Annotated in this window: 50 protein-coding genes (1 of these 50 running past the window's edge); 9 read left to right on the forward strand and 41 right to left on the reverse strand. The window is 48.6% G+C overall.

Annotated elements, in window-relative coordinates:
- Window positions 1–168 precede the first annotated feature (168 nt).
- From KJS57_RS24035 to KJS57_RS24050, 4 genes are all read right to left on the reverse strand, one after another.
- Window positions 169–1,122 carry an SDR family NAD(P)-dependent oxidoreductase gene (locus tag KJS57_RS24035; RefSeq protein WP_213656572.1) on the reverse strand — a complete coding sequence of 318 codons (954 nt, stop codon included), beginning with the start codon at window positions 1,120–1,122 and terminating at the stop codon, window positions 169–171.
- Window positions 1,123–1,194: 72 nt separating this feature from the next.
- The gene (locus KJS57_RS24040; protein ID WP_213656573.1) at window positions 1,195–1,848 is read right to left on the reverse strand and encodes a hypothetical protein; all 654 of its coding nucleotides are present in this window, start codon (window positions 1,846–1,848) and stop codon (window positions 1,195–1,197) included.
- A gap of 171 nt (window positions 1,849–2,019) precedes the next feature.
- Complete coding sequence (locus KJS57_RS24045) at window positions 2,020–2,298, reverse strand: DUF6171 family protein (protein WP_213656574.1); 279 nt, start codon at window positions 2,296–2,298, stop codon at window positions 2,020–2,022.
- Between the two features lie 7 nt (window positions 2,299–2,305).
- Entirely contained in the window at window positions 2,306–3,802 is a 1,497-nt protein-coding gene (locus tag KJS57_RS24050; protein WP_213656575.1) for an alpha-N-arabinofuranosidase, read from the reverse strand.
- A gap of 180 nt (window positions 3,803–3,982) precedes the next feature.
- Here KJS57_RS24050 and KJS57_RS24055 point away from each other — a divergent pair, with 180 nt between their 5' ends.
- On the forward strand, window positions 3,983–4,906 hold the full coding sequence (locus KJS57_RS24055; protein WP_213656576.1) for an ArsR/SmtB family transcription factor: 924 nt from the start codon (window positions 3,983–3,985) through the stop codon (window positions 4,904–4,906).
- 29 nt (window positions 4,907–4,935) lie between these two features.
- Here the strand turns inward: KJS57_RS24055 and KJS57_RS24060 are convergent, their stop codons facing one another.
- Window positions 4,936–5,760 (reverse strand): AraC family transcriptional regulator, encoded by an 825-nt coding sequence (locus tag KJS57_RS24060; protein WP_213656577.1) that lies wholly within the window; start codon window positions 5,758–5,760, stop codon window positions 4,936–4,938.
- Window positions 5,761–5,884: 124 nt separating this feature from the next.
- On the opposite strand from KJS57_RS24060, the gene lacZ reads away from it, so the two are divergent.
- Window positions 5,885–8,995, forward strand: a complete 3,111-nt coding sequence (gene lacZ / locus KJS57_RS24065) for a beta-galactosidase, LacZ type (RefSeq protein ID WP_213656578.1) — start codon at window positions 5,885–5,887, stop codon at window positions 8,993–8,995.
- A 72-nt stretch (window positions 8,996–9,067) separates the two neighbouring features.
- Here lacZ and KJS57_RS24070 read toward each other — a convergent pair whose 3' ends face one another.
- The 5 genes from KJS57_RS24070 to KJS57_RS24090 form a co-directional block, all read right to left on the reverse strand.
- The gene (locus KJS57_RS24070) at window positions 9,068–11,080 is read right to left on the reverse strand and encodes a methyl-accepting chemotaxis protein (RefSeq protein ID WP_213656579.1); all 2,013 of its coding nucleotides are present in this window, start codon (window positions 11,078–11,080) and stop codon (window positions 9,068–9,070) included.
- Between the two features lie 278 nt (window positions 11,081–11,358).
- Entirely contained in the window at window positions 11,359–11,583 is a 225-nt protein-coding gene (locus tag KJS57_RS24075) for a hypothetical protein (RefSeq protein WP_213656580.1), read from the reverse strand.
- Window positions 11,584–11,989: 406 nt separating this feature from the next.
- Window positions 11,990–12,724 carry a hypothetical protein gene (locus tag KJS57_RS24080; protein ID WP_213656581.1) on the reverse strand — a complete coding sequence of 245 codons (735 nt, stop codon included), beginning with the start codon at window positions 12,722–12,724 and terminating at the stop codon, window positions 11,990–11,992.
- A 160-nt stretch (window positions 12,725–12,884) separates the two neighbouring features.
- Window positions 12,885–13,259, reverse strand: a complete 375-nt coding sequence (locus KJS57_RS24085; RefSeq protein ID WP_211025855.1) for an MmcQ/YjbR family DNA-binding protein — start codon at window positions 13,257–13,259, stop codon at window positions 12,885–12,887.
- A gap of 50 nt (window positions 13,260–13,309) precedes the next feature.
- Window positions 13,310–13,804, reverse strand: a complete 495-nt coding sequence (locus KJS57_RS24090) for a glutathione peroxidase (RefSeq protein WP_211025857.1) — start codon at window positions 13,802–13,804, stop codon at window positions 13,310–13,312.
- 117 nt (window positions 13,805–13,921) lie between these two features.
- Here KJS57_RS24090 and KJS57_RS24095 point away from each other — a divergent pair, with 117 nt between their 5' ends.
- On the forward strand, window positions 13,922–14,368 hold the full coding sequence (locus tag KJS57_RS24095) for a MarR family winged helix-turn-helix transcriptional regulator (RefSeq protein ID WP_280520404.1): 447 nt from the start codon (window positions 13,922–13,924) through the stop codon (window positions 14,366–14,368).
- 80 nt (window positions 14,369–14,448) lie between these two features.
- On the opposite strand, the gene KJS57_RS24100 is transcribed toward KJS57_RS24095, so the two are convergent.
- The 10 genes from KJS57_RS24100 to nagA form a co-directional block, all read right to left on the reverse strand.
- Window positions 14,449–14,919 (reverse strand): DinB family protein, encoded by a 471-nt coding sequence (locus KJS57_RS24100; RefSeq protein WP_213656582.1) that lies wholly within the window; start codon window positions 14,917–14,919, stop codon window positions 14,449–14,451.
- 201 nt (window positions 14,920–15,120) lie between these two features.
- Window positions 15,121–15,975, reverse strand: coding sequence for a carbohydrate ABC transporter permease (locus tag KJS57_RS24105; protein WP_213656583.1), 855 nt, complete (start codon window positions 15,973–15,975; stop codon window positions 15,121–15,123).
- Window positions 15,968–16,951 (reverse strand): carbohydrate ABC transporter permease, encoded by a 984-nt coding sequence (locus tag KJS57_RS24110; protein WP_211025865.1) that lies wholly within the window; start codon window positions 16,949–16,951, stop codon window positions 15,968–15,970. The genes KJS57_RS24105 and KJS57_RS24110 overlap by 8 nt, the downstream gene beginning before the upstream one ends.
- 62 nt (window positions 16,952–17,013) lie before the next feature.
- Window positions 17,014–18,438: an ABC transporter substrate-binding protein gene (locus KJS57_RS24115; protein ID WP_244861691.1), complete on the reverse strand. Its 1,425-nt coding sequence runs from the start codon at window positions 18,436–18,438 to the stop codon at window positions 17,014–17,016.
- Between the two features lie 202 nt (window positions 18,439–18,640).
- Window positions 18,641–19,219, reverse strand: coding sequence for a hypothetical protein (locus tag KJS57_RS24120; protein WP_213656584.1), 579 nt, complete (start codon window positions 19,217–19,219; stop codon window positions 18,641–18,643).
- 231 nt (window positions 19,220–19,450) lie between these two features.
- Window positions 19,451–20,254, reverse strand: a complete 804-nt coding sequence (locus KJS57_RS24125; protein WP_211025869.1) for a DeoR/GlpR family DNA-binding transcription regulator — start codon at window positions 20,252–20,254, stop codon at window positions 19,451–19,453.
- 114 nt (window positions 20,255–20,368) lie between these two features.
- Entirely contained in the window at window positions 20,369–21,325 is a 957-nt protein-coding gene (pfkB, locus tag KJS57_RS24130; RefSeq protein WP_213656585.1) for a 1-phosphofructokinase, read from the reverse strand.
- Window positions 21,295–22,161, reverse strand: coding sequence for a class II fructose-1,6-bisphosphate aldolase (gene fba / locus KJS57_RS24135; RefSeq protein ID WP_213656586.1), 867 nt, complete (start codon window positions 22,159–22,161; stop codon window positions 21,295–21,297). The genes pfkB and fba overlap by 31 nt, the downstream gene beginning before the upstream one ends.
- 43 nt (window positions 22,162–22,204) lie before the next feature.
- Complete coding sequence (locus tag KJS57_RS24140; protein WP_213656587.1) at window positions 22,205–23,167, reverse strand: ROK family protein; 963 nt, start codon at window positions 23,165–23,167, stop codon at window positions 22,205–22,207.
- A complete protein-coding gene (gene nagA, locus KJS57_RS24145) occupies window positions 23,164–24,408 on the reverse strand; it encodes an N-acetylglucosamine-6-phosphate deacetylase (protein ID WP_213656588.1) in 1,245 nt (414 codons plus the stop codon). Before nagA ends, KJS57_RS24140 begins: the two co-directional genes overlap by 4 nt.
- Window positions 24,409–24,666: 258 nt before the next feature.
- On the opposite strand from nagA, the gene KJS57_RS24150 reads away from it, so the two are divergent.
- Entirely contained in the window at window positions 24,667–25,710 is a 1,044-nt protein-coding gene (locus tag KJS57_RS24150) for an SIS domain-containing protein (protein ID WP_213656589.1), read from the forward strand.
- An 83-nt stretch (window positions 25,711–25,793) separates the two neighbouring features.
- On the opposite strand, the gene KJS57_RS24155 is transcribed toward KJS57_RS24150, so the two are convergent.
- From KJS57_RS24155 to KJS57_RS24220, 14 genes are all read right to left on the reverse strand, one after another.
- Complete coding sequence (locus KJS57_RS24155) at window positions 25,794–26,489, reverse strand: N-acetylmannosamine-6-phosphate 2-epimerase (RefSeq protein ID WP_213656590.1); 696 nt, start codon at window positions 26,487–26,489, stop codon at window positions 25,794–25,796.
- Between the two features lie 15 nt (window positions 26,490–26,504).
- Window positions 26,505–27,428 carry a dihydrodipicolinate synthase family protein gene (locus KJS57_RS24160; RefSeq protein ID WP_213656591.1) on the reverse strand — a complete coding sequence of 308 codons (924 nt, stop codon included), beginning with the start codon at window positions 27,426–27,428 and terminating at the stop codon, window positions 26,505–26,507.
- Window positions 27,429–27,447: 19 nt separating this feature from the next.
- Window positions 27,448–28,326 (reverse strand): ROK family protein, encoded by an 879-nt coding sequence (locus KJS57_RS24165; RefSeq protein ID WP_213656592.1) that lies wholly within the window; start codon window positions 28,324–28,326, stop codon window positions 27,448–27,450.
- Window positions 28,327–28,347: 21 nt separating this feature from the next.
- Window positions 28,348–29,190 carry a carbohydrate ABC transporter permease gene (locus tag KJS57_RS24170; RefSeq protein ID WP_213656593.1) on the reverse strand — a complete coding sequence of 281 codons (843 nt, stop codon included), beginning with the start codon at window positions 29,188–29,190 and terminating at the stop codon, window positions 28,348–28,350.
- Window positions 29,191–29,200: 10 nt separating this feature from the next.
- Window positions 29,201–30,076 (reverse strand): carbohydrate ABC transporter permease, encoded by an 876-nt coding sequence (locus tag KJS57_RS24175; RefSeq protein ID WP_213656594.1) that lies wholly within the window; start codon window positions 30,074–30,076, stop codon window positions 29,201–29,203.
- Between the two features lie 108 nt (window positions 30,077–30,184).
- Complete coding sequence (locus KJS57_RS24180; protein WP_213656595.1) at window positions 30,185–31,591, reverse strand: ABC transporter substrate-binding protein; 1,407 nt, start codon at window positions 31,589–31,591, stop codon at window positions 30,185–30,187.
- Window positions 31,592–31,631: 40 nt separating this feature from the next.
- Complete coding sequence (locus KJS57_RS24185) at window positions 31,632–32,099, reverse strand: NanQ anomerase/TabA/YiaL family protein (protein WP_213656596.1); 468 nt, start codon at window positions 32,097–32,099, stop codon at window positions 31,632–31,634.
- 255 nt (window positions 32,100–32,354) lie between these two features.
- Window positions 32,355–33,557 carry a response regulator transcription factor gene (locus KJS57_RS24190; RefSeq protein ID WP_213656597.1) on the reverse strand — a complete coding sequence of 401 codons (1,203 nt, stop codon included), beginning with the start codon at window positions 33,555–33,557 and terminating at the stop codon, window positions 32,355–32,357.
- Window positions 33,541–35,325: a sensor histidine kinase gene (locus KJS57_RS24195; protein ID WP_244861692.1), complete on the reverse strand. Its 1,785-nt coding sequence runs from the start codon at window positions 35,323–35,325 to the stop codon at window positions 33,541–33,543. Before KJS57_RS24195 ends, KJS57_RS24190 begins: the two co-directional genes overlap by 17 nt.
- Before the next feature lie 415 nt (window positions 35,326–35,740).
- On the reverse strand, window positions 35,741–37,915 hold the full coding sequence (gene gnpA, locus KJS57_RS24200) for a 1,3-beta-galactosyl-N-acetylhexosamine phosphorylase (RefSeq protein WP_213656598.1): 2,175 nt from the start codon (window positions 37,913–37,915) through the stop codon (window positions 35,741–35,743).
- A gap of 15 nt (window positions 37,916–37,930) precedes the next feature.
- A complete protein-coding gene (locus KJS57_RS24205; RefSeq protein WP_211025881.1) occupies window positions 37,931–38,113 on the reverse strand; it encodes a DUF6903 family protein in 183 nt (60 codons plus the stop codon).
- A gap of 6 nt (window positions 38,114–38,119) precedes the next feature.
- Window positions 38,120–39,013 (reverse strand): carbohydrate ABC transporter permease, encoded by an 894-nt coding sequence (locus KJS57_RS24210; protein ID WP_213656599.1) that lies wholly within the window; start codon window positions 39,011–39,013, stop codon window positions 38,120–38,122.
- A gap of 11 nt (window positions 39,014–39,024) precedes the next feature.
- Complete coding sequence (locus tag KJS57_RS24215; protein ID WP_244861693.1) at window positions 39,025–39,798, reverse strand: carbohydrate ABC transporter permease; 774 nt, start codon at window positions 39,796–39,798, stop codon at window positions 39,025–39,027.
- A 216-nt stretch (window positions 39,799–40,014) separates the two neighbouring features.
- Window positions 40,015–41,385: a carbohydrate ABC transporter substrate-binding protein gene (locus tag KJS57_RS24220; RefSeq protein WP_213656600.1), complete on the reverse strand. Its 1,371-nt coding sequence runs from the start codon at window positions 41,383–41,385 to the stop codon at window positions 40,015–40,017.
- Window positions 41,386–41,636: 251 nt separating this feature from the next.
- Here KJS57_RS24220 and KJS57_RS24225 point away from each other — a divergent pair, with 251 nt between their 5' ends.
- On the forward strand, window positions 41,637–42,476 hold the full coding sequence (locus tag KJS57_RS24225) for an AraC family transcriptional regulator (RefSeq protein ID WP_213656601.1): 840 nt from the start codon (window positions 41,637–41,639) through the stop codon (window positions 42,474–42,476).
- A gap of 126 nt (window positions 42,477–42,602) precedes the next feature.
- Here the strand turns inward: KJS57_RS24225 and KJS57_RS24230 are convergent, their stop codons facing one another.
- Window positions 42,603–43,016, reverse strand: coding sequence for an Lrp/AsnC family transcriptional regulator (locus KJS57_RS24230; protein WP_213656602.1), 414 nt, complete (start codon window positions 43,014–43,016; stop codon window positions 42,603–42,605).
- A gap of 138 nt (window positions 43,017–43,154) precedes the next feature.
- On the opposite strand from KJS57_RS24230, the gene KJS57_RS24235 reads away from it, so the two are divergent.
- Window positions 43,155–43,619, forward strand: a complete 465-nt coding sequence (locus KJS57_RS24235; RefSeq protein ID WP_213656603.1) for a DUF3100 domain-containing protein — start codon at window positions 43,155–43,157, stop codon at window positions 43,617–43,619.
- A 136-nt stretch (window positions 43,620–43,755) separates the two neighbouring features.
- Here the strand turns inward: KJS57_RS24235 and KJS57_RS24240 are convergent, their stop codons facing one another.
- The 3 genes from KJS57_RS24240 to KJS57_RS24250 all read right to left on the reverse strand — a co-directional run bounded on the left by KJS57_RS24240 (window position 43,756) and on the right by KJS57_RS24250 (window position 52,287).
- The gene (locus KJS57_RS24240) at window positions 43,756–50,580 is read right to left on the reverse strand and encodes a putative Ig domain-containing protein (protein WP_213656604.1); all 6,825 of its coding nucleotides are present in this window, start codon (window positions 50,578–50,580) and stop codon (window positions 43,756–43,758) included.
- Between the two features lie 109 nt (window positions 50,581–50,689).
- Entirely contained in the window at window positions 50,690–51,637 is a 948-nt protein-coding gene (locus KJS57_RS24245; RefSeq protein ID WP_213656605.1) for a hypothetical protein, read from the reverse strand.
- Window positions 51,638–51,849: 212 nt separating this feature from the next.
- Window positions 51,850–52,287: an Lrp/AsnC family transcriptional regulator gene (locus tag KJS57_RS24250; RefSeq protein WP_213656606.1), complete on the reverse strand. Its 438-nt coding sequence runs from the start codon at window positions 52,285–52,287 to the stop codon at window positions 51,850–51,852.
- A gap of 119 nt (window positions 52,288–52,406) precedes the next feature.
- Here KJS57_RS24250 and KJS57_RS24255 point away from each other — a divergent pair, with 119 nt between their 5' ends.
- The 3 genes from KJS57_RS24255 (at window position 52,407) to KJS57_RS26740 (ending at window position 54,608) form a co-directional block, all read left to right on the forward strand.
- On the forward strand, window positions 52,407–52,958 hold the full coding sequence (locus KJS57_RS24255; RefSeq protein ID WP_213656607.1) for a cysteine hydrolase family protein: 552 nt from the start codon (window positions 52,407–52,409) through the stop codon (window positions 52,956–52,958).
- Window positions 52,959–53,176: 218 nt separating this feature from the next.
- Window positions 53,177–53,692, forward strand: coding sequence for a MerR family transcriptional regulator (locus KJS57_RS24260; RefSeq protein ID WP_213656613.1), 516 nt, complete (start codon window positions 53,177–53,179; stop codon window positions 53,690–53,692).
- Window positions 53,693–53,696: 4 nt separating this feature from the next.
- Entirely contained in the window at window positions 53,697–54,608 is a 912-nt protein-coding gene (locus KJS57_RS26740; RefSeq protein ID WP_213656608.1) for an SRPBCC family protein, read from the forward strand.
- 111 nt (window positions 54,609–54,719) lie between these two features.
- Here KJS57_RS26740 and glmS read toward each other — a convergent pair whose 3' ends face one another.
- From glmS to glmM, 3 genes are all read right to left on the reverse strand, one after another.
- Window positions 54,720–56,552: a glutamine--fructose-6-phosphate transaminase (isomerizing) gene (gene glmS, locus KJS57_RS24270; protein WP_213656609.1), complete on the reverse strand. Its 1,833-nt coding sequence runs from the start codon at window positions 56,550–56,552 to the stop codon at window positions 54,720–54,722.
- A 303-nt stretch (window positions 56,553–56,855) separates the two neighbouring features.
- Window positions 56,856–57,104 (reverse strand): hypothetical protein, encoded by a 249-nt coding sequence (locus KJS57_RS24275; protein WP_213656610.1) that lies wholly within the window; start codon window positions 57,102–57,104, stop codon window positions 56,856–56,858.
- Between the two features lie 369 nt (window positions 57,105–57,473).
- Window positions 57,474–57,671: the 3' end of a phosphoglucosamine mutase gene (glmM, locus tag KJS57_RS24280; protein WP_213656611.1), read on the reverse strand. It continues 1,143 nt past the right edge of the window; 198 of the gene's 1,341 nt are visible here — the last part of the coding sequence; its start codon lies beyond the right edge, outside the window — the gene reads right to left on this strand; the stop codon is at window positions 57,474–57,476.

The raw sequence follows: 57,671 nt of genomic DNA on the forward strand, positions 1-57,671 counted from the left end.
TTTGTCGATACGCTTTTACGCACAGATCTCGCCGTACGCAAGTATCCTAGCTACGCGGGGACTTGGCTCCTCCCGCGACCGGACTTTCACCGGCTAGAAGATGCGTGCTTAGCTGGGCACGCAAACAAGAAAAAACGCCTTGCGGCGTTTTCTATGAGTCGTGTTCTGTTATTCTATTTCATTCCCAGTTAATTCGACGCCCAAACTCCACATTCGCTCTAAATTCCGGACATCTGTCGCATAAGCGGGGTAGGTTTTTGCACCGAAAATATTGCCGATCTGCGCCAGCCCCTTCTCGTTGGACGCAGGCTGCACCAGCTCCCGCTTATGATTGATCAACCGGCCCGTCACCTCGCGCCATTCCTCCGAGGTGCAGATGTTGAAATAAGTTTCGGCCATACCGGACGGCAGCGGGTTGGTCCAATTTTGAGCTCTGGCCATGAGTCTCCAGCGTGGGCTCATCTTTTGGATCGTCTCGTCGGACAATTTGACGCGGTTGATTTGCAAAGCATTGACCTTGATGGGAACTCCCCTGCGCTCATAATCCTCCGCCATTTTGATGGTCAACAATAGCAGAGCCATTTTCGAATCGCCATACATCTTATAGACGCTATAAGGCCGGCTGTCGCGGTATTCGCCGCGCAGATTATCAAAGTCAATTTCCCGCTTGGGATCAAAAAAATGCTTGATGTTCGTTGTGCAGGCATGCAGGATTCGCGGGTCCTGCGATTTGACCAGATGTTGTTCCAGTAAACGGGTCATCAGAAAGGGTCCGAACGTATTCGTCGCAAACGACAATTCGATACCATCGGCGCTGAGCAAATACTCTTTTTCCCCGTGATTCAAGTAAGCTGCATTATGTATTAAAACATCCAAACGCGGGTATCCGGCTTGATATGCGGAGCAAAACGCACGGATTGAATCGAAGGACGAAACGTTAAGCTCCATCAAATCCACCTTAGCTTGGGGCGATCGGCTTATAATTTCTGACTGAACGGCTCTCCCCTTCTCCATATTCCGGCAAGCCATAATGACATGATATCCTTCCGCCGCGAACTTTTGCGCAGCCGCCCTGCCGATTCCTGAATTCGCCCCCGTGATCACCACATACTTCTTTTCCATATCATCCTCCCGGATTCATTCCCTTTTAACAACTATCTTACTGCATCTGCCCCAGTCTGTGATCTACAACTTTTATTTAGATGTAAAATAGTCCGCGATCTCGTCCGGAAGCTTGCTCTCAATATGAGAAAGTCCAAACCGGCCATCCTTCTCTCTAAGCCCATAGTTGTAGCCTAACGGTTGATCACCGATAAGTACTATAGTATATATCGTTCCATCCCCGGCTTGAAATTCGTTATGAGGCCCCTGCTGGTTGAATAGGCGGAGAAACGCATCCACATCTTCACCTTTCAGTTCTCTCAGTAAATCTCTCCCCTTAAAAATTTGGATCTGTGTAAATTGCTGACCTGCAATCTCAGAATAATGAGATTCTCCATTCTCCTCTTGCTGTACATAGATGAGATAACCGGAGATATTCGTTACCAACCCAGTATTATTGCTGTCGGTCTTTACGGCAACCACATCCTGCTCAGGGTAGCCTGGAATTTCGTAAACAGGCGTGCCCTTCGATATTACGGATGCGCGTTCAACTTTGCCAAATTCAATAATTTCAGGTGTATTATTTACTAATGCCAGTTCCCAAGCTTGGATGTAAAACTTATCGCCAACCTGGATATAATCCGGATAATCCGATTCCGAATTAGGCCCGAAAATTGACTTGAGATTAGATTGCGAGCAGCCTGTTGTCAAAGTTGCAACCATCAGCAAAATGTATAAAAGCTTCATCACTACACCTCCATTACTTAGACGTATATTTAGACGCAAGGCGAGTGGATATTGTTTCCTGGCTGCCCAGGTTCAGACTAAATGAAACGAAAAAAAGACAGTTGAGTAAACTCAACTGTCTTTATACTTAAGCCTCATATGTGCATTCCACAATACGTTCACCGTCAGGGATCATTCGCTAGCCTTAACAGCACTCCACAAACCGCCGCCCGGCAGCGGGCATGAACGTTCCTTCAGCCAGGCGATCACCGGGATGATGCAGCCGCAGGCCGTACACGTCACCCCGTCCCGCAGCTTAGGACAGGAACGGCAATGCTCCAGCCGGTCTTGGTACTCCGCTTCGCTAACCCGCCGCTCCGGTGCGAACATCGACGTTTTGAGCAGTCGTTCCATTTGGGCATCGGTAACTTTATAATCGTCGCGGCAAGCTTTGCAGGAGGTCTCCGCCATGGTGATCCTACGCTTTGACCGCCAGCTCCAGCGTCGTCACCGACATGGCCGGAAGCGTTACGGACAACGCACCGTTTTCCAGGGAGAAATCGTTGAATGCTTTCGGCGCAACGGCCTCCGGCTGCTCGAACGTGTTGTGGGCATCGATTTTGTCGCCGGCCAGCGTGCTGCCCGTAATGCTCAGGTCGCCTAAAGCCAGGCCGCGCAGATCGAGCTTCACTTGACTTGCCGAATCGGCCTGGAGATTACAGAAGCTGATATGAATGGCCCCTTGTGCATCGCGGGACGCCGTAGCCGTCACGGCCGGAATCTCCTCGTCGCCCAGCTTGTAACTGCCGCCGTCGAGCGACAGTTCCAGCAATTCTGCGTCCTGATGGACCTTATACATATCGAACACATGATAGGTCGGCGTCAGAATCATCTTCTCTCCCTCCGTCAGAATGACGGCTTGAAGCACGTTGACGGTTTGGGCGATATTCGCCATCCGGACCCGGCCGCTGTGCTTATGGAAAATGTGGAACGTCAACCCCGCTACCAACGCGTCGCGGATTGTGTTCTGCTGGTACAGGAAGCCCGGATTCGTTCCCGGCTCTACGTTGTACCAGGTTCCCCATTCATCGACAATAAGTCCGACCCGGCCTTCCGGATCATATTTATCCATAATCGTGCTGTGACGGGTGATGAGCTCATCCATATACATCGCCTTTTTCAACGTCGTAAACCAGGCCGCTTCGTCAAATCCGGTCGCTTCCCCTTTGTCTGTCCAGTCGCCGGTAGGAAGAGTGTAGTAATGGAGCGTAATGGAATCCATGAACCGTCCGGCCTCGCGCATCAGCACTTCCGTCCAGTTATAATCGTCCGAATTCGGACCGCAGGCGATCCGGTGGATTTTATTGTCATCGTAATTCCGGACATAAGTTTGGAAGCGGCGGTATAAATCCGCGTAATACTCGGGACGCATATTTCCTCCGCAGCCCCAGTTTTCGTTCCCCACTCCGAAGTAGGTAACCTTCCATGGTTCTTCGTGCCCGTTTTGGCCGCGAAGATCGGACATCGGCGATTTGCCGCCGAACGTCAAATACTCAACCCATTCGGACATTTCCTGAACCGTACCGCTGCCCACATTCCCGTTGATGTAAGGCTCGCACTCCAATTGCGCGCACAGCTCCATGAATTCGTGGGTCCCGAAATGATTGTTCTCGACCACGCCGCCCCAATGGGTATTGATCATCTCTTTACGAGCTTCCCTCGGACCGATGCCGTCCTTCCAGTGATATTCATCCGCGAAGCATCCGCCCGGCCAGCGGAGCACCGGAATTTTAATTTGCTTAAGCGCTTCCAAGACATCGTTGCGAATTCCGTTCGTATTAGGAATAGGTGAGTCTTCGCCAACCCAAATTCCTTCGTAAATACATCTTCCCAAGTGTTCGGAGAAATGCCCGTAAATATTGCGGTTAATGCTTCCTTGTCCGAGATCGGCGTTAAGTACACCTTGCAGCGTCATGAATGATTCACTCCTTAAGTTAATAATTTTATTAATCAGTTTATATTTATATAAACATTATAGTCAGCATACATTCCATTCGTCAATCGGGAAAATGGAAAATTTGACGTTAAAGCTTGCAAAAGGGGTTTAATTTGATTAATATATTTGTTAATCAAATGTCTATAAGGTGGAACTCAAATGAATCTTGATCTTACGGAAGCATCCCTTCCCGTATATGAAGCGCTCGCCAGTTCGGTACGACTGCATGTCCTGCGACTGTTGACGGAGCGCCCGATGAATATTAAAGACTTGGCAAGCGCGACCGGATTATCGAGCGCGATTATGACGATGCATGTCCGCAAGCTGTCCGAGGCCGGACTCATTGCAACACAAATGATGCCCGGAAAAAGCGGCTTGCAAAAGGTCTGTTCCCTCGCCATGACCGGCGCGGAAATTCAAATCCTTGCGGGCGGTCCCTCCGGGCGCAAGAGCCATCGGGTCGAAATCCCGGTCGGCCATTATTCCGATTTTCATATCGAGCCGACCTGCGGTCTGGCTACCACGGACAAAATTATCGGCAGCTTCGACGACCCCCGTTATTTTTGGGATCCGGAGCGTACCGATGCCTCTGTCCTTTGGTTCGGCAAAGGTTTCGTAGAGTATAAGGCCCCGAATTACTTGCTGTCCAGCGAGCAGCCGACGGAGCTTGTGCTGACCATGGAGATCGCATCGGAGGCGCCGTCAACCAACAATAACTACCCGTCCGACATTACCTTCAAGTTTAACGGAGTTACTGTCGGCACCTGGACCAGTCCCGGGGATTATGGCGACCGGCAGGGCAAATATACGCCTGATTGGTGGCCTGCCTATACGAACCAGTACGGTTTACTGAAGCAGCTGCGCATTACGGAGGAAGGCACCTTTATGGATGGGCTCAAGTTGTCGGACGTAAAGTTGCAGGACCTTAACTTGAAGCGCAAAGAGTGGACGTTCCGTTTATCCGTCGAGGATGATGCGGTTCATATTGGAGGATTAACTTTGTTCGGCAAAGGGTTCGGAAATTACAATAATCATCTGGCGCTTGAGCTGTTTTATATGGAGGCGGGGGGCCGAATTTCGTAACCAACTCCGGGGCGGCTCTGCCTCTTCGATTATGAACTTAACCCGTGCAATTTTTTGAAGTCCTCCGGACTCATGCCGGTATGACGTTTAAACACCGCGCAAAAATAACTCGGATTCTCGTAACCAACCTGGTGGGCAATCTCGTATATTTTTTTGTTCCGTTCGATGAACATCAGCTTTTTGCTTTGACTGACCCGCTCCTGGTTCACGTAATAGAGCGGCCTCATTTTCATCGTCTTCTGAAACAGTCTGCATAAATATTGGGGCGAGACCGAGGCAACTTCGGCCAGTTCGGCAAGAGGCAAAGGCCGATGCAAATGTTGCGCGATATGCCGGAGCACCGGCTTCAACCGTTCCAACTCCTCATTTCGGCCAGCCGGCTCGATGAGGAGTTTTTTTAGGTCCAGGAGCACCGAATAGAGCAACTTCGAACATTCAACTTCGAAATCCGCTGCATCCTTTCCTTCCATCGCCAGCATCTGTTCAATTCCTTTTATCAGAGTCCCTGAACGAAGTTTCCCTACGCCCGATCTGTTAATTCCCGCATAGGAAAGCAAGTGACTTGCCTCCCTGCCGTGGAACGACACCCAGGCGATTTCCCATTGCGTACTGACCGGCATATAACGATGCGGGACACCAGGAAAAAGGAAGAATATGTCGCCCGGACCCATCACGTATTCTTCTTCCCCGAGCACCAGTTTGCCTTGGCCGCCGAGGACCTGGTGTAACTGATAATCGGGAAACCCCGATGGCCGGTCGGTCTCCGATTGGTGCTGCCAATACCCCAGCGTCGTCATAAAGACGGGAAGCCCTGCGGTCTCCTCCGTGTGGGAAAACAGGAACGCATCTTTCATCCCGCGCTCCCTCCTTTAGTTTCATATTTTGATATAGAATACTCATATTCTTTATTTTGTGTGGAATGGTTCGATCGTATAATGACAATATAATTATATCATTGAATAAGAAAGGTGCTTATCGATGCGTAAAAAACTGGTTTATTCGCCTCCCGCTAACGGTTATCCCGAATGGAACAACAATCCGGACATTTTCCAGCTTGGCCGGCTCCCGGCCCATGCTCCGATGATGCCCTTTCCGTCCATATCGGATGCTCTTGCCGGCGATCCGGCTTCGTCTCCTTACTATCGTTCCTTGAACGGGGTTTGGAAGTTTGCGTTTGCCGAAACGCCGGAGCAGCGGATCAAGTCCTTCTATGAAACCGATTATGATGCCAGCAGCTGGGGAGATATGCCCGTTCCTTCCCATTGGCAGCTCCAGGGGTACGATTACCCGCAATATACGAATGTCCGTTATCCTTGGGCGGAATCGGAGCCTGAGCTGAGCCCTCCTTTTGCGCCAACCGCTTACAATCCTGTCGGTTCGTATCTCCGTAAGTTCACCGTTCCCGAAGCTTGGGCGGACCGGCCGGTCATTCTAAGCTTTCAAGGCGTGGAATCCGCCTTTTATGTGTGGGTCAACGGAGAGCTGGCCGGGTACAGCGAAGATACGTTTACGCCAGCCGAATTCGATATTACCCCCTATCTGGTTGAAGGAGAGAACAAGCTGGCTGTCGAGGTGTACCGCTGGTGTGATGCGAGCTGGCTGGAGGATCAGGATTTCTGGCGGCTTAGCGGCATTTTCCGGGACGTCTATTTGTACTCGCCCTCCCCGGTTCATATATTCGATTTCTTCGTCCGCAGTGAACTGGATGCCCAATACCGGGATGCGGAACTGCTGGTGGACATAACCATAGATGATGTACGCGATGGGGAAAAGTTCGAAGAATTCACGGTCGAGGCCCAGCTGTTTGACGCAAGCGAACAAGCCGTTTTGGCACATCCGCTATCCTTCGCTTTTTCCGTTCATGGCGGGGAATCCCGTACGGCGCAGCTAACAACTACGGTTCATGATCCGTTGAAATGGAGCGCGGAAACGCCCCACCTGTACACGCTGGTCTTGTCCTTGAAGGACCGAGAGGGCCGCGTAGTCGAAGCTGTCAGCTGCAAAACCGGGTTCCGCAAGTTCGAGTTGAAGGACGGATTGATGAAAATCAACGGCAAGCGGATTGTTTTCAAAGGCGTGAACCGGCATGAATTTTCACCGGAAACCGGCCGCGCTTTGGGCAGGGAGGACATGATCCGGGATATTGAATTAATGAAGACGCATAACGTGAATGCTGTCAGAACCTCTCATTATCCAAATCAAACCCTCTGGTATGAGCTTTGCAACGAATACGGTTTGTATGTGATCGATGAGACCAATCTGGAGACGCATGGCACTTGGCAATACAATCAAAAGGAACTGAACGAATTCAATGTACCGGGCAGCAGACCCGAATGGCGCGACAACGTCCTCGACCGCTGCAACTCCATGCTCCAACGGGACAAAAACCACCCGTCCATCATCATTTGGTCGCTGGGAAATGAATCGTTCGGCGGCGATAACTTTATCGCCATGCACGATTTCCTGAAACAAGCAGATCCTACCCGGCTCGTCCATTATGAAGGCATCTTCCATTACAGAAAGTCGGAAGCGGCGAGCGACATAGAATCCACGATGTACGTGAAGCCCGCGGATGTTGAACGTTACGCGCAGAACGATCCGCAGAAGCCGTACATCCTGTGCGAGTACAGCCATGCGATGGGCAATTCCTGTGGCGGGCTCCACCTGTATTGGGAGCTCTTCGACCGTTATGAAATCCTCCAGGGCGCATTCATCTGGGATTGGGTCGACCAGGCGATTCGCACGACGACGCCGGATGGCACCGAATATCTCGCTTACGGTGGAGATTTCGGGGAGTCGCCGCATGACGGTACTTTCTGCGGCAACGGCCTTATATTTGCCGACCGGACGGTGACGCCGAAATTGCTGGAAGTGAAGAAATGCTATCAGGATGTAAAAGTAGAAGCCGCCGATTTGCAGAACCGACTGATTCGGATCACGAACCGGTTCCTGTTTACGGATTTGAGCAACTATTCATTGAATTGGGAATTGGCGCAAGACGGGTTGGTCGTCCAAAGCGGCATCCTGGAGACTTCGGTTCCGCCGGGAGAGTGTGCAGAAATCACGATTCCTTTTGAGCTGCCGAATGATTTCGCCAAAGAATCGGTGCTCACGATCTCCTTCAAAACGACAAGAGATCAGAAGTGGGCCCAGTCCGGACATGAAGTAGCCTGGGGACAATTTGTTTTGTCGCCTCGCCTCCTTCCATTGCGCACCGTTTTCCTTGATGCTCCGGTGCAAACGGAGGAAACGTCGGAGGAACTCCTTCTCACATGTCTGGATTCATCGATACGCTTTAACCGGTCCACGGGAGAACTTACGTCTTATTCCAGAGCCGGTAAAGAACAGCTGCTGAGTCCGGTCAGACCGAACTTCTGGCGGGCCGTCACCGACAACGATCGCGGCAACAAGCTGGCCGATCGGTGCGGCTTCTGGAGAAGCGCCCCTGCCACCCGCCGGTTGATCCGGTTTGACTATCGTATGGATGGGGCCGATTGCGTCGTTACAACCGATTACATGTGGACGAATCAGCCTGCTTGCACTCTGTCCCTCGTCTACCGGATTCATCCGGACGGTTCGATCGACGTCGAGCAAACTCTTGTTCCGGCCGAAGGCTTGCCACAGCTTCCGGAGTTCGGACTCTTGCTCGAGCTGAGCGAAGATCTGGACACGGCCGTCTGGTACGGCCGGGGGCCGCATGACAGCTACGCCGACCGTAAAACGGGTGCCCGGCTTGGGCTCTACTCCGGAGCGGTTCGGGACCAGTACATCCCGTATTTGAGACCGCAGGAATGCGGCAATAAAACCGACGTCCGGTTTGCACAAGTTACACAGGGAACTGAAGGACACGGCCTGCGTTTCGACTCCGCGGTTCCGTTTGAATGGAACGTCCTCCCTTGGACGCCGGAGGAACTTGAGGACCACGATCATGGATACAAGCTGCCCGTCAGCCATAAAACCGTGGTACGGGTGAATTACATGCAGATGGGCGTGGGCGGTGACGACAGCTGGGGAGCACCGACGCATGAAGCCTATACGCTGCCCGCTAATCGGCCTTACCGTTTTACCTTTACGCTGCGTCCGATCTAACGAAGCCTGCGAATGAACAAAGCCGGAGCACCGCAAATTGCGGATGCTCCGGCTTCTTTTGATGGGTCAGGTTTATATGCTGAATTTCTTGATCATTTCCTGTAATTCCGCAGCCATTTGGCTTAACGATTGGGAGGAGGAAGAAATCTCTTCCATGGCTTGATGCTGCTCCTCCGCCCCGTTGCCTATTCCTTTCAGCTCGGTCAGTGACTCCCGTGAAATGGCGACCATTTCGTCCATGGAAGCCGAAACCTGCTCGGCACTGGCCGAGAGCTCTTCGGTCGCCGCAGACACTTCTTCAATCTGGGAAGTAACGCCTCTCACAGCCTCTTGAACCGTGTCGAACACGTCCTTTACTTTAACCATTTGGACTACGCTTCTTTCAACATCGGCAATTCCTTCCACAACCGCTTTTCCGCTGTCCGAGGCCGCGCCTTGAAGATCCAATAGAATGGCGGTCACATTACTTGCTGCCGCGGTCGTCTGCTCGGCCAGCTTCTTCACCTCACCGGCGACTACGGCGAATCCTCGCCCATGCTCACCGGCCCGGGCAGCCTCAATCGCTGCATTCAACGACAAGATGTTTGTTTGTGCGGCAATCGCGGAAATGTAGCCGACGATTTCGTTGATTTCTTGCGATTTCGACTCCAATGCCTGCATCATGGCAACCGATTTGCTCACGCTGTCTTTCACGCTGCTGACGACCATAACGGCCTCATCCACCACTTGTTCGCCGGTGGCAACTTCACTGTACATATCCTGCACCTGTTGATTCACTGCTCCTGCCGATTCGGCGATTCGCTGAATGCCGGCTGCCATTTCCTCGATCGCGACAGCCGATTGCTCGGAGCTCTCCGTCTGCGTCGTCGCGCCCTTAATCATTCCCTCTACCGATTTAGCGGTATTTTCGGAGGTTTGCACGGAGCTCTCTGCAATAGCAGACAGTTCCTCGGACGAGGCCGCTGTATGCTGAATCGAATCGGTGATCCGTTCAATCATATGCGAAAAGGAATCCAGCATCCCGTTCATATTTCGTTTTAACTGTTGAAGTTCATCATGGCCTCTCCCTGTTTCCAACCTTTCGGTCAGATCACCGACGGCCACCCTCTGCATCAACTTCGTCATTCTTATAATCACCCTCATAATGAAGAAGGAGATCAACAGCGCGATCATGGCTAGCGCCACCGTACAGATCAAAATAAAGAGGTCGGCTTTCTTCTGACTTTTCTCCGCTCCGCTCATCAGGTCATGTTTATTGCCGGAGACGAGTACCTTCCAGCCCGTCAGTTCCACCTTGGCAAAAGAAGCGATCTTGGCTGTGCCGTCCTCTTCGACATAGTCGACGGTTCCCGAATCTTTGGCCAATACCTGCTCCTCATAAGTTTTGATTTTCGCAGCATTCGCGTAGTCTCTGAAATCTTTTCCAACCTTCTCTGCTGTTAGGTGGGACATGTATACCCCGGAGGAAGATAACAGGTAGGAATAGCTGGTCTCGCTCATCAAATTATGATTCAATTCCTTTTGAATATTACCCGGCAACAGAATGACCTGGATCAAGCCCCCGAACTCTCCACTGTTATTCGTGATCGGGATGTCAATGATGATGCTTTGTTCGCCGCTTGTCGTATCCATCAGGATGTCAGAGATACCAAGCGTCTTCTCCTGCTTAACCCGCTGAAAATTAGAGAAACCCGATAAATCCAGCTGCGTTCCTTTCTGGTCAAAAGACTGCCCATCTGCCGTTGAATACGAGATCGACTGTACGTCCGGATTCAAAGCCTTCATTCCTTTAAGGAGCGGCAGGATCTGTTCCTGATCCCCGGAAAGCAGCACAGGATGGTACTCCTTGACTGCATTTTCAAAAGCGCCTATTTTCCCCTGCAGCATGTCATTCAAGGCGTCCGCATTAGCTTCGGCTGTCATTACCTGCTGCTGCTTCACTTTATCCCTTACCACATCGGTAAAACTGGTGCCGAGCAACATGGAAACGACATACAAAGGAATAATGGACAGCACCAGCAACAATACGGGTAATTTCAATTTCAATGTGTCCAGCTTGCGCCAAACTCCGGTGAATGATTTCATAATGATTTCCCCTTTTATTCTCACGATATACAATCTATGATATTTTATCGACATAAATCGACATTATCATTAGATCTCTGCCCGGCTAAACCTGATTTTTCGAAAATAAATAAAAAACGCAGGAATACTTCCTGCGCTTCGTCCATGTAAGGAGTATATTACTTATTGATATTGTTCCCATCTCAGCAGCATAGCCTCATAAATCTCCGTAATCGGAACCGTCATACCTGGACGTGAAATGTTGACAGGAGCCCCTGTCAGCTTCTGGTTGACCGAAATCAACCAGCGCTGGATACCGTTCTTGCTGTCCAAAAAAGCTTGGGGATTCCGTAACGGATGCCGATCGTCAACTGGTTAGCAACATTAATGATCGAGATCGACTCAACTTCACTCCATAGGATCCGGCCGCCTGCAACATAGGAGGTGCGGTCGAGCAATCCTCCGTCATCGATTTCCAGCACCGGCGAGGTATCAAACAGGACCTCCATTTTCCCATGATTCATGGATAGCAACATCCTTTCGAAGCAGCATTGCCTTACGGGCAGCTTTGCTATCCAGCTACGGGCATGCTAACAACCGACGATTCGTCTTAGCTAGTTCGATCTCAGACACATGGGTCCAGCCTGCGATAGGTCTCGGCTAACGGACACCACGGCCCTTAAAACGCCAAATTCATGACATTTCAAACTCTAACGGACATGACGGCCCTTAAATGCTGATTGAACGCATGTTTTCGGGTCAATCAACTTAGTTAAGGTCCTGTGTGTCCGTTAGCTTTGCAAAGTAGCCGTTATCGATCCAATAGAGTCCCTGGTGTCCGTTAGACTGGAACTGAGAAGGGCTGGTACTGCCGAATGGAAATGAAAGTGCCGAAAGGTACCGGAACCGGAAAAACAGGAGAGGAGCTGGCTAGGGCTTTAACCAATTACGGATTTCATCCTTCACAAGTCGGGTGTCCCAAGGGTGGAAGAACACATGAACCCCATCATCAGCGAGCGAATAGGCATATCCGAGTTGCCCATTTTCCATGAAGAAGACCATTTGATAATAGTCAGGATCTCCATCTTTGTTCTCAGGCGAATAGCCCGGCTTATCCGTTCCATGATCCAAGAGTTCTATGAAACGCTCCTTATCCCGATCCTTCAGTGTATTAAACGGGGCGGTCTCATCGAACCGGTACAAGGCGACGCTGGCCACCTGATCTTTTGGTATATCCTTATACCGTAGTCCAAGCGTTCGGGCGTGATCTTCTCCTGCATATAGACGATATCCGCCAATGGATGTCTCGTCCTTCGCAGCGATCAATTCTTCCTTGGCAAATCCTTTGACCTGATACAGCTTCGTGCCGATTTCCAAAAAAGCGGCATCCCCGGGCTGGGTCTTATAATCAGGATTCGTAACCACATCCCCTACCTTAAACTTCACCTCTCCTACAACCTCATCTGTGACATCGTCGGGATCACTCAACACCAATTCATACATGCCTGTGTAGGTCTGATCGTTCAGCTTCACAAAGTCGACCCAATCAATAATCGAATTCCCTTTAATCGGATTTGAATTTGAATTTGGATTCGGTTGGATCTTTCCAGCAGAGCATCCGCCTATAATCATTGCAAAACCAAGCAGCAACGTGAATAATTTCATGTTAAGCCCCCCTTTTGATACATAGACGATGGCAAGGAGCAATTTGTTCTAAGACCCGCGGCGAATTCAGCGAATTGAAAAATGAGAAGGGCATTTCATATGGAAGGTAAGGCAAACATGAAGACATGAAGGTATTAGAAAAGGGAAGGAGGAGCAGGAATTACCTGCTCCCCCCTATTTTTAGAAGAACCGATTCACGAGCCGCTTTGGTTAAACTGGCGAGCACCAATTCATAGGAATGATCGATCATCGCTTTCAGGTCATCCACGGCGAGGCTGCCGTCGGCGGCTACGGTGTTCCAGTGCTTTTTGTTCAGATGATAACCGGGCCGAACGCATTCATGCTGTTCCCTCAGATTGGCTGCGATAACCGGATCGCATTTCAGCGAAATTTGAACTTCATCGTCGGCTTCCGCCCGGGTAATCAGTGCAAACATTTTGCCTCCTACCTTCATAACCAGCGGCGACGGCCCGAACGGATAATCCTCTACAGCTCCTTTCTTGGAAAGGCAATAAGCGGTGAGCTTGCTGTACACAGGTATCTCTCCTTATATTCTTGATAAACGAAATGACTCGTCATCATTAATTATACACGCGCCGACTCCGTTAGCAGCTGTATGATCTCATTTTCGATTTTTTCCGGGGTTTCGTTCGGTCCAAACCGCTTCAAGACATTGCCTTCCCGGTCGATCAGAAATTTCGTGAAGTTCCACTTGATCGACTTCGATCCCAGCACGCCCCGCGCCTTATCGCTTAGATACTTGAATAGCGGATGAGCTTCGTCCCCCTTCACGTCAATCTTTGCAAAAAGAGGAAACGATACGCCAAAGTTCAGCTCACAAGCCTGGGCGATGGCCTCGTCACCCTCCTCCTCTTGGTTCGCGAACTGGCCGCATGGAAAACCAAGCACCGCGAATCCCTGGGCTCCATATTCATCATGCAGTTGTTGCAGGCCTTTAAACTGCGGAGCAAATCCACACTTCGTCGCAGTGTTGACGATCAATAGCACTTGCCCTCTATACTCGGCCAGCGTTTTCTTTTCCCCGCGAATCGTCTTTACCTCGTAATCGTAGACAGACATTATGATCTCCTCCGGTTAGGTTTTATAAATTAGATTTTATACAATTTAATTTGATGCGTCAAATATAAGCGTGTTATAATTAGATCCAATTATGTATGTAAGGAGAATTGTTCCGTGATACCCGAAGACGAACTGCTCAAGCTGGAGAATCAACTATGTTTCGCTTTCTACGCCTGTTCCCGCGAGATAACGAAGCTGTACCGCCCGATCTTATCCAAACTTGGGCTTACGTATACGCAGTATATTACCCTGCTCGCGCTGTGGGAAAAAGACGGCATCGGCGTCAAAGAGCTTGGCGCCCGCCTGTATCTCGATTCAGGAACGCTTACGCCCCTGCTCAAGAAGCTGGAATCGCAGGGCCTTTTGACCCGCACCCGCAGCAAAGCCGATGAGCGCAACGTCATCATCGAGTTGACCGACGAAGGACGCGCGCTCAAGACGCGTGCTGCGGAAGTTCCCGCCCAACTGTATTCCGGCGCCGGACTCCGGCAGGAGGAACTCGAACCGCTCCGTGCGCAGCTTCAGTCCCTGCTCCGCAAGGTCGATGAAGCGGTGGAATCTTAAAGCGAGGCCCCTTATTTCAACCGGAAAGAGAAATAAGGGGCCATCTATTGTTTCCGGAGTTCAATCACCTTTTCAATATATTAATCCCAAATCTTCGGTCTCTTCACTCCCGCGCTTCTCAAATAATCTAAAAGTTGCCCGGTATGAACCGCTTCATGGTAGGCAATTCTCAAAAGCATATCCCCTAAAGCACGGATATACCCAACGTCGCTTCGATCGATCTTTATGTTGGATAGATCCTCCGGTGAGTAAGATCTTACGGTATCCATAAAGGCTTTCCGATATGGCTCTGAAAAGCCAAGCTCCTCTTTAAGGGTCGTAAACTCCCTTTTGTCATAGGGGGATTCATAATCAGCCACGCTTCCTTCATTCAATAAGGCAAGATGATAATAACGTTCACTATCCAAAACGTGCCGGATCATTTCTTTCACGCTCATGGCATCAGAATCCGGTCTCCAATCCAAGTATTCGGCAGGAATGCTCTCCCAAAGAATCAAACTTCTGCGGCGAATCTCTTCCAAATTCCAAACTACACCCTCTAAAGCATTCATTAACTCTCACCCTCTCCATCCAAATGTTATCTCATTATTTTATCAGAACTTATGTTCGCAAAACAAACTAAAGGCAATCCGTGAGGTTCGTAGCTATCCTCAATTATAGAAACGGCAAATAAGGATGCCCCGGAAGCATTAGCTTCAAGACATCCTTAGGAAAGTCGGTGTAGTATCGGCCGGATTAACGGCTTGATGGCCTTATTCTTTGACGCCTCCCAGCGCTACGCCTGCGATAATATACCGGGATAACAGGAAGTACACCACAAACAGCGGTAACGCCGTCAAGGCCAGCCCCATATAAATCGAGCCGAATTCCGTCTTGTAAATATCGCCGCGCAGCAAGCTTACCATGATCGGCATCGTATATTTTTCTTTCTGTGTCAGGAGAATCAGCGGCATGAACAGGTTGTTCCAGTTTGCCACAAAGGCAAAGATGGCCTGGGTCGCCACGGCCGGAATCATCAGCGGCAGAATAATGCGGTTGAATGTCTTGAATTCACCGGACCCGTCCACACGCGCTGCTTCCACGATCTCTATCGACAGAGTTGCGAGCAGATACTGACGCATGAAGAAGACTACCGCTGGCGCTGCAATCGCAGGAAGAATCAGCGGAAGAAAGTTATTCGTCCAATGCAATTTATACATGAACTGATAAAAACCGATGGCGCTTGCCTGGGATGGAATCAACATTACACACAGGATAAAGGTAAAGAATGGCTTACGCAGCTTCCAGTCATAAGTCACAAGTCCATAGGCGGCTAACGATGAGAAATAGACCGTCAGGATCGTTGCCGATCCGGAAATAATAAACGAATTCAGGAACCCTCGAATCGGGTCGAAACTCTTTTCAAGCAGTACCTGCAAATTGCTCATAAAGTGGCTTGAAGGCAGCAGAGAGAGCCCGCTTTGGATCTCCGCCGTAGAGCGCGTGGCGTTTACAAACATGATCCAAAACGGAAGGATGCTTAGGAGAGCCAACAGGATACAGACGATATAAATAATCGTCCTGCTTATTTTTAAATTCACGGCTCCACTTTTCGGGCTGTTATCCATGATGTGTCATACCTCCCTCTTTGTTGCTTCTTGCAGACTTTCTAAGCTTCTTTTCCGCCTTCTTCAATCTTTCAGCATCACGGTCGCGCATCAGGTAGAACACCACTGCGGACAATATCCCTGCAATAACGAACATAATCATGCTCGCCGCTGCAGCGCGATTATACAAATAGCTGCCCTTGAACGCTTGCCCATATATGAACATAGATGTTGTCATCGTTGATTCGTCCGGTCCGCCCAAAAGGAACAACTGCGGAATATCGAACATGGTCAAACCACCGATCATCGATGTGATGAGGGTGAATAGCAAAATCGTCCGGAGACTCGGCAGCGTGATGCGAAAGAAGGTTTGAAACCCGCTTGCTCCGTCAATCGCCGCAGACTCAAATAGGGCGGGATTAATACCCATAACGCCCGCAATAAGGATGATCATAGTGTTTCCGTACCACATCCAGAACTGAATGAAGGCAACAATTCCTCGAGCAGTCGTCTTGTCCTGAAGAAAGTTAATTGGAGCATCGGACCATCCCAGCAATTGAATCAAGCTATTTATAGGTCCCATTGGATAGGCAAATAGTGTGCCGAAGAGTATGGCGATCGTACTCGCAGTAATAATATTCGGCATATAAAGCAGTACTTTGAACGCCCCTTGCCCCTTAATGTTGAGCCGTTTGTTCGTGAACCAAGCCGTTAGCAGGAGCGCGAGAAGGATTTGAGGAACGAAATTGACGATCCAGAGCAAACCCGTGTTGAGCAGAGACTTCCGGAAAGAGACGTTATCAAAAAGGAGGTCTTTAAAATTTTTAAAAGGATCATCCAGAATATGAATCGGTTTTGGAATTAACCCCTGCATATCGGTGAATCCGATGGCTGCGGTATATAAAATGGGATACAGCGAGAAAATCAAGAATGCCAGGACGAACGGCAAGGTAAAGATATAGCCGAATTTCGAGTAGTTCACACCTTTGCGGCGCATGCTCTCACCTCTTTAATGGATATGAAGGGGCGGGATAATCCCCCGCCCCCTAGACCGATTTCTTATTCGCTATCGATGTTAAGTTGGTCTTTGACCTGTTGTTTGAAGGTGGCGAGGGCTTCGTCGCGTGTCTTGTTGCCTGCGGTGTATTCGCGTACTTGGTCGCGCCATATCATGTTAATCGATTCGTCATACTGGGTTAAGTTCTTACCGGATGCATTGGCATTCGCCGGAACGAACACGTCGAACATGTTTTGCCCGCCGAGCAACGGAATCTCGCCGTTGGACTTCGACATGACGACGGAGGATGCAACGCTATCCTTCGTGCCTTGCTCGCCTTCCTTCATCGTGCCGTTAGCCCAGAAATATTGGAGTCCGGTTTCGGAGGTATCGAGCGTTACCCAGTTGATAAAGTCAGCAACAGCCTTTTTCTTGGCGTCGTTCTTGGTTACATCCTTGTTGGCGAGCAACCAAGTGCCACCCCAGAAGAAACCAGTCGGCGGCTCGGTAACAGCCCAGTCGCCATTCGTGTCTTTCACTTGATCCTTCATCGTATAGTTAATGAGCCAGGCAGGACCGAAGAAACCGAAGATTGGTTGTGCACCGGTGCCGGACATATCAGCGAACCATGACTCCTGCCAGTCACGCGTATCGTTATGATACCCGTTATCTTTCAGCTTCTTGGCAAGATCGAGGAACTCTTCGCGCTTCGGATCAATATGAAGCTTTCCGTCGACAATCCATCCTTTGTCGGAACTATTCTCAATTGCGTGCCATATATCTCCGTCGCCGGAAATGATGCCGTATCCTTTGGCTTTCAGCTTCTCAGCTGCTCCGAAAAACTTGTCCCAGCCAGGTCCTATTTCATTTTTGATCGTTGCCGGATCATCCGTTCCGAACACATCCTTGGCAAGCGAGCGCCGGTAGATAAAGGCGCCGCCGGTCGCTTGATAGCCGAGGGCCTTCACTTCGCCGTCTTTGCTGCCGATATCAACCGAGTATTGAGCAATCCCCGCATCCTTAACCTTTTGAGCGTCAAGGCCCAGGTCCGCATAGTTTGCGGCATAGCTGGATGCATCTCCCTGCGTGTACTTGAGGACGAACGCCGCTTCGGCTGCATAAATATCCGGAGCGTCTTTTCCGCCACCCGCCAAGGCTTGGTCAAGAGCAGGCTGATAAGCGCCATCGGTAGTTGCGATTACTGTAGTTTTGAATTCCACATTTGCGTCGGGATGGACTTCCAAATACTTTTTGGTCATGTTCGGAATCTCATCCGTAAAGCTCCAGAGGTTAATAGTGACCTTCTCGCCACTGCCCTTGGATTCTCCGGAAGTGTTGTTGGTTTTTGCGGGTTGGTTGGAGTCTGCTGTGGAATTGGTAGTTTTTGAGTTACCGCCACATGCCGCAAGAGCGGATGTCATCACGAGCATTGCAGAAATTACGATTAGAAAACGTTTCATGCCTTTCATGCCTTTCATGCGTTTCATACTTTGCCTCCCCCTTTATATTTGTTCCTCGGTTTTTTGTAACCGCATTCATAATTATATTGCCGATGGTTCTTAGACATAAGGGAACGTTCATTGGGAATAATTCCACTATTTTTAGATTCCGTTACTCCCTCTGAAATGAAGAATAGCCTCACCCCCAGTGAAAGAGGGTGAGGCTATTCTATAAGACTGAGGAAATCTATTAATCATCCAGCTCTACGCTTTGAATATTTCCGTCCGCATCGACGTTCCACTCGATTTCAACGCCTTGTTTCAACCCGAGATGATCATCGTCTTCAATCACAATCGTGTCCGGAATTGTAATTGTTTTCTGTTCTCCCTGATCAACTTGAACAGTAACCTTTTTGCCGTCCGCCTTCAGGATCGTTCCTTCATATTCCAGATTCAGCACGACAATACCGCCGTTGGCATCCGTAATCGTTACCCGCTTGCCGCCGTCGGTAAGCAGTTCGATCTTTTTATGATAATTATTTTTCAGCGTAATATCTTGAATTGTCTTTTTAACCTTCACGCCTGAAGGGAGACCTTCCGTTTCCAAGGTAGCTGTCTTGTCGTTCTCCTGCGGATTGGACTGTTCCGCCGAGTTATTGGCATTCGATCCGCTCGTGGCCGGGGCTTCCGTAGTAGGTGCTGACGCCTTTTCCGGTGCCTCGGATTGCGGCTTATTGGTGCAGCCGGCTAGAGAAATACTGGCACAAATAATCAGAAGAAGCGTGGCTGTTTTTAAACCTCGTCCAATGCTGGATTTAACTTGTAACATCTTATACCTCCGTAGTGTTTGGCATGGTGTATTAACAAAATTAGTCTTTACCTAATTTTAAGTATTATATATGAAGTCGTTTGAAAATAAAAAAAGAGGACCGCCCTTTGACATCCCAGACCACGATTGAAAGTCATAAAATAGTTCACACGAATAGCTTCGTCCCAGCAAAAACAAAAGGGCTCCGTCAGGACGGGGCCCCTCTTATTATATAGTTGCGCAAACGGCGAGCTAAGCTTGATGGACAACATCTTCAACCGCTGTATAGATCGCAATCTGCTGATCTTTGCATGCTTCTTCAAACCAGCCTTCCGGCTGCTTGTTTGTAATAATCCCCGTTGCCCGCTGCAATGGAATAATCGTGAAGAGCGCGCTCTTCTCAAGCTTGCTTTGGTCGAATACGGCATACACTTCGCTTGAACGTCCGATCAGAAGCTGGGCAATGCGGGCCTCCAGCTCGGAATGCATCGTAAATCCATGCGCTTGAGAGACTCCGTCTACGCCAAGGAACATTTTCGTTACGTTAATCTTCTCAATGACACTTTCCGCAAGCGGGCCGCTAAGCTCGTAACTCTTGGCACGCATGACGCCGCCAATGACAACGACTTGAACCCCATCGGCATCTGCCAGCTCGGAAGCGATGTTCACCGCGTTGGTGACAATCGTGATGTTCCGGTGCTTCTTCAAGGCTCTGGCGATAAAAAAGGTGGTCGTACCACCGGTAAGACAAACGATGTCTCCCTCTTCCACCAGTTCCGCCGCCACCTCAGCGATCCGTTCTTTACCTTGCCGCTGAAAAAAGCGTTTATCCGCAAAGGGCAATTCCGATGTCGACTGCATGAGCGACCCTTCATAAATGGCGCCCCCGATCGTACGAATGATTTGCCCCGATTTCTCCAATAAATCAAGATCACGTCGTGCGGTAGCTTCCGAGCACCCAATGTTCTCGATAATTTCCTGAATCGATATTTTCCCGTGCAATTTAATGAGTTCCAGAAGTTTGGACCTGCGCAACTCACTCTTTGAGTATTCCATGACTCTCTCCTTTGATGACATTGCGTCATCCATACTAATCCTAATTTTGTAGGATGAAGGACTAAATTGCAAGTAGGCCAATTCGATGGCAAAATTACGAGCGAACCATAAGGATTATAGAGCTGTTACCTGCACTTGCTTCACGTAATCTTGAAAAAGCTGATAATCAATATGGCCTGCTTTGTCAGACATCGCATTGGCTGCCGCCGCCGCGGAAGCAATGCGTAGCTTCTCGGCAGGCGCATCTCCGCGTTCTTCTGCAAAAGCCATACCTGCAACAAATGAATCTCCGCAGCCTACCGTATTTACGGCACGAATGGTTGGAGGAATGACACGGTACCCTTGTCCATCGATGAATGCAATAGCTCCCCGGTCACCAAGGGTGACACACACTTGCCCGATCCCCTCATCCGCCAGCTTCTGTGCCGCACCAGCCCACTCAGATTCGATAAGTCGGTCTTGTCCCAGCCACCCGGCTAGCTCATGTTCATTCGGCTTCACAAAATGTGGCCGGGCTTGAAGTCCGCTGCTCAGCGCAGCGCCGCTAGTATCCAGGAATACCCGCGCCTTAGTCGACTTGATGATCCCGATCAGATCCGCATAAAGATTAGCAGGCGCACCTGGAGGCAAGCTGCCGGACAGCACGACAACACTACATTCCAGGGCAAGCCTGTGTATCGTCTGTTTCATCTCAGCGATTTGATGGTCATCAATGACGGGTCCCTGCTCAAGTAACTCTGTCGAGGTTCCCTTGGACTCGTCAATGATGTTCAGGCAAACGCGCGATTCTCCGCCAACACGTACAAAGGAAGTTTGAATGCCCCGGTTGATCAGGCTACTCTCAATAAAAGAACCGCTACTGCCGGCGACAAATCCACTTGCCGTAACATCGCCGCCGAGTAACTTGATCACTTTGGCCACATTGTTGCCTTTACCGCCCGGTTCGGCAATTTGCCGGGCGACGCGCTGCACGCCGCCTAGCTCAAACTGATTTACATAGTAGGTTTTATCTATTGCCGCATTAAGCGTAACCGTTGTAATCATCGAAGATCGCCGGCTTTCCCGATACATCCGCAAAGCTCCATTTTTTCCATCGCCAGACGCTTCACGGCTTCCTTAGCAGGAACCATATATTTACGAGGGTCATTCTCTTCCACATTGACAGCAAATACATCTTTAATCGCATTAGAGAACGCAATGCGCAGTTCTGTAGCGACGTTCATTTTAGCCATCCCCAGAGATACCGCTCTCTTCACCTGCTCAGCCGGAATTCCTGAACCGCCGTGCAGTACCAGCGGAACATCAACGGTCTCCGCGATTTTTGCGATACGGTCAAAGTCAATGTTTGGCTCCCCTTTATAAATCCCGTGAGCCGTACCGATTGCCGGCGCCAGTGTAGGCACACCCGTAAGCTCTACAAACCGTCTGCAATCTTCCGGGTCGGCAAGCATTGCTTCGTGGTCGGCTACAACGATATCATCCTCAACGCCGCCGACTTTACCGAGCTCCGCTTCGACGTTTACACCAGCGGCGAGAGCGATTTCCATTACTTTAAGCGTCCGCTCCACATTCTCTTCAAACGCAAACATGGAAGCATCGATCATGACGGAGGTATAACCCGCACGGATACACTGAACAATTGTCGAAAAATCCGTACAATGATCCAAATGCAGGGCGATCGGCAGTCCGGTACGATCTGCAGCGACCTTGGCTGCTTCCGCAATGTAATCCGGACCTAAGTGTTTGACGGTTCCAACCGTGGATTGAATGATGAGCGGGGACTCCGTTTCGACAGCCGCTTCCACTACCGCTTGGAGCATTTCCAAGGTATGAACGTTGAACGCACCTACAGCGTATTTGTTTTTACGGGCAATTTGCAGCATTTCAGTAGAAGAAATAAGAGACATAATAAGTTCCTCCTCAATTTTTGTATCAGCTATGTGTAATGGATTAGGCTTGTTTATTGCATTGCAGCGCCCAAAGCGCGCTTCCGATAATGCCGGCATGGTCGCCAAGCTCTGCACTCTTGATGGCAAAATGATTGCGATAATCCTGAAGCAGCAGGTTATTTAATTCATCCTTCATCGGTTCAAAAAGGAGTTCGCCAGCTAAAGCACCGCCGCCACCGATCACGATCACGTCGGGTGAGAGTGTCGGTACGACCCACGCGAGTGCCCGGCCGAGCTCCCGTCCCGTCTGTTCGAGTACATCCCGCGATAAAGCGTCACCTGCCAGACATGCACGCGAAACATCGCTTGAGCGAATGTCCTTAACGTCAGCAAACCACTCTTGAAGCAGGCTGGTCTCGCCTTGTTCGATCCGCGTCCGAGCTTGCTTGGCAATCCCTGTAGCCGATACGATCGTTTCGAGACAGCCGGTTCTTCCGCAGCCGCAGGCAAAGCCCGTTGGATTGACCGGTACATGTCCGATCTCCCCCGCCATGAAGCGGTGTCCGCGGTGTATCTCCCCACGTTGTACAAACGCGGCAGCCAGTCCTGTACCGATGGTTATTCCGTATACGTAATCGTAGCCGCGGCCAGCGCCTGCAGCCGCCTCTCCGTATATATACAGGCGTACATCATTATCAATAAAGACCGGTTTACCGGTAAGCCCCCTGAGTTTGGCCGCCACAGGAATTTGATTCCAGTTCAGATTCACGGCCCGAAGACTAACGCCTGCCTCGGGATCAACAAGTCCCGGAATTCCTAACCCGATGACCTCGATCTCGTCTGCAGGGATTCCTGCATCTTCTCTAAGCTGTTCAATCGTCAAAGCGATACTCTCTAAAATAGCGTCCACACCTTGTTCAGAGCGGGTCGGAAATTTTCGCTTAACCAGGATGTTGCCGATTTCATCCAATATGCCGCACTCAATGTTAGTACCGCCTACATCCACACCGACTGCATACTTCATGTGAGGTCCCTCCTCTCCCTGTCCAAATCATCAAGGCATAGGCCCTCACTGGCGTAGACCCTATTGCCCAGCACAAAAGTTTGGCACACTTGAAATTGCTCGTTCACGATAATCAGATCTGCATCCTTGCCCGGCTCGATGGTTCCCTTGGAATGGCTTACGCCGATTTGCTCAGCGGGATGAATCGTTAGGGCGGGAACAAGCTCCGCAATGTCCATCCCCGTAAACTTAACGGCGTTAGCCAAAGCCTCGATCATCGTAAGCGAGCTGCCTGCCAGACCGCCTTCTGTTCCGTCCTCCTGTTTCAAATACACCTTGCCTTGCTTCATAATGACCGGCAGCTTGCCAAGCAAATATTCCCCGTCAGGGCATCCAGCCGCGCACATACTGTCCGTGATCAGAAGTACCTTGCCCTCCGGCTTGATGTCGAAGGCCCATTTGATCAAGCCAGGGTGCACGTGAATACCGTCACAAATCAGCTCGACCGCTAATTGATCCAGCATCAGTGCCCCCCCAGCCGCCCCGGGTTCCCTGTGATGCAAAGATCTCATCCCGTTGAACAGATGCGTAACTTGCGTTGCGCCCCACTCCGTCGCCCGCCTCATCGTTGCGAAATCCGCATCGGTATGGCCCAAGGAAATAACGACTCCTTTGCTTACGGCATAACGGATGACTTCTTCCGCATGGCTCAATTCGGGCGCAATCGTCATCAGCTTGATGGTTCCTTGCGAAGCTTCCCAGAAGGCATCAAATTCTTCAATCGATGGATCACGAAGATCCGCCGGGTTTTGTGCCCCGCATCTGGCTGCATTCAGAAACGGACCTTCCAAATGGACCCCTAACAAGTTAGCTCCATCAGGTTCATGTCCCGTCTTAATAAGTTGCCCTGCACATTCCAGAGCCGTAATGATTTCTTCATGCGTCGCAGTAAGCGTCGTTGCCAGCAATGAAGTTGTGCCATTAGATGCGTGAAACCTGCACATCCCCTGAATATGTTCTGCGCTTCCCAGCATGGCATCGTACCCGCCGCCGCCATGGACGTGAATATCGATAAATCCCGGCAGCAATAGCCCCCCGCCGGCGTCCACACGTCGAATTTCTTTGCCCTCATCCTCTGCATGGATTTCAGAATCAGCAATTTGAGCAATCTTGCCATCGTTGATGAGTAGGCTGCCATTCTCAATCCAACCATCCGGCGTGAGAATACGGGCGTTAAAAATTACAGTTAATGTATGCTTCATCAACATTTCCCCCTTATATGCGGCGAAATCAGTCTGATGTTTTGCTTCATTTCATGATTATAATAATCCTGTTTGTTGTTATTTTCAATCATAAATTGATCAATTTGATAAAAAAACAATCAAACTTGTCTATAACAAGTGCAATATTGACTGAAATAATCACATTTTGATTATAATTTTCTTTTTATGATTGAAATTACACTCTGATTGTTTTACACTCACATTAGTTACACAACCATCGTTAGGAGGCTATTATCCATGAGCTTGACTTATAGCGAAATCAAGCAACAATACACGGCTCTACAGCAAACCTATGACTACATGCTGTCTAAAAGACAAGAAATTGTTGCCTTTGCACAATCGGAATCGATTACTTCCATTACCTTTGTTGGCTGCGGATCCAGCTACTGCTTAAGCGAATCCGCCGCGTTCTCTACTCGTCTGCGTGCAGGACTTCCGGCAAGCGCACTAGCCGGTGGCGATCTCATGCTGAACCCTGAACGTTATAGTTCCTTATTAAAGAACACCTTGTTGGTAGCCCCGTCGCGTTCCGGCAGCACCAGTGAAGTAGTCGAAGCACTTCGATTGCTTCAAAATGATAAGCCTGTCCCTGTACTGGCCCTTTCCTGCGTAACGGATTCTCCGCTATCGAAGAAGGCGGATCTATCGCTGGAATTGCCTTGGGCATTCGACCATAGCGTCTGCCAGACCCGTACCGTTACCAATCTTTATGTAGCCAATCTCATGTTGGCCGCCTTCCTCGGCAACGACGAAGTCGTTATCGCGGATATCCAGAAAGCCATCCATCAAGGCGAAGCCTATATGACACGTGTAGAAAGTGATATCCGTAAAGCAGCCGATTTCGCATGGAGCAATGCCGTGGTGCTCGCAGACGGCGAACTTCAAGGCCTCGCTTCCGAGGGAGCAATCGCTTTGACCGAAATTGCGAAAGTACAAGCACACTCCTACCATCTCCTGGATGTCCGTCATGGTCCGATGGTCACTGTTGGTCCCGACACCCTTGTAATTGCCGCGATCACCGGCAATGGCACAGAGCACCAGCGCAACCTGATGCGTGATATCAAAGGCAGAGGCGCAACGATCATCGCGTTCGCGGATCATGCCGAGGCCATAGCGGCAGAGCATGTGGATTTGGCTGTCATCTCGGACAACAAACTGGATGTAGCCGTACAAGGTATTCCATTTATCTTCATCCCGCAAATCGTCGCTTTGACAAGCGCCGATCGCCAAGGTATTAACCCCGATCAACCGGACGGTCTGGTTGCTTGGGTCAAATTGTAGAGCCATTTCCAATAGAAAGAACCTTCAGGCGATTCGCCTGAAGGTTCTTTGCTGATCATTTATGATTTCGCATCTAACTGTTCTTATAACTGCTGTAGCCGTCCAGCCGCGGCATTCACGAAACGGACGGTGATTTCCTTAGGTCTTGTAATTGCTCCGCCTACCACGGCTGCATACGCTCCCAGTTCCAGACAGCGGGCATACAATTCCGGAGTTATCACATTTCCTTCCGCGATGACGGGAAGCTCTGTTGCCAGGAGCACTGCTTTAAGAAACTCGAAATCATTGTCATACAACTTCGATTCAGATGTATACGGCGTGTATCCGTGTAAGGTAGTTGAGATGCAATCAAAACCAAGTTTCTGTGCCATGATGGCTTCTCCGACAGTGGAAATGTCCGCCATTAATTCAATCTCAGGCTTTTGGGACCGGGCGAAGGCTACCAGATCGGCTAGCGTTTCTCCGTTCGGGCGATTTCTCTCCGTCCCGTCCATGGCAATCATATCGCATCCACTCTCCAGCAGTTCGCTTATTTCCTGTTTCGTGGCTGTAATGAACACTTCGCTGTCCGGATAATCCCTCTTTACAATCCCAATGACGGGGAGGTCTACTTCGTTCCGGATGGCGATAATATCTGTCTTGCTGTTGGCCCGAATGCCGACAGCGCCGCCTTGCCAGGCGGCCAAAGCCATCTTGGACATGATCTGCGGACTATGAAGCGGTTCATGCTCCAGTGCTTGACAGGAAACTACGAGACCGCCTTTTATTTGTTCGATCATCTTTGTCCCCCTCCTCTATGCTTTGGCAGTATACAAGGCAACGGTTTCTTCAATTTCCCGGTTCAACTGTGCAAGCGAATCATGGTGTTCCGCAGAAGCCGGCAGCATTGGAAGCCGCGGATTGCCCGTCTCTATTCCGCGCAGACTCAGGATATGCTTGCAAGCTCCATATAGGGAAGGATAACTGAGCAGTTTCTTGATGATTCCATTGATTTTGATCTGCAGCATCCGGGCTTCTTCAATTTTATTCTCTTGAAAGAGATAGTCCAACTTAACAAACAATTCCGGCATGACACCATAAGTACCTCCAATGCCTCCGTCGGCACCCATGATGCGGCCGGCCAGAAATTGCTCGTCCGGCCCGTTAAATACAAGGAACTCTTCTCCGCCGGTCTCTTTGTATTGTTGGAGTTCGAAGGTGCTCTCCCCGGACATTTTTACCCCGATTACCTTATCTTGTGCAGCCAGTTTGGCCAGCAGCTTCGTACTCAACGTGAAGCCCGTTGTTTGCGGAATATTATAGATGATGAAAGGTAGGTTGGTGCTGTCGATCATATGCTGCCAATGGGTTTCCACCGCGGCCTCCGGTAACCGGTAGTAAATGGATGGAACCGCTGAGATAATATCAGCACCGTGGCTCTCGGCATGCTTTGCCAGCTCCACGCTTTCCCGGGTCGAATTGGCACCGACATGAACGATAATGGTCAACTCGCCCCGGACTTCTTCCATAACGGCTTCAAGCACCTGTTTGCGCTCTTCTTCATTTTGCAGGATACCTTCGCCTGAGCTTCCGCCGACATAGAGGCCCTTCACGCCTTTGCCTGTATAATACCGGGCCAGCTGTTTTACCCGCTCCTTATCCACATTCCCCGCTTCGTCATAAGCCGAATACATGGCAATATAAATTCCTTTGTATTTGGATACGATGTCTGTATGCATGGTCAACACTCTCCGTCTCTTATTTATAGTATGGATAGACCGCGCCGTACAAGGCCGCCTTATTGCCCAGTCCGGCCGATACCAGTTTGGTTTGCGAGAATCCTGCAGGTAAATAAATATCCAGATGCGATTGGATTCGGTCCAGCAGAAACTCCTTTTGTTCGGATACACCGCCGCCAATGACAATCAGAGAAGGATCGGCGAACAGGATGAGGTCCGCTACGCCTCTAGCGATCTCCTCTGTCCAGCTTGCCAGCAATTGAAGACAACCACGGTCTCCCTGGCGGGCACGCTCAAACAGTTCATAACCATCGCCTTGGAATCCTGATATTTCCTCCGTTGCCCGACTCATCAAGGCTGACATGGAAGCCCGCTGCTCATAAGTAGTTCCCGTGCGGGGATCATAGAGCATATGCCCGATCTCCCCTGCACGGTAATGGCCGCCGGATACCGGCTCGCCGCCGCTGAACTGGCAGCCCCCGATTCCTGTGCCGAGTGTCATGCACACGAAGTGGTCGTTCCCGCGGGCGGCTCCCTTCCACCACTCCCCACGGGCCGCGGCATTGACATCATTGGCCACAGCAACAGGAAAACCGTAATCCCTCTCCAGCTCCTTCTTGAGGTTCGTTCCTCTATAGGATGGCATGGTGCCGCCGGCAAACAGAATTTCACCGCTGACCGTATCCACTACACCGGCTGTACTGATTCCGATGCCGCGAATCGAGCTATACCGGAACATAAAGTCCCTGACGATTCCGGATACCGCTTCCGGTATGACTTTGCTGGCATCGCCGCTTGGCGTCATGATCTTCCGGTGAACCATAATTTCCTCATTTGCATTGAATACAGCGGCCTTAATCTCCGTCCCGCCCACATCCACAGCGATAACATGTTCCATGGCTTCAACCACCTTGAATTCTTATTCCTTGACAGCTCCGATCGCAATGCCTCTTGTGAAGTACTGCTGGAACAAGAGGAAGATCAGCAGCATCGGAATTGCTGCCACTGTCGCTCCCGCCATCTTGTAAGCAAAATTCGGATTCAGGTCCTGCATCAATGTCGCAATACCGACCATCAAGGTTTTGACGTTCTTGTCTTGCCCGATGACCAGTTGCCAAAGATAGTCGTTCCATACCTGCACAAAATTTAAAATGAACAAGGCCCCAATCCCCGGTTTGATGATCGGGAGTAAAATTTGCAGAAACGTTCTGATTTCCCCCGCTCCGTCAATACGGGCAGCCTCCCTAAGCGCATCCGGTGCGCTGTCGAAGAACCCTTTAAGCAGAAAAACCCCAAAGGCTGTCGCTACGTTCGGCCATACCATGCCCGAGAGCGTATTGACCATGCCAAGATCCTGCGTGATTCGGAACAGAGGTACGATCATCACTTCTTTCGGCACCATCAAGCTGGAAATAAAGATGATAAAGAGCGCATTTTTCCCAAAGAAATTCAGTTTTGAAAAGGCGTAGGCCGCCATCGAACTCGCGATGACCACGAGGATGGTGCTGAGACCTGCGACATATATACTGTTTAAGGTCCAACGCAAGGCTGGCTGGCTATTGAATACATCCGTATAATTGCTGAAGGTAAAGGTTCTAGGCCACCAGTCCGGCGGCATTTTGATAACATCGGAACTGTTCTTTAGCGAACTTGTAAACAGCCAGTACAGCGGGAAAAGATTCAGCACCGCGAAAAAGATGATAATGCTGTTCGATAGAATATCGTACTTTTCGCGTTGTTTTTTTTCTTTTGTATGTGCCATGATTTATCCCTCACTCCTCTTTAAACATTGCCCGAAGCTGCGGAATGGACAGCAACATCGTAATTACAAACATGATGACGCCCACCGCCGATGCAATGCCCAGCTGGTTATATTTGAAAGCGTTGTTGTAGAGATAGTACATCATGGTAACAGAACCGTTGTTCGGCCCGCCGCCCGTCAACAGCTGAATCACGACGAAAATTTTCAGTACGGCAATAATGTTGATGATGGTGATGTAAATCGTAGTGGGCTTTACCAGCGGAATCAGAATTTGAAATATAGTCCGGATCCGGCTGGCCCCGTCCACCTCGGCAGCCTCGAATAAATCTTTGGGAACACCGATCATGGCTGCAATATATAGGATAATCGCCTGACCAACGTTGGTTGCAAAGGTTACAAAAATAATGACCGGAAGAACGGTATGCTTGTTGCCTAGCAAATTAACAATCGAAAAGTCCATCTCTCTTGCTGCATAGGATATTAGGCCATTTGCCGGATTGAGGAGGAATCCCCATACCATACTCATAACGACCATGGAGACCATAACCGGAATATAGTAGCTTCCGCGGATAAAGGAAACGTATCTCGGCTTCTTGTCAAAGACGGCCGATGCGACAAAGATGGAGAAGGCGACGGTCAAAATTACGATAAATACGACAAATATAACGGTGTTATATATGGATTTGAAGAAGACCGGATCATGAAACAGGGTGACATAATTGTCCAAGCCCACGAAAGTCTGCTGGTTAAATTGAACCTTATATAAACTGAGCCGTATGCCTTCAAAAATCGGGTATACGATAAAAATCAGAAACATTAAGAACTGAGGCAGAATGAACAGATACCCGGTAACATTCTCTTTCCAGTGATAGTTTCTCCGTTTCATGGTTATCCGTTACCTTTCCAAATTCACGGCCCCGCCGCACCGTCTCGGGGAGCAGGGCCGGAATTATTTTTAAATGTATTGCACTATTTTGGATCTGAACTCACTTGATTACTTGCTATAAATGATCGAGCTTTCCTTAGCTTGCTGGATGATTGTATTACCCTTGGACTGGTAATCCTTAATCGCCTGCTCCGGTGTTTTCTCGCCGATATATATAGCCTGCAGTTCTGGATAAAGCACTTGTCTCAACTCGCTGTAGCCCGGTACATTGCCTGTAAAATTGAACAGGTTGGCGGAGTTTGCATCGTAAGCAGTGAACAAAGGATATTGATCCTTGAATTGGTCAGCGACCGAGCTTCTCACAGGGATACTGTTCTTGGATGATTTAACAAGCTCGGAATCCGAGGAGAAGAATTTCACGAAATCCTTGGCTACCTGTGTCTTCACATCATTACCGGTTTTAAATACGCAGGCTCCGACCACATAGGTAAAGGACAATGGATTTCCGCTTGCCGAAGGAATATTGGCCAGACGGATATCAAATTTCGGTGCTTTTCCGGCTTCCATGTCCGCCTTGGCATTGTTGAACAAGACCGCATTGGTGAAGCTGACTGCCAACTGCTGATTTTGGAACATCGCATTGGCATCGTTGGAGGAGACGGATTCGGCGCCCGGGTTGGTGTAGCCTTGGGAATAAACATCCTTGAGCCACTGGGCCGCTTTCAAGCCGTTCTCATCATCCAGAATAATATTGCGCTCGTCATCAAAAAACTTGTTGCCGAACATCCGCAGATAAGCAAGATTCCAGGTGTCCCCCTGATTGTTCAATGCATACAGCCCCATCGGATAGGAACCTTTAGGCAGCTTCTCCTTCAGAGTCTTTAGAATATTGTTGTATTCATCCAAAGACCAAGTTTGGATTTCATTGGCATCGCCAATATAGTTATCCAGGCCTGCTGCCTTGAACATGTCCGCATTGTAAGCCAGTGTGCCCGGGTTATGGGCGAACGGATAGAAATATACATTGTCTCCGAATGTTACATTATCCCAGTATTTTTGGTCGATATCCGCTTTCGCTGTATCATCTACAAGATCATCCAGCGGTTCAAGCGCCCCGCGGTGCACATAATCGCCCATGGCGAATACGCTTTCAAAGAATATATCTGGCGGGGTGCCGCCGTTCAGGTTCACGTTCAGCATTTCGTCGCGCTGATCACCGGCGATGACCTGAACGTTGACTTTCACATCATATTTGTCATACTGCTTCGAGAATTTGTCGGCTGCTTCTTTAAAGAAGCTGTCATAGTCGGCATTCGGCTCCGAAGCATCCAACACACCTTTCCATTGCGGGGTTAGCCAAAGGGAGAGTTCTACCTTGTCTTTCTTTCCGGAGTCAGCTTCTCCGCCTGCGCTGTTATTCGCCGTGTTCTTCTGATCGCCGCCGGAGCAGCCGGCAAGCAGCGACATAATGAGTACGAGTGCGGTAGCCGCGGAAAACATGCGTTTCTTAAGCATAAATTGATGCCCCCTAATATAATTTATTGTGAAGCTGGCTTCAAAATAGTTCCCGGTTAATCTTGATGACAACCTTTCTAACTTCAGCTGGTTCGGTTTCGGTCAATCCGGGACGGTGAATGTCTTCCGGAAACAGGACAGCGTAACGGCCGGGGGCAAGGGAAATCATTGACTCGCCCTCCAGTTCGGAATACAAGGAATAATCGTCTTCCGGATGACTTTCAAACGGAAGGGTTTGTTCATCTCTCACCTTGCAGCCGATCGTTTCTTCTCCTTCGATGACATAATGAATATCCAGGAAGCGTTCATGTTTTTCTGCCGGCGGTTCACTTGCCGGCCTGGTGCGGATGGTTGAAATCAAAGCAAACATGTCGTCACCCCAAATGGGATGTCTTCCTTCCTCAAGCAGAGTAAAATCGGATTCAAACAGAAAGTCAATTGCCTTGCGCAGCACGGGATGGGCATATGCCCGCTCCTGAGACCAGTGTGACAACGATCCGGTAATCATGCCGTGGACCTCCTCCTTACGGCTGTAATCTAAGCCTCTCAACTGATGCCAGAAATGCTCTAAGGCTTATGAATAAAGTATAGCCCCGATAGAATAGTCCCAACAGGAACTAATTTATTGTGTTTATGTTCAACTTTTTAAAGCGCTTACATCAAAGTGCTAGAAAATATTCATTTTCTTTAAACACCGATGTTCACAATTTTCAGATGGCCGAAATAACAAAACCCTCCGCTTGCGCAAGAGGGTTCCTCGATTTTATATTATTGTCTTCTGATGCTGGGAACGGTATTTTTGCGGGCTGACTCCTTTTACCTTTTTGAAGATCCTCCCGAAATAATTGATGTTCTCATAACCCACCTGCTCCGCGATCAGATAGCTGGGCAGGCTCGTCTCTTTCAGCAGGCTTGCCGCCTGCTCGATTCGCTTGGAATTAATCCAGTCGGTGAAGCCCATCCCGGTCTCCTTCTTGAAAAGGGTACTCAAGTAAGTCTCACTAATATTGATTCGTTCTGCCGCCTCTTTCAACGAAATATCCTTGGTCAAATTCTCTTTGAGGTAGCGGAGGAGAGTATTGATATCTTCCCTCGACGTCAATTGTACACCATGCTCCAATCCTCCGGACCGGGCTTGCCGGCAAATCCCGGAAAGCTCCCGCCAATCCATGATGGGCCCCCCCGTTTCCGCACGAAGCGAGAGGCCCAGCAAGACATGCGCCGAACTCACCAGTCCGCGGATCTGACGGTCCAGATCATGCTGGCGATCCTCAGGAACGGTAAGCAATGCTGCGATGCATTGGTTGTCGGGACTTACCGGTTCACTGCCCAGCAGCCCCGCCAGCTCCGTTTGAATTAAATGACCCAGCAGCTTCATGCTGGATGTGGACTTCTCACCATCGCGCGTATGAAGCACATGAAACAGCAACAGCATACATTGGGGAGGAAGCTCCACCCCCGGGGGAACGGAAGCCTCTTCGTCCGTAAGAGAATGGAGGAGGCACTCCGTTATAACATCTTTGCTGCTTGCCTGCCCTTCCGTTCTACGGGTAGATTCTGCCCTTGCCTGATCGCCGCTCCGCTTGAGCTTACGGGCGGCTTCAACAAGAATCGCCGTCATCTCCTCGGGCTTCATCGATGTCTTCAACAAATAGTCCTCGACACCGAGCTTCATTGCGCTGCGAACATATTCAAATTCGTTGTGGCTGCTGAGCACAATGATAAGCATGTCGGGATATCGGCGCCGAACCTCTTTGATCAAGTCCAGACCGTTCATATTCGGCATGACAATATCAGTCAGCAGAATATCTGGAACCTCTTGCTCCATCAGTTCCAGCGCTTTCAATCCGTCAGCGGCGTCTCCGATAAATTCAAAATTATGACTCTCCCAGTCGATCAACGATTTAATCCCCAGGCGTACCAATAATTCGTCATCCACGAGCATCACTTTATGATTCATTGCCATGGCCAATCCCCTTCTGAATCTCTCTGATCGGCAGCCGATATTCAACACGTGTCCCTTCACCCGGCTGACTCTCCAGACTTATTCCGTAACTTTCACCATATTGAAGCCGAATTCGTTCATGCACGTTCTTGATTCCGATTCGCTCGGGTACAACACCGGATTCCAACCAGCTTCTAAGCTCTTCCAGCTTCTCTGGCGTCACTCCCGCGCCATTATCACTTACCTGGAGCACGAAATCGTCTCCATCACGCCACGCCTTCATCGAAATACATCCTTTACCCGCCATGTCTTGAAGTCCATGCACCAGACAGTTTTCGATAATCGGTTGAAGCATAATATTAATGACCTCCTGATCCATCAGTTCCTCCGGCACCTCAATATTCACGGTCAAAGGTTCAGGGTGGCTCATCTTCATCAGCGCAATATAGTTCCCAATATAATCCAGCTCCTGTCGGAGAGTAATCAGAACTCCACCTCTCCCGATGCTGCCTTCCAGAATTCCTCCCAAATTGGATAACATATCACCGACCTCCCGATCGTGGCGGATATAGGCCATCCATTTGATGTTGTTAAGCGTGTTCAACAGGAAATGCGGATTAATCTGAGCCTGAAGCGCCCTAAAGCGCATATCCTCCTTCTGCTCATATTCTTCTTTTACCCGTGCCAGCAAACTGCGGATTTTCTTCACCATTTTGTTGTAGGTCTCAATCAGCGAAGAAATTTCCTGGGGGCCGGTGACGGAGATATTGGAGTGGTACTCCTTATCCTCTAAATCCCTCATTTTCTTGCGCAACAGCTTAAGCGGTTTCGATATGCTGTAAGCGATGGAAATCGTAATGAAAGAGAAGACGATAAAGATCGCAAAGAAGATCAGCAAATTGGTTTTGCGGAGTTCAAAAATTTCTTTAAACACAGTATCATAGGGAACCAGTTGCAGGATCTTCCACCCGTTGATGCGAACCGTGTCATAGTTTACGATCCACTTTTCGCCATTCTTCTCGAAAATATGCTGTCCCCGGTTATTCTCCCGGATTTGAGACATGTAAGCCTCTCCGTTCAGACTCCTGCCTATTTGGTGTTTGTCCGGGCTGGAGACTACGGTCCCTTCCGCATCAATCAGGTAAGTCTCCCCTTCAAGTCCCGTTAAATATTTGCGGATATCCTCCTCGCGGACACTGAATAGAATCATTCCGCTATTCTGATTGCTCTGGGGCTCGGTAATCGTCTTCACTAATGTAATCAACGGATTACGATCGGCGTACATTAATTCCTTGTTATTGAACATCCACTTCAATTGATACGGCTTATCCATCATTTCTTTGTACCAATCCGCCTCCAGGTAACCCTTCAGGAGCGGATCAAACATATAGCTTGTACTGATCCAGTTGCCTTGCCGATCAAATAACGTAACGTAGGTATTCGAGAAATATGAGCTGAACAACCGGTTCAGCACGGTGTCATTCAATCGGAGCTTCTCGTATTTACTATAGGCTTCCGGTTCCTTCAGAAGCTTTGAGATACTGGGTTGGATGGTAATGTTGACGGAGGATTGAAGCATTTCCTCAAGAAACAGCTGCACATTGAAATTTACCAGATACAAGGCATCCTGTGTGGAACGGCCGATCTTTTGCTCGATAACTCTTTCCAACGGCTTGTCCATAAAGTAGAAAGTCAGCAAGAAGGGAATCACCAGAAAAAACAGGATCGAAACAATTATCTGATTGCGGATCGAATACATCCGGGCTTTTAACCGGGACCATTTCCACATCGGGTTACACCTCGCTACTCTCAATGCCGGCAGGCGGGCAAAATGTACGAGCCATCCTGTAAGCGATATCATATCAGAGTTCAATTATAGAGTCTGGCAATTACGTTACGCAAGGGGGGATATTGTGCGAGCGCAGGGATCTGTTGGAAAGCGATAAAAACCTGATACGATGAGATTGGAAAAAGGAAACAGAATATCGTTTCGCTTCTAGGATCAGAAAAGTCTCCTGAAAATACGTACGCCATATGACGAAGGATAGGTCAGCGCGGGTCAAATCATTTTTCGGATGGAGTGTATGATCCGGTGTACCTTGTATGAGGCCCAACTCGATGCAACCAAAAATAGAGGTTGTCCCGGGATCAAATGCAAGACTTCCGGGACAGCCTCTTCTATTTGCCAAGCGTCATCATCAAAATTAAATCTCGTACCACTTGATCTCGTTCGCTTCCAGCTTCAAGGAGAAGCTGGAGCCGTCGCCGCGATATACGACCGTTTCCTGCGGCTCATACGTATTGTTCACCACGCAGTATTTGCCGTTCTTCACATAGGCGTGAACTTCCACATTGTAGTTCTCGCTGAACCAGCGGTTCAGCTCCCCATCGCTGTGGGCGCTCCAGAGGATCGCACGGTACAGCAGGCGGCTGTTCTCGAAGCTGTACGGCAAACCGCTTATATAAACGCTTCGCCCCGCGCCGAATTCGTTCACCGCAAGCTGGACCTCCTGATCGATTTGGCGGAGAATCTTAGTGCCTTCGAGAGCAAAAATACTCTTCTTGCCTTCGCCAAAGTCGATTTCCTTGCTTCCATTACTATTCGTTTTGCAGTCCGCCGTAATGAAATGATCATGCTCATCCCAGTTATACTTATCGTATCCCAGGGTAAAGCCGCGTTCTTCCTCTACGCCGAGAACGTTGGCCAGCTGGAAGAAGCGTCCTTGGGCTTGATGCGCTGTAGGCTCGCCAACACCGATAAATCCGCCGCCTTTATGAACAAAGCCTTTAATCGCGGTAACGATATCGGTATCGAGCCACCACTCTCCGCCCGTGTAGGCCGTATCCGCATCCCCAACATTTAATATGACATCAATTCCGTCTAATACGGAAGGATCTTCTTTGATATCGTCGAAGCTGATGAATTTCACATCGAAAGGCGCCCCGGAAAGTGCTTCAATAATGCCGGCGTAGCTGTAATTTTTCTTATAGTAGAGCGCATGATGGACCATATGGTTGCCCCAGGCCCGCATTTTGCCCCAACAGTTAAGCACGGCTACCGTCTTAACGCAGTATGGCGTCGTTCCCTGTACGTTGTCATAAAGGGTGCGGAACTCGTCCGTAACGCTTTCTACATAGTCGATAAAGTCCGGGAAATCCAGGGCAAGCTTCAGGTATCCGCCGTATCCGATCCGGTCAATCGGTTTGCGAAGGATCGCGCGTCTGGCGGTAACCCAATTCACTTTGGCCTCTTTTACAGGGTCCCCGCCTTCATGGAAGGTATCCGGAAAGAAGTAAGGCAAGAAACGGCCTTCGGTGTATTTAACGCCAGGAATGTCGCTGATCAATCTCAGCGTAGAACCATTGCCCACACTGCCGACAACTGCATCCAGGCCAATCGAAGCGAATTCCTCCATGAACGGCTCGGTACCGATCCAATGATCGCCCAGGAACATCATGGCCTCTTTACCGCATTCATGGGTAATATCGACCATTTCTTTCGCCAGCTTCGCCACTTCGCGGCGCTGGAATGCTTGGAAATCGCGGAACTCCTTGCTCGGAATCCGGTAATTGTTGTTGTAATAGCCCTGATCGATAATAAATTCAGGTCTGAATTTATAACCTGCCTCCTCCTCAAACTGTTCGAGGATATAAGGGCTGACGGAGGCTGAATACCCGTACCAGTCCACATATTTTTCACGAGCGAGCTCATCGAAAACGAGGGTGAATTGGTGGAAGAAGGTTGTATAACGGATCACATTCACATAGGGATGTTCCTCGATAAATTTGCGAATGCGCTGCATCGTAAATTCGCGGGTCTTCGGCTGACGAACATCAAACGTAATTTGATGCTCGACATCCTGCCAATCATTCGTAACCGCATTGTACATATGCACCGGATCCCACATAATATAAGCCAAAAAACTAACGGTGTAATCATGGAACGGATGAGTTGAAATGGTCACATCGCCGGTTTGCTCGTCATAGCTCCATTGTTCGGTCGGCACGACCTCTCCCGTCGTACGATCGACAACTTCCCACCAGCGCCGAATATCGTCGCGGCTGTTCACTTTGAGCATGTCCGGATAAAGCCCCTTCATGAGGGTAATGGACAGACTCTCACCTTCCGCCGTATAAATCGGTGTCATCAAATACATTTGTTGAATCTCATCCGGATTCGCCTTGGCCCATACGTTATCCTTCCGGGTTGTATAGTAGGTAGAATAGACCTTAGCATCGACATCCTGCAGCTCGGCCGGAAATTCAGTACCGTCGCAGTCGCGCACAGCGTCCGCGCCCCAGCGCTTCATGATCTCCAGCGTTTGCGGAATGACGTCTGTATCAGTAGGTATCGTCACACGTCCTCTTTTTGCACTCATGGATGAAAAACTCCTTTATTTATATTTACGATTGTATAACCACAGCAGAGTGATCAGCATGGTTAGCCCAAGCAGCATTAGCCCAAGCCCGGGAGCACCGATGTCCCTTTGCCCGACAATAACCAATCCGACCCCGACGATAAAAACAATCAGCATCAACAAAATGCGCAGATAATTTTTCAGAAAATCATTCATCATAGCACCTTATCCTTTCAGCCCGCCCATCGTCATTCCCTGGGTAAGCTTCTTTTGTACCAGAATGTATATAATCAGGGTTGGAAGCATGACGAGCACCAAGCCTGCATACATCTGACCGTATTGAACAGCGGATTTTTGCGCTGCCATCAGGTTCATTAAGCCGACCGGCAACGTTTTGAAGGTCGGTTTGGTCAGAAGCGTCATGGAAATGATATATTCGTTCCAGTAGGACAGGAAGTTGAACAGAATCACGGTTACGATGCTAGGTTTAGCCATCGGCATAATGATTTGCACCATCGTACGGAAGTTGCCCGCGCCGTCGACGGAAGCCGCCTCCTCGAACTCTTTGGGCAGGGATTTGAAATATCCCGACATAAGATAGATGGTGAAGGGCAGTGACATCGCAGCATATACGACCGCGAGAACAAACAGGTTGTTCAGCAAAACGGGATGACCCAGAATGCCGCGGAGCGCCTTGTCGCCGTTGTTCAGCATCAGAAAGATAGGAACTACGATATAGTTGACGTTAATAAAGAGGCCCGCCATAAACATCATATTCAAGAATGCGTTCCCTCTAAATTTAAAACGCGAAAGTACATAGGACGCCGGCAAAGCCACAATGAGCAATAACCCCAGCGCGATCGCCGTCACCAATACGGAATTGAGCATGAATGAACCCATTTTTGCCTTCAGCCAGGCATCAGCAAAGTTCTGCAGATGTATTCCGAGCGGCAGGGCCCAAGGGTTGCCGTAAAACTCACTGTCTTGTTTGACGGAAGCCATGAACGCCCAGAGTACAGGAATGAGGATTATAACGGCTAAAGCGATCAGTACAACATAAATGAAGCCTTTATATAATTTGTCGCTAACGCCTCGCCGTGAGCGGTTGTCTGTAATCATGTTATCCCCTCCTAATATTCCAAATGCTCTCGTCTAGTAACTGCGTTCAGAATCCCGGCCAGCGCGAAGGAGAACAGGAACACAATTACGCCGATGGCCATTCCGTAACCATACGAGGAATTCGTATAAGCTTCTTTATACATATAGCTGAGGAACACCTCGGTGGCTCCGTCGGGACCGCCGCTCGTCATCGTCATTACGAACAGGAAACTCATGTTGATCGTACTGATGATAAAAAACGTGAGAGTGGTTCGGATGTTCGTCCAGATTAACGGGATGGTGATCTGAAAAAACTGCGTCATCCGGCCAGCACCTTCAAGTCCTGCGGATTCATATAAGCTCTCCGGAATATTGGCCATACTTGCCATGTACATAACCATGTAATAGCCGATCGCCTGCCAGATCATCGCGCCCGCCAGACTGAAAATGACGATCTTTTGATCACCTAGCCATAAAATGGGCTCTGCTTGAAATCCGCGAAACAATTTCAGGAATGCGTTCAAAAGCCCGCTGTTCGGGTCGAAAATCGCAGAAAAGATCGCACTGATAACTACTACGGACAGAATATTCGGAATATAGAAGACAACTCGCAAAAAGTTCTGCCCTTTAAGCTTTTCACGGGTGAGCATCGAGGCAAACAAGAGTGCGAGAGCAAACGTCACGATCGTCACGATTACAATGAGTAAAACGCTGTTCTGAAAGGTCTGATAAAACTTTTCACTTTGAAAAAGCTTGCTGAAGTTCTGAAACCCTACGAAGGTTTTGTTATCGGTATAGCCGCCCACTTGTACAATGACATTCGAAAGACATCAATCGTGGGGATAATCAGGAAAATTACGAAAAGGAGAACGGCGGGTGCAAGACAAAAAAATATAAAACGTCCTCTTCCTTTATTCGTGTCCATGGGTTTTATCTCTCCTTCCAAAAGGTCAGAACAATGGTGGTCAGCACGTGCTGCCCACCATTGTTCTTAGGACATTCTCAAGAAATCGGGATCGGTATTATTTCATAGCCGCTCTTAAGGCATCGCTTGCTTTAATAATTCCGTTGACCCAGTCTTCCTGCGACTTGGCACCAGTCACCAAGGAGTCAATCGAGCGGAATACGGTATCGGAAATGTTCACACCTTCAACAGGATCCGTTGTGGCAAATGCGCCCATTGCGGCTTTTGCGCCACTATCATAGATGCTGTAGAAGAGCTTGTTGTCGCCATCCAGCTTCTCGGACATTCCCTTGATCGGTTGAACCGCACCGACTTTTGCAAAAATGGCTGCGGCTTCATCGGAGTAAAGATAAGCAATAAACTGTTTGGCCAGGTCGGCATTTTCCGCTTTGGCAGGAACCCAAATTTGTTCAAAGAAAGTGTAAGAATACCGGTCTCCGCCTTCTTTCAATGCCGGCAGAGCTGTGAAGCCCCATTTGAAGCCTTCTGCGCGAGGAGCTTTGCTCATCTCGCCGACAACCCAGGTTCCGTTAGGCATAAAGAGCGCTTTATTGTCCAAAATCAGCTGCTGATTCTTAGTAAAGTTATCTTTGTTGGCATTGGCTGGAACTGTTTTTTCCGTATAGGTGGAAGTTAATTTAGTAATCAGATCAAATGCTTGCTTCGCTTCCGGAGTTTCCCAAACTCCTTCGGTGTAGCTTGTTGCTTTATTGAAGAAATCCGCTCCGCCCACTTCGTTCAGCAAAGCATAGAAGAAGGAATCAAAATACCCTGGCATTGGATAAGCGAACAACGCAATGCCTTCCGCTTTGGCTTTGTCACCTAAAGCCCACATTTCGTCCCATGTTTCAGGAACTTTCCAACCCTTTTCTTCAAACAATCCCTCGTTGAAGAATAGACCGGTAGGGCTGTAGAACATAGGCATGAGGTAAGTTTTACCGTCGTTGTAAGGATTGGTAATCGACGTATCGGTGAAGCCCGGGATCAGCTTATCCTTCACGGTAACGTCTTCACCTGGAACTGTCATGGACAATACATCTGTCAGATCAGTCAAGTTATTATCTTTAACGAAGGTTTCGGTCAAGCCTTTCTGTTGGCCCACGGCCAAATGGATGATATCCGGGAAGTCGCCGGATTTCATGCCCGGTCCAATAACATCTTCAATATTTTTATCGATGGTCGTTTCAACTTTTACGCCAGGAGTAGCCTTCTCAAATGCGGCTGTAATCTCCTTCCATACATCGGCACCGTAAGCGGTTTCCAATGCGGCTAGCTTAAGCGTGCGCGTTTCCGTAGTAGAAGTAGAGTTTGTTTTTGTGTTGTTGGATGAATTTGTTGTAGTACCAGAAGCATTTTCAGAAGAGTTGCCACAGGCTGCCAGGCTAAGCGTCAATGCTGCCGTGATTGCAAGACTAAGAATCTTTTTCATAAATCCATTACCCCTCCATAATTTTTTCTTTTTTTGTGATTATGCGTAATCGCTTTCATATTTCCTACATCTCTAACTTATCTTATCGGGCCATTTGTTATCTACATACATGTTGCCGTTGATTTTATATATCTTGCTATTATAATAAGTTTATAATTTAAAAAAAGTCGACAGTTTTATAGCAAAAAATGTTTGATTGTGTCGAAATCAGAAGATTGATGGAACTTTTATATTAGAAGGGACGGAAAGCCTTGGGAAATGTACGCTATTGGCTTCCCGAAAAGGGACGCGGGGAGATTCCCGCCAAGTTGATCTATGTCAGCTCCTCCATTTATGAGGGGGATTGGTTCAGCATCCGTCATACTCACAGTTTTGCCGAGCTATTTTATGTCCGCAGCGGTCAGGGAAACTTCATTGTCGAGGACGACATTTATCCGGTAAAGCAGGATGATCTTGTCATCGTAAACCCGAATGTGGAGCATACCGAGGTTTCTGTCAGCAGCGACCCTTTGGAATATGTCGTACTCGGTGTTGAGGGGATGAGCTTTGACTTTGGGAATCGAAGCGGCAGCCTGAATCACAAGATTATCAATTATCGGAATCAGCGGAATGAACTGCTGTTTTATTTCAATGCGATGCTTCGGGAAACGGAAAACAAGGAAGAGAACTATGAAGCCATCTGCCAAAACCTGCTCGAGGTTGTAATCATTAGTCTAATGCGAAGCTCCGGTCACCCATTCTCCGTCGTGGCTACTCAAAGAGCTAACAAGATATGCAGCAGAATCAAACGGTATATCGACTCCAACTATACGGAAGATATTTCGCTCGACTTTCTGGCGGACAAGGCGCACATCAGCAAATATTATCTGTCCCATACCTTCACTAAATATTATGGTATGTCGCCCATCAATTACTTGAATGAGGTCAGACTTCGTACGAGCAAGGAGTTACTTGAAACCACGGACCTTTCCATCTCACAAATCGCGGAATCTTCGGGCTTCTCCTCTCAAAGCTATTTCTCGCAAAGCTTCCGCCGCAGCTGCGGCCTCACTCCCAGCGACTACCGGGTTCAGGCAAAGAGGGGGCAGTGATGGGATAACGAAGTAACCAAAACTAGAAACCCTCTAACAAAAGCACTTGATAACAGTGCATGTTAGAGGGTTTCGTGCGTAGCAGCTAAGGTTAGCGAATACTACTTCGAAAATATTATTTTGGATCTACTTAAAGTGACTAATGGAAATATTGATCTTATAGTGGCCGTATACCAGGATTTCATCTAACAATTTGGACAGCAAGCTATAGTCCGCCAATTGGACTTTTAGAATAAAACAGGGTTCTCCGCTAACACGATGGGCCTCTTTAATTTCATCACGTTCCATAATGAACTGTTCAAACTTCGTATGCTTGTAGTCCTTCATCAGGACAGTAATAAATATACAGTAGGTGTTACCCATTAATTTTTCATTTAACTTAACGGTGTACCCTTCTATGACTCCAATCTCTTCTAGACGTTGAATCCGTTTAGAAACTGCGACCCCAGACATATGTACGATCTCACCAATCTGTTTCCATTGCATTCTTGAGTTTTTTTGTAAACAACGTACAATTTCCATGTCTATATGATCAATCACCTTATCAATTTCCTTTCACGGGCAAAGTAATTTGAGCAAACTGTTTCATGGGCGTATGCAAGCCCAGAAAATTGTTTGTTAGAATAATCATCAGAGGATCCTCAAATTCAGATTATACCAAAAAAGGTGGTTATATGGATGAAAAAATTATTCTTTACTATGCTATCACTCTCGCTAATCACTCTTATATCCGTTGGATGTTCCACAAAAGAAGCAAATTCAACAAACTCGGCCGAAACAGCAGCATCACCTGCTCATCAACAGTCTCACCATCAACTAGAAGCTGAAATAGAAGCAGAAGCAGGAGAATCACAATATACATTAGATGCTACTGCCTACAAAGAAAATGATAGATATTTCTTAAACATTGAAACCAATTTGAATATTTCCAAAGAAAACTATGGTATAAAGGCAGTAGAAGGCGAAGGCCATATCCATCTATACATTAACGGTTCATTAATAGGTCCGATTCAAGAGACGAGCGGATATCCTCTTCCCCTGATGAAGAAAGGAACTAATGAAATCAAACTAGTATTAGCAACAAATAAACATGCCGAAAGCTACAAGGTTTCTAAAGAATTTAGTATTGAAGTAGAAGAATAATTGAACCGCAACTCCATTAATCTAAAATCAGCATTTTTGTAAAAGTGGAACAAAAAAAATTAGAAACCCTCTAACAAAGCACTGGTTGCAGGGCATGTTAGAGGGTTTCGTGCGTAGCAGCTAATGTTAATGCATACTACTTCATAATGCTAATGGATTTCGCAGTGCTGTCATAAAATACATCCGCGCCAAAATACTCGGCAATGAAGCGCAGCGGCAGCATGGTACGTCCGTTTACAAGCTCAGCGGCTACATCCATGCCTGGTGCAAGTTCACCGATTGCAAATGATAAAGTCTGATCGTCCAAGGTAATCGTTACGGTTTTCGTAACGTGATCCCAGCCTACATTTGCTCCTAAGCTCTCGGCAACGAAGCGCAGTGGCACTAACGTTCTACCTTTGACGGCCATCGACGGAACGTCCATACCCATTTCGATTCCGTTTAATTTATACCCAGTCTTACCTAGCGTAAGTTCCAATTTCACTGGTTCAGGCTTACTTGTAACGTAGATATAGCCCAGCCCTTTTACAGTGAAGGTAAACTTGCCTGTCTCACGGTCATAGTTGCCGCCTAAACGTTCCTTACTGCCGTCTAATTGAAGCAGAACACCGCTTAATCTGCTAATTTCTTTAGCCGATAATTTCTCTTTTGTCAGATCGAAGGTTACGGGTATAGCTCCCGTATAATCCGTTACTTCCTGGCCATCCGCGAAGATCTTCAACTCATATCCCCGCCCGATAACTCCGTTTCCTTTATCTACAGGTTTAATGACAACCTTCATCCGTTTGCCTGTATTCAACCGCTTCAACAGTTCAGGGGACAATTCGACGGATACGGTGTCATTTGTAACGGTTAGCGGTTTGACGGCTTTGATCATCGCATCGATCGTATCGCTTTGAATCTCAAGCTCCTCTTTTCCGGCTGGCATCGTCAATTCAATGGAATCGCCCTTCTTCAACTGCTCTTGGATTGCAGCATCAACAGGATCCGCTACCGGTGATTCTGGCGAAGGAGTCGGCCTACTGCTTGGCCCCCCGGAATTTCCGCCATTGCCATTGTTGTTATTGCCGTTGTTGCCATTATTGCCGCCGTTGTTATTTGCCGTAATAACGATAGTCAACTCTTTCGTATCCATGCCTTCAGAATTAGAAGCCGCAACAGTGAATTTGTATGTTCCCGCTTCAGCAGGCACCCCTGAAATAACACCCGTACCTCCTTCTAAATTCAACCCGGCAGGTAAATAATGATCGCTCACGGTCCAAGTAACCGGTTTGTCGTCGTATACCGCTAGGGTTGCCGTATAAGCTTGTCCCACTTTGCCGCCTGGCAGATTCTTAGTGATAATCTCAGGGGCTTTATCAACTGGCTGATCTTCAGTAATTTCGATGCTCAATACGGACTCATCCATACCAAAGTCATTCGTTGCCGCGACCGTAAATTCGTAATGTCCTGCCTCTTGAGGCGTACCCGAGATAAGGCCTGTTGCTTCATCCAGATTCAAATCTGTCGGCAAACCTCCGTGTTTAATCTTCCAGGTCATCGGCTCGCTGCTATATACGGCTAGGGTTACCGCATATTCTTGTCCAACTTTACCGCTTGGCAGATGCTTGGTGATAATCTCCGGGGCTGTGTCAACTGGCGCCTCTTCAGTGATCACTATATTGAACGCTTTCGTATCACTGCCCGCTTCATTGGTGGCCTGAACTTTAAACGTAAATTGGCCCCATTGATCCGGTGTACCCGAGATAACGCCTGCATCTTCATCCAAGCTCAATCCCGATGGCAATTGACCTTCTACAACGGCCCATTTGATCGGCTTATCGCCGTCGGTGGCAAGAGCTTCCGAATACGGTTGTCCAACTTTGCCATCCGCAAGCGATTTCGTCGTAATCGTAGGTGCCGTTCCCGTGCCTGCATCATTATCAACCCATTTCGCGAATAATGCCATATCCCTCGTCACCGGATCCGCAGCGAAATTCCAGGCCTCATTGAATTCGGCATCTTGATACCAACCGCCGAAAACAGCATTATCTTTAGTCGGTGATGTCGGCTCGGTAATTGTCCCGCCCATATCTGCGAATTTCATCATCACTTCGCTGCCGCCATTAGAATCGAAAGTTACCCCATAAGGGTTATGCGCACCAATCGAAGGCGTTCTGCCGCCTAGTGGATTGCCGAAGAAATCTGTTCTCTCCGTCATATGAGGCAGAGCGTTCACGCGATCCACAAAGGGGCTTATAATCTCGGCACCTGCCCCATAGGCCGGGTTATTACCTTCAGCGAGGCGGAATCCGTTCATCGCACTGTAATCCAGCTTGGCATCCACTGTTCCGCTGTTGGCAATCCAATGCTCCGGCGCTGATTTATAATCATTTAATATTGAATTCAGTTCCTCTTCCGTCACATAGCGGTTGTCTGCGGCTGTTACGCCTGCGCCCAGATAACCGCCGCCGCCTGCTTCCATGCTGCCAAAAAGATTTGCCGGATATACAATATTATTCGTAAACCGTCCGGCTGCAAATGGAGCCGAGGTTCCCCCGCCTTTCAGACCAACCTGACTGTTTGCCCCGGTATAAGCAAAAATATTATTTTGGAAGTAAATGTGCAAGTTGGAGCCTGTCGGGTCAAATATCAATGAACTGCTATTCTTCAATGGCGTGACGATCACATTGTTATAGTATAATCCGCTTGATTCCTCGCTTGTTGAAGAACCTCCCGCAAGTAAGACAAGACTGTTGAAGCTCTTGTTGAAATCCGGGCTGCGACCGTCATTCACGCTGATGTTATAGCGAACGATATTGCCCTTGGCCGCATTCATCTGTAAATACCAGCCGCCATAGTTGTTTCGGCTATAGTTGTATTCGTACACGTTGTCCTGACAATAGTTGTCGATATCCCAAGCCATACCGTCATTGCTCGCATGATAGGGGTTATCCACAGCTTCGTTATAGCGGAAAATCGTACCTTTACTTGCCATAATCCACGCTGCCGCATAGTTTTGCGTACCTAGATAGGTCGGAGTTGTGTTATTAGGCCCCCAGTTCGCAACCAGGTTACCGCTCTTATCGCTTAAATAGCTGTATCCGCTGTCTGTGACCACATTTCGTTCCACAAGGGAGTTGTTCCCGCCGGACAGGACAATGCCATCTCCAACCGAACCAGAGATCCAGTTGTTTTTGAACACCGCGTTTGATGCCCAAGGATAGCTGGAGTTACTCCAAGTGATACCTGTGTTATTAGTCCCTGGACTGCTTGGCCCGTAGGCATTATTGCGAATACCTTCGTTATCGCAGCGAAGGGTTTTGTTACCTTCAACCAATATATCTACATAACCATTAATAATGATGCCGCCGGATACCTTATTTGCTCCATTGGCTTGGTGCAGCCCATTCACATCATGAACATAGTTATCTCGAATGACGATTCCTTGCATGCGGGCATCGGCATAATCTTGAATGTTAAACTGACCTTGACCCAGCTTGGAAATGCGTGACATTACAGCGATACCGGAACGGCCGTCGCCTGCTTTATTCCCGATGTTCGTTACTTCAATTCCACTGACTACCCAATAATTAACGTCGTATAATTCAATCGTGCCGTTTAAGGAAATGCCCGATGGGCTCGACGCTGTTCCCCCGCCGTTAATGATCGGACGTTGGTTAGGATCGGTCGTGTTATATTTCGTAAGCGTAATCGGATTACCTTCCTGACCGTTGCCGCGCAGTCTGATTTGGTCATTCCACACGCTATTCGCATCCAGATAAATGGTTGAACCCGGCATAAATACATATTCATTGATCTTGGAAATTGATTTCCATGCCGTAGCCGGTGTGCGTCCATCCGCTTGATCGTCCCCGTCATTGGAGAAATAATAATCGCGGACTTCAAGGGGCACAATGTTCAATTCGAATGTGATTTCGGCAGGATTCAGATCAAGTCGAACGGTGTATTTTCCCGGCACGATGCTGTTTCTGGCGAATGATTCTTTGTGGATTTTCAAAACATTGCCGCTAATCGTATAATCCACATCCCGCTGCAGAGCTACAGCCCCGATCTCCACACCGGCCAGATCCTCTAAATCAGGATTTACGGTGATATTGTAGTCCTTCAGACCAATAACATAGGTGCTATCTTCCAGGTGACTATACTCTTTAGGTAATAGTTTCAATGTAACGGAAGCTGTTCCGGTTTGCGCGGTTATTCCGCTATCTACAACATATACGTCATCGATAAAGTGCCTGTTCTGCATATCTTTCACCGTTCCAGGCTTGTTGCCCCAGTTCGTAGCAAACTGCAAGGCATCTATCTTGGTGATGTTGTTCTTCACCGGAGTATCAAAATTGCCGCCGTCAGTTGATTGCCTTTGAAGATCTTGTCCATCGATTTTATAGGTTGTTCCCGTGGATGTAACAAACCATTGAAATTTATGCCAGCCTTCGCTTCGCTGAACATCTACAGGATAGAATCTTCCGGATGAACCGGGTCTGACAGCGTAATTGGTCAGATTCGCCGCCCAGTCGCCGTCCCCATTCCCATAATTTATTGCGATATGTTCATTGGACGATGGGGTTAAGCCAAAGACAGCGTGATCGTTGGAAGCCGCTCTGCCATCATCATAGTACCAAGCGGTGACGATGGTTGTCTTCCCGGCTGCAGGGGCGTAATTATAGGTACCTGGAACCGTAGCCACCTGACCTGCACCGCTGGTTGTCGCAGCCTTTGCCCCGGTACGGGACATCACATCGCTGTGGACATATCCGTTCGCCCCATTCGAAAATTTCTTCTCCCCTTCAAACCCATCATAAAACAGGGTGTCCGCCTTATTGAAGTAATCCACGCTCACCTCAACGGTGACCTCTTCGTTCCCTGTCGGAACAAAGCCTTTCTTAACTGTTACAAATCCTGCTTTATCGACCTCGATCTTATCCTTGTCTTGATCCGCCGGGCTGAAGCTAATGTTATCGGCAACGAACACATCACCCGTATCAACGATTAGCCGAGTTCGGTCTCCTGCCCTTAAGGTATCGTTCTGGCGAATTAACGCAATGCTTGCTGAATATTGTGCACTCTCCCCTGATTCATCAGAATCCAGGAATCGTGAAGTTGCGTCGCCGTTCGCTGTTACTTTGAATGTATCATTTAAAGTCGGGGACAAAGCTGCATCATTGCTGGTAGCCGCAATCGGGCTTCCGTTAGCCTCTCCATTACTAAAAAGTCGAACCGAATAGGCAGCTGCGTTAGCGACGCGATCCCATGTAGCATAAGTACCGTTCCATTTTAAATTTTCCGGTGCCGGCAATTTCTCGATCGCCAATGTTCCGGATGCTGCAACTTCTTCACTGATGTCTCCCGCATTATTAATGACAATGGCTGTAACCGTGTAATTGCCCGTTCCCATTGCCCTTGCATAGGGTAAAATATGATGTCTTTCATGATTGTTAGGTTGGTCGGGTCCCCCATTTTTCGATAAATAATAACCAACAGGTTCCCCGTCTTTGAACAGGGTTACAAGGGTATCGCCATAATTGGAAGCACCCGTATAAATACCCGTGTCCGGGTTAAGCGTCGGGTTAATTGGCGAATTCACCGGTGTATGGGTGGTGATCAACAACGGGACAGCCTGGGACTTCAACACGACTCCCTCTGCTGAAGACACCTCGCAATAATAAAACTTGCCTTGTTGGGAAGCCGAGTCCACATTGGAAAGCGTGAATACCGCCTGATCGGCTCCGCTCACTTTTGCCCCGTTCAAACCAGTCTCGTCGTCAGATACGTACCATTGATAGGCTGCCGCAGCGGCTGATGCCGTAACGCTAAATGTGGCTGTCTCTCCTTGATTTACTTTTGCTGCCGATGGCTGAGTGATAATTTCCAAATTCGGCAATCCGCCGGGAGGTATCACATTGACTGTTAATGTTCGGGTTCCGGTTGTTGTGGCGACATCCTTTACCACATAAAAATCGTCGATTAGATGTTTGTTTTTAATATAAGCTTTATTGCCTGGCTGGCCGTTCCATCCTCCCGCTATTTTAGGCTGAATGGTCGTACCGCTCTTCATAGCTTTGTAAATACTGCTTTGTTCTGATTCGGGAATTAAGATTCCATCGATTTGCAGCCTCGCGCCATCCGGGGTTATTAGCCATTCGAATTTATGCCAGCCTGTGGAACGCTCAATCCCGCTATCCTTCCAACGGTTGCCTGCCGTGCCCGCTGAGGATGGGGCATATGCCCAAGTGTATTTCGTCGGGTTATGAATCACATCCGCCTCGGAACTTTGATAGATTGTCCCGGCAAAGGTGGCATTTTTCCCATCAACAACCGCAAATTGAGTTCTCTCCGTCGCTGTCTTCTCCCCATCGGGATACGGGTCAAAATACCATGCCGTCATCTTATAATTCCCGCCGGCCGGCAACGCCACGTCTTGGGCTACATTTTCATTATTCGTATCACCAGAAGGTGTAATCGCTTTCAAACCAGTGCGAGACTGAGCATCGGTCAGCGCGAATGTCGAACCTAATTTACCCGTTGATGTCATCGGTCCATTGTTGTTCTCGAAGTCTTCCATAAATAACACATCGGAGTCTTGGTAATAACTCGCCGTGGCTGTGACCGTCACCGGAATGCCCGGAGCCCCTGGAGCCGCAAATGTATAGCCGCTGGATAAAGTAATGTTGCCCTGATTATTAACGGCTAGCAGATTCGAATTACTGGAATCGTAGCTAACCTCGTCGATAACCGGACCTTTAACCAGACTGTTTAAAGGCGAACCTTTATAGGTAAGATTCACCCTGCCTGCCAGTCCTGCCGCTTGGGTCAACTCTAGTACAACGGAGTCAAAAGATTCGCTGCCTACCGCAGCCGACACTTCGGATGAAGGCGCCAAGCCGAACAGTCCTGGAAAAGCCAATGTCGTTGCCGTAACCATTGACAAAGCTTTTTTCATCCATTTCGATCGTATCATTCAAAAATCCCTCCCCTTTAAATTAATGACTTTATACTTTATAAAAAATCCGCATCTATGGAAGCTTCATCAGACACAGATTTTTATAAACGTTGAAAAACTAACTATTCTAGTTCACTATTAATTCACGGAATCGATTCCCTTTATATTTGATCTTTAGCTTATCCGTATTTGCAATTAAGGCTCGCAAGTCGGAGTCCGCCCGTCCGTAGATTAGGGAATCCTTCACTTCTTCCAGTTTTAGCTTGGTGATTTCCGGTTTGGACTTTAATGTCGCAACGACATCCTCGTCCAAATATTTACCGACTACGGTCTCCCCCACGGAAGCCGTCGCCAGCGACTCCCAGAACTCAAGAGACTCATTGTCTTCTTTGGATATATCTAATCTACTCAATACTTTCTCTTCCTTGGCCTGTCCCGACGCTGCTAAAGAAACCGTCAATTCATCGGCCATACGAACATATTCAGCGCTTCTAGTTGCATACTCTACTTGTAACTCGGCATCGCTCATTTTCGTTTGTTTAACCTGGGTTTCGACCAAATCCGGCCAACGGGCCCCACTTAAATATTGCATGTATTGATATAGATCAAACTGAGGCAAACCATAGTAGGTGTCCCCTGAATCGTCCATCTTAGCCCGCTTCCTATTTTCTTCTTCCATATCGGACTTCAGCTCATCAAAGCTTTTGTATGGGGCGATCCCTCGCTCATCTGCAATAAATTGCTCGTGTTTGGTGTTTAGCAATGCAGTCATCGCGGATTTTTTGACATATTCGGACGGAGTTTCATGTTGATCGCCGTATTGGCGTGTCCAGAATCCCTCATCTACTTGCGCCCCATAGGTTCTGAAGAAATAGTCCGCCGTTACAGCTCTCTGCTCCTGGACATAAAATTGAAATTCTTCCTCCGTTACGGCGTACCCGTTTACTGTAAACAGCCAATTTTCAGGCAGATCCACCCTTTTGCTAGTTAAACTCAACACGAATAAAGCAAGGACAATCAGAAATACGGCGGTAAACAAGATGATCATTGTTGGTTTTCGCTTTGTAATCCTCATGGCTCCCCCCATTTCAAAACGGTTAGACCTAATTGTAAATTTAGCGTTCTCTCAATGTAAGCGCTTATTTTGACTTAAGAAGAACAAATTTGACTTATAAAAATATCCTTGGTTTGCAATGGGGAGAGCATAACCAAGAGGAATAACAGAAAAGGTACCACCCCTCACTTTTCGAGAGATGATACCTTTTATGTTTATAATGCCATTTCTTATTAAGAGATCGATGGATTCTGTTGTTTAATCTCTTGTATGGAAAGGTGGAGACTATAATTCCCATACTCAAGTAGATCATCAAGAAAAAGATTTAATTGATCTTGCGATTTCACTTTAAGTTTTATATGGTAACAGCCCGCGCCCGATACTCGATGGACTTCAACCACCTCGTTTCGATTCTGAACAAACCGTATAAACAAATCATGGTTTGCTGTCTTCATATAAATAATGACAAAAGCAGTGTAGGCAATTCCCAACTTCATTTCATCGACAATTAGGGAGTAAGCTTTAATTACACCGTTATCCTCCAGTTTTTTTATACGATTCCCTATTGCTTGTCCGGTCATATGAATTTGTTCTCCAAGTTCTTTCCATTGAAGGCGTGAATTCTCGGAAAGTAACCGAAGAATCTGAAAATCAATGTTATCCAGCTCCATTATAAATTCCTTTCACCATGAAATAGTTTGATCCCAAAGCGTTTCGTCAAAGCATCGATCATGATCGTGATCCGGGTTATCATTTTATTGTAATAAATAAATCAATGAGGTGAAAGAACATGAGTACAGCTTTAATCATTGTAGATATACAAAACGACTATTTTCCAGATGGGAAGATGGAGCTAAGCAACCCTGATCGAGCAGCCGCCAATGCTGCCAAAGTTCTTGATTGGTTTAGACAAAATAATAAAGATCAGATTTTTCATGTCCAGCATATCGCAAGCAGTCCGGAATTGGGCTTCTTTCTTCCAAATACTGAGGGAGCCGAGCTCCATAAAACGGTGTTGCCTTTAGAACACGAAAGCATTATCGTAAAAAATTTCCCGAACAGCTTTTTGAAGACGGATTTAGAGAGCAAGTTAAAAGAAAAAGGTATCACCAAGGTAGTCGTTGTCGGGATGATGACGCATATGTGCATCGACGCCACTGTCAGAGCTGCGGTGGATCTTGGTTTTGAAACTACACTAATTGAAGATGCATGTGCGACCAGGGACTTATCTTATCAAGATAGAATCATCCCCGCTGAACAGGTTCATTATGCATTTGTCAGCGCTCTTCACGGCATGTATGCCAATGTCATTTCGACCGAGGAATTCCTGCAACAGAATTAACAGTAACTTTATGAAAAGGTCCCGAATTATCTTCGGGGCCTTTTTCTGTTGATAGAAACATCTTTATCCGTTAGTGAAACGCTTATATGGAGTTACTTCTTTAAGGCTATTTTTTATTTATTAAAAATTTAAATAAATGACTTGCACCTTACGTAACGTAAGGTTTTATAATAAGGCTACCGGTAATCAAGCTAGCGGCATGGAACGGAGATGATCAACTGAAAAAACATTGGAAAGTCGGGGATCTGGCGAAGCTGACAGGGCTGACCGTGCGCACATTGCGCTTCTACGACCAGATTGGTCTGCTCTCGCCGTCGGCTGCGACAGAATCGGGGCATCGGCTCTACGACGACGAAGATTTGTCGCGACTCTATCGAATTGTATCTCTGAAAGAGCTAGGCCTGTCGCTCGACGAAGTGAAGGCGGCGCTGACGGATCACGAAATTGACCTGCTAGAGGTCGTAGACCTCCAGGTCGAGCGAGTGCAAGAACAATTACGGCGGCAGCAGAAGCTGCTTGATCAACTGAGGCACGTCTCAAAGCTGATGAAAGGAAAGGAGCAGGTGACAGTAGACGATTTCACCTCGCTGTTGCAAGCGATGAAGAACGACTACGAGAAGCCGATCCTGAATCGACAACATAGTTGGGAGCAACGTTTTGGCCTGCTGGGGATGTTCTTAGCGGGCGGGGTTGAAAAAACGAACAATATAAAAGAAGAAAGCAAGGAGGATTAAGATCATGAAAGAAAAGTTTGTAAGCCATGGAACATTCGTAATTGAAAAAACGTATTCGGCATCCAGGGAGCAGGTGTACGAAGCGATGGCCGACGCTGAAGCCAAAGCACGTTGGTTCACGAAGCCGGAAGTGTTCGAATTCCGGGTTGGCGGACGGGAATTCAGCAGCGGTGAAGCACCGGATGGAGGAGTGTACACGTTCGATGCGACTTATCAGGAGATCGTTCCTCTCGAGCGGATTGTTTATACTTACGTGATGGACTTTAACGGCGTACGGTTCTCGGTGTCGATTACTACGATTGAGCTTTCAGACTCAGATGGCGGCACGAGGCTGACCTTTACGGAGCAAGGCACCTTCTTCGATGGACTTGATGCGGTTGAGAATCGGGAACACGGGTCGAGAGAACTGCTGGAGCTGCTGGGCAATTCGCTTGCTCAGAACGGAGAAGCCGCTGCGGCAGAGGACGCCGACCTGGCTCCCGGCGAATTGGAGTTTGCTCATATGCGTTTGTATGACTTCCCACTGGAAGAAGTTTACCGGGCATGGTCGCAGCCGGAGCTTCTTGCTCAGTGGTGGGGCCCTAACGGCTTCACAAGCACGTTCCGGGAATTCGACTTCCGCGAAGGCGGCTTCTGGCGCTTTACTTTTCACGGAACGGACGGCAAGGATTATCCGAACGAAAACAAATTCATCGAGATCGAGCCGGGGAAGCGTATCGTACTGGAGCATCAAGGCGCTCCTGAATTCCGGCTGACGGCAACATTTTCCGAACAGGCTGATCGGACGCGTGTAACATTCCGCCAACAGTTCAAAGACAAGGACATCTTCGAGCAAGTAAAATCCTTTTGCCCGGACAGCAACGAACAGAACCTGGATCGTCTTCAAGCTGTGCTAGAGGGAAAACGTGGTAAGTAACTGAGGGGGAAACATAATTGCATAAACAGAATCGGCCTAAGAACGTTGGAGCGTTCTTAGGCCGATTTAGGTTTATGGCTGGTATTTTAGTTAATTCTTTATTATTTTTACTTACTCCACCGTCACACTCTTCGCCAAGTTTCTTGGCTTGTCGACGTCATTGCCGCGGGCCAGAGAAGCGTAGTAGGCCAGGAGCTGCAATGGAACGACGGACAATGCCGGTGTAAGGAGCGGCAACGTCTTCGGAATCGCGAAGGCCTGGTCGACGGATTTCAACAATCCGGCTACATGCTCTTCGTGCGTGATCGCCATCACGTCTGCGCCGCGGGCTTTCACTTCCTTGATGTTGCTGACGGTCTTCTCAAGCACGGCTTCCTGAGTCGCCAAAGCGATGACAGGGATACCTTCCTCGATCAGGGCCAAGGTTCCGTGTTTCAATTCACCCGCCGCATAGGCTTCGGAATGGATGTAAGAGATCTCTTTCAGTTTAAGCGATCCTTCCATGGCTACGGCATAATCAAGGCCGCGACCGATGAAGAACAGGTGCTCATGCTTGGAGATTTGCTCGGCATAAGCCTTAATGGCATCCGCGTTTTGCAGCATGCTTTCCACTTGCTCAGGCAATGCTTGCATAGCGGCAAGTACATGCGCTACTTTCTCTTCCGTTTGCGTGCCGCGCACTTGGGCCAAATGCAGGCCAAGCAGGTAGAACGCGATCAACTGGGAAGTGTACGCTTTTGTCGAAGCGACGGCGATTTCCGGACCAGCAAGCGTAGCGATCACATCGTCCGCATCGCGGGCGATCGAACTGCCAACTACGTTTGTAACGGCCAGGACATGTGCGCCATTCGCGTGCGCTTGACGCAAGGCAGCCAAGGTGTCCGCAGTTTCGCCGGACTGACTGACGACGATTACGAGCGTCTCAGGCGTAATAAGCGGCGAGCGGTAGCGGTATTCGGATGCGACATCGAATGATACCGGTACGCGGATCATTTTTTCAATGGCCTCTCCACCTACCAGACCGGCATGATATGCCGTTCCGCAAGCTACGACATGAATGTTGTTAATGGAGCGAATTTTCTCCTCGGTCAGATTCAGGTTCGGGAACAGCACCTTGCGGCCGCTCTCGTCGATCCGGCCCCGCATTGTATCGCGGTAAGCTTTCGGCTGCTCGTGGATTTCCTTGAGCATGAAGTGATCAAACCCGCCTTTTTCTGCGGTCACTGCATCCCAATCGACAGAAATCATTTCCCGAGAAATAAAATTCCCCTCAATGGTCATCAATTCGACAGCGTCTTCGGTCAACACCGCCATTTCCCCGTCATTCAAAATGTACACATTGCGCGTATAGTTCAAAATGGCCGGAATATCGGAACCGATGAAGTTCTCTCCTTCGCCCAATCCGATGATGAGCGGGCTTGCTTGACGTACGGCTACCAGTTTATTCGGCTCATATTCCGTCAATACGCCAAGTGCAAAAGCACCGCGCATGTAAGTGATCGCTTTTTGAACGGCTTTTACGATATCGCCTTCATACTCGCGGGCCACCAAATGGGAAATGACTTCCGTATCCGTCTCCGAGACAAATTCGCAGCCTTGGCTGATCAGCTCTTCTTTCAAATCCAGATAATTCTCAACGATCCCGTTGTGCACGACCGAGAATTTCTGGCTGTGGTCAGTATGCGGATGAGAATTGACATCCGACGGTTTGCCGTGAGTCGCCCAACGCGTATGACCGATTCCGGCCGTACCTACCAAAGGCGCTCCTTCCAGCTTGGACTCCAGGTTGGCCAGACGGCCGATCGATTTGGCAATTTGTAACCCGTCCGGTGTAAATACAGCGATCCCCGCCGAATCATAACCACGGTACTCCAGCTTCTTAAGTCCATCCAACAAAACCGCCTGCGTGTCTCTCTTCCCGATATATCCAACAATACCACACATATTTATATATCCTCCGTTTCATTCTCTCCGAATTTTATAGGCAGGAGAAAAGAAGCGGAAGATGCAAGCACGGTCCACAGAGACAGAACTATTCAATTTTTAAAGGTGGTTCAAAAAGTCATCTTTTGATCACGAAGCAACTCTTGTAGCCGATTCGGCATCGAATATTGAACTCACCCAGTCCTTCCGGTGCTCACGTAGGTTCTGCCTACGCTCCGCTCCTCAGTCCCGGCTTCATCCAATCTTCTCGGTGCTGAGAACCTGACTTTTTGAACGTTCACTTATTTTGAAAAATCAGAAAAGTTACAAGTAACTAGATCCATTTTCATGAATGTCCATACTTCTCCGTTCACTCGCGCTGCTTCCGCGTCTCCTGCGCACACTCATGAAATATCGATTAATAAATTTATAAGTTCCGTTTAGGAATAGCATCGACCCGTAAGGTTTGTGGGAACGGTCGCCCATTCCTTTTGCCCTTGCGGTTACGGTGCGATGCGGCACCGGGAGGCCCCCGCCGAACAACTCGAACACCTCCACCTCGTCAGCTTGCATTTGCCGTCCGTCTATCACGAAGCTATTGCAGTAGTCGACCAGCCTAATGCTGTATTGCCTACTTCTTCGGGAAAGACTTCAACGCGCGAAATCAAGCTCTGGCGCTTATGCTGCTGTGTAACCTCACTACCCTCGCTTTCTTTTCTTGAATATGCTTATTATATGCACCCTCGAGACATTTGGCAATAATCAAGTTGTCCTGATTACTACAGCCTGTCCCCAGAAGTCTTACCCAATAGCAAAGCCGCTGAAACCGGAATTTTCCAGTACCAGCGGCTTATTTTGAAGACCTATGAAAGAAGTCACACTCTTTAGCGGTTGCTCAAAAAGTCATCTTTTGAGCAACTCACATTTTATAATTATTAAAAACTAAACGAGTTCTTTCTCCACTACGGATACGATTTGCGCCACCAGTTGCTCCAGCTCTTCCTTCTCGGGCCCTTCCGCCATGACGCGGATCAGAGACTCCGTTCCGGATGCACGGACCAGTACGCGGCCGTTATCGCCAAGCTGACGCTCCACAGACGTGATAGCCTCCTCAATGGCTGGGTTGCCGACAAACTTGCT

It is taken from the genome of Paenibacillus vini (genome assembly GCF_018403325.1).
Lineage (GTDB): Bacteria > Bacillota > Bacilli > Paenibacillales > Paenibacillaceae > Fontibacillus > Fontibacillus vini.

What these genes read in the sequence shown, in the direction of transcription:
- KJS57_RS24035 (WP_213656572.1), bottom strand. Translation starts at nt 1,122, where the DNA reads ATGGAAAAGAAGTATGTGGTGATCACGGGGGCGAATTCAGGAATCGGC.
- KJS57_RS24040 (WP_213656573.1), bottom strand. Translation starts at nt 1,848, where the DNA reads ATGAAGCTTTTATACATTTTGCTGATGGTTGCAACTTTGACAACAGGC.
- KJS57_RS24045 (WP_213656574.1), bottom strand. Translation starts at nt 2,298, where the DNA reads ATGGCGGAGACCTCCTGCAAAGCTTGCCGCGACGATTATAAAGTTACC.
- KJS57_RS24050 (WP_213656575.1), bottom strand. Translation starts at nt 3,802, where the DNA reads ATGACGCTGCAAGGTGTACTTAACGCCGATCTCGGACAAGGAAGCATT.
- KJS57_RS24055 (WP_213656576.1), top strand. Translation starts at nt 3,983, where the DNA reads ATGAATCTTGATCTTACGGAAGCATCCCTTCCCGTATATGAAGCGCTC.
- KJS57_RS24060 (WP_213656577.1), bottom strand. Translation starts at nt 5,760, where the DNA reads ATGAAAGATGCGTTCCTGTTTTCCCACACGGAGGAGACCGCAGGGCTT.
- lacZ (WP_213656578.1), top strand. Translation starts at nt 5,885, where the DNA reads ATGCGTAAAAAACTGGTTTATTCGCCTCCCGCTAACGGTTATCCCGAA.
- KJS57_RS24070 (WP_213656579.1), bottom strand. Translation starts at nt 11,080, where the DNA reads ATGAAATCATTCACCGGAGTTTGGCGCAAGCTGGACACATTGAAATTG.
- KJS57_RS24075 (WP_213656580.1), bottom strand. Translation starts at nt 11,583, where the DNA reads ATGAATCATGGGAAAATGGAGGTCCTGTTTGATACCTCGCCGGTGCTG.
- KJS57_RS24080 (WP_213656581.1), bottom strand. Translation starts at nt 12,724, where the DNA reads ATGAAATTATTCACGTTGCTGCTTGGTTTTGCAATGATTATAGGCGGA.
- KJS57_RS24090 (WP_211025857.1), bottom strand. Translation starts at nt 13,804, where the DNA reads ATGTCTGTCTACGATTACGAGGTAAAGACGATTCGCGGGGAAAAGAAA.
- KJS57_RS24100 (WP_213656582.1), bottom strand. Translation starts at nt 14,919, where the DNA reads ATGAATGCTTTAGAGGGTGTAGTTTGGAATTTGGAAGAGATTCGCCGC.
- KJS57_RS24105 (WP_213656583.1), bottom strand. Translation starts at nt 15,975, where the DNA reads ATGGATAACAGCCCGAAAAGTGGAGCCGTGAATTTAAAAATAAGCAGG.
- KJS57_RS24110 (WP_211025865.1), bottom strand. Translation starts at nt 16,951, where the DNA reads ATGCGCCGCAAAGGTGTGAACTACTCGAAATTCGGCTATATCTTTACC.
- KJS57_RS24115 (WP_244861691.1), bottom strand. Translation starts at nt 18,438, where the DNA reads ATGAAACGCATGAAAGGCATGAAAGGCATGAAACGTTTTCTAATCGTA.
- KJS57_RS24120 (WP_213656584.1), bottom strand. Translation starts at nt 19,219, where the DNA reads ATGTTACAAGTTAAATCCAGCATTGGACGAGGTTTAAAAACAGCCACG.
- KJS57_RS24125 (WP_211025869.1), bottom strand. Translation starts at nt 20,254, where the DNA reads ATGGAATACTCAAAGAGTGAGTTGCGCAGGTCCAAACTTCTGGAACTC.
- pfkB (WP_213656585.1), bottom strand. Translation starts at nt 21,325, where the DNA reads ATGTATCGGGAAAGCCGGCGATCTTCGATGATTACAACGGTTACGCTT.
- fba (WP_213656586.1), bottom strand. Translation starts at nt 22,161, where the DNA reads ATGTCTCTTATTTCTTCTACTGAAATGCTGCAAATTGCCCGTAAAAAC.
- KJS57_RS24140 (WP_213656587.1), bottom strand. Translation starts at nt 23,167, where the DNA reads ATGAAGTATGCAGTCGGTGTGGATGTAGGCGGTACTAACATTGAGTGC.
- nagA (WP_213656588.1), bottom strand. Translation starts at nt 24,408, where the DNA reads ATGAAGCATACATTAACTGTAATTTTTAACGCCCGTATTCTCACGCCG.
- KJS57_RS24150 (WP_213656589.1), top strand. Translation starts at nt 24,667, where the DNA reads ATGAGCTTGACTTATAGCGAAATCAAGCAACAATACACGGCTCTACAG.
- KJS57_RS24155 (WP_213656590.1), bottom strand. Translation starts at nt 26,489, where the DNA reads ATGATCGAACAAATAAAAGGCGGTCTCGTAGTTTCCTGTCAAGCACTG.
- KJS57_RS24160 (WP_213656591.1), bottom strand. Translation starts at nt 27,428, where the DNA reads ATGCATACAGACATCGTATCCAAATACAAAGGAATTTATATTGCCATG.
- KJS57_RS24165 (WP_213656592.1), bottom strand. Translation starts at nt 28,326, where the DNA reads ATGGAACATGTTATCGCTGTGGATGTGGGCGGGACGGAGATTAAGGCC.
- KJS57_RS24170 (WP_213656593.1), bottom strand. Translation starts at nt 29,190, where the DNA reads ATGGCACATACAAAAGAAAAAAAACAACGCGAAAAGTACGATATTCTA.
- KJS57_RS24175 (WP_213656594.1), bottom strand. Translation starts at nt 30,076, where the DNA reads ATGAAACGGAGAAACTATCACTGGAAAGAGAATGTTACCGGGTATCTG.
- KJS57_RS24180 (WP_213656595.1), bottom strand. Translation starts at nt 31,591, where the DNA reads ATGCTTAAGAAACGCATGTTTTCCGCGGCTACCGCACTCGTACTCATT.
- KJS57_RS24185 (WP_213656596.1), bottom strand. Translation starts at nt 32,099, where the DNA reads ATGATTACCGGATCGTTGTCACACTGGTCTCAGGAGCGGGCATATGCC.
- KJS57_RS24190 (WP_213656597.1), bottom strand. Translation starts at nt 33,557, where the DNA reads ATGGCAATGAATCATAAAGTGATGCTCGTGGATGACGAATTATTGGTA.
- KJS57_RS24195 (WP_244861692.1), bottom strand. Translation starts at nt 35,325, where the DNA reads ATGTGGAAATGGTCCCGGTTAAAAGCCCGGATGTATTCGATCCGCAAT.
- gnpA (WP_213656598.1), bottom strand. Translation starts at nt 37,915, where the DNA reads ATGAGTGCAAAAAGAGGACGTGTGACGATACCTACTGATACAGACGTC.
- KJS57_RS24205 (WP_211025881.1), bottom strand. Translation starts at nt 38,113, where the DNA reads ATGATGAATGATTTTCTGAAAAATTATCTGCGCATTTTGTTGATGCTG.
- KJS57_RS24210 (WP_213656599.1), bottom strand. Translation starts at nt 39,013, where the DNA reads ATGATTACAGACAACCGCTCACGGCGAGGCGTTAGCGACAAATTATAT.
- KJS57_RS24220 (WP_213656600.1), bottom strand. Translation starts at nt 41,385, where the DNA reads ATGAAAAAGATTCTTAGTCTTGCAATCACGGCAGCATTGACGCTTAGC.
- KJS57_RS24235 (WP_213656603.1), top strand. Translation starts at nt 43,155, where the DNA reads ATGAAAAAATTATTCTTTACTATGCTATCACTCTCGCTAATCACTCTT.
- KJS57_RS24240 (WP_213656604.1), bottom strand. Translation starts at nt 50,580, where the DNA reads ATGATACGATCGAAATGGATGAAAAAAGCTTTGTCAATGGTTACGGCA.
- KJS57_RS24245 (WP_213656605.1), bottom strand. Translation starts at nt 51,637, where the DNA reads ATGAGGATTACAAAGCGAAAACCAACAATGATCATCTTGTTTACCGCC.
- KJS57_RS24250 (WP_213656606.1), bottom strand. Translation starts at nt 52,287, where the DNA reads ATGGAGCTGGATAACATTGATTTTCAGATTCTTCGGTTACTTTCCGAG.
- KJS57_RS24255 (WP_213656607.1), top strand. Translation starts at nt 52,407, where the DNA reads ATGAGTACAGCTTTAATCATTGTAGATATACAAAACGACTATTTTCCA.
- KJS57_RS26740 (WP_213656608.1), top strand. Translation starts at nt 53,697, where the DNA reads ATGAAAGAAAAGTTTGTAAGCCATGGAACATTCGTAATTGAAAAAACG.
- glmS (WP_213656609.1), bottom strand. Translation starts at nt 56,552, where the DNA reads ATGTGTGGTATTGTTGGATATATCGGGAAGAGAGACACGCAGGCGGTT.
- KJS57_RS24275 (WP_213656610.1), bottom strand. Translation starts at nt 57,104, where the DNA reads ATGCAAGCTGACGAGGTGGAGGTGTTCGAGTTGTTCGGCGGGGGCCTC.